The sequence below is a fragment of the Curtobacterium sp. VKM Ac-2889 genome, from assembly GCF_015350855.1.
Taxonomy (GTDB): Bacteria; Actinomycetota; Actinomycetes; order Actinomycetales; family Microbacteriaceae; genus Curtobacterium; species Curtobacterium poinsettiae.
In genome coordinates, this window is record NZ_JADKSC010000003.1 from 288,358 (window position 1) to 346,028 (window position 57,671).

The 57,671-nt window shown below is 71.0% G+C and carries 44 protein-coding genes, 1 tRNA gene and 2 pseudogenes (2 of these 47 only partly in view); 36 read left to right on the top strand and 11 right to left on the bottom strand.

The window, feature by feature from the left end; all coding sequences use genetic code 11:
- The 8 genes from trpB to ITJ50_RS11575 form a co-directional block, all read left to right on the top strand.
- Nucleotides 1-673, top strand: the 3' portion of a protein-coding gene (gene trpB / locus ITJ50_RS11540) for a tryptophan synthase subunit beta (protein WP_017887202.1). The gene continues 542 nt to the left of window position 1, outside the view; 673 of the gene's 1,215 nt are visible here — the last part of the coding sequence; its start codon lies beyond the left edge, outside the window; the stop codon is at nucleotides 671-673.
- Nucleotides 670-1,464 carry a tryptophan synthase subunit alpha gene (trpA, locus tag ITJ50_RS11545; protein WP_017887203.1) on the top strand — a complete coding sequence of 265 codons (795 nt, stop codon included), beginning with the start codon at nucleotides 670-672 and terminating at the stop codon, nucleotides 1,462-1,464. Before trpB ends, trpA begins: the two co-directional genes overlap by 4 nt.
- A 96-nt stretch (nucleotides 1,465-1,560) precedes the next feature.
- Entirely contained in the window at nucleotides 1,561-2,547 is a 987-nt protein-coding gene (gene lgt / locus ITJ50_RS11550; protein ID WP_017887204.1) for a prolipoprotein diacylglyceryl transferase, read from the top strand.
- A gap of 160 nt (nucleotides 2,548-2,707) precedes the next feature.
- Complete coding sequence (gene gltB, locus ITJ50_RS11555; RefSeq protein ID WP_416354619.1) at nucleotides 2,708-7,312, top strand: glutamate synthase large subunit; 4,605 nt, start codon at nucleotides 2,708-2,710, stop codon at nucleotides 7,310-7,312.
- A 53-nt stretch (nucleotides 7,313-7,365) separates the two neighbouring features.
- Nucleotides 7,366-8,823, top strand: coding sequence for a glutamate synthase subunit beta (locus ITJ50_RS11560; RefSeq protein ID WP_017887206.1), 1,458 nt, complete (start codon nucleotides 7,366-7,368; stop codon nucleotides 8,821-8,823).
- A 233-nt stretch (nucleotides 8,824-9,056) separates the two neighbouring features.
- The gene (gene pyk, locus ITJ50_RS11565; protein WP_110891587.1) at nucleotides 9,057-10,502 is read left to right on the top strand and encodes a pyruvate kinase; all 1,446 of its coding nucleotides are present in this window, start codon (nucleotides 9,057-9,059) and stop codon (nucleotides 10,500-10,502) included.
- 130 nt (nucleotides 10,503-10,632) lie between these two features.
- Nucleotides 10,633-11,727 carry a VIT1/CCC1 transporter family protein gene (locus ITJ50_RS11570; RefSeq protein WP_194590533.1) on the top strand — a complete coding sequence of 365 codons (1,095 nt, stop codon included), beginning with the start codon at nucleotides 10,633-10,635 and terminating at the stop codon, nucleotides 11,725-11,727.
- Nucleotides 11,728-11,759: 32 nt separating this feature from the next.
- On the top strand, nucleotides 11,760-13,055 hold the full coding sequence (locus tag ITJ50_RS11575) for an acyltransferase family protein (RefSeq protein ID WP_082046984.1): 1,296 nt from the start codon (nucleotides 11,760-11,762) through the stop codon (nucleotides 13,053-13,055).
- Here ITJ50_RS11575 and ITJ50_RS11580 read toward each other — a convergent pair.
- Nucleotides 12,997-13,536 carry an HdeD family acid-resistance protein gene (locus tag ITJ50_RS11580; protein WP_159558035.1) on the bottom strand — a complete coding sequence of 180 codons (540 nt, stop codon included), beginning with the start codon at nucleotides 13,534-13,536 and terminating at the stop codon, nucleotides 12,997-12,999. The genes ITJ50_RS11575 and ITJ50_RS11580 overlap by 59 nt on opposite strands.
- 151 nt (nucleotides 13,537-13,687) lie before the next feature.
- On the opposite strand from ITJ50_RS11580, the gene ITJ50_RS11585 reads away from it, so the two are divergent.
- From ITJ50_RS11585 to ITJ50_RS11595, 3 genes are read left to right on the top strand one after another with little or no spacing between them, the layout of a single operon-like run.
- On the top strand, nucleotides 13,688-15,229 hold the full coding sequence (locus tag ITJ50_RS11585) for an aldehyde dehydrogenase family protein (RefSeq protein ID WP_017887212.1): 1,542 nt from the start codon (nucleotides 13,688-13,690) through the stop codon (nucleotides 15,227-15,229).
- Nucleotides 15,229-15,627: a DUF779 domain-containing protein gene (locus tag ITJ50_RS11590; RefSeq protein WP_194590534.1), complete on the top strand. Its 399-nt coding sequence runs from the start codon at nucleotides 15,229-15,231 to the stop codon at nucleotides 15,625-15,627. Before ITJ50_RS11585 ends, ITJ50_RS11590 begins: the two co-directional genes overlap by 1 nt.
- Nucleotides 15,628-15,679: 52 nt before the next feature.
- Nucleotides 15,680-16,903 (top strand): GAF domain-containing protein, encoded by a 1,224-nt coding sequence (locus tag ITJ50_RS11595; protein ID WP_194590535.1) that lies wholly within the window; start codon nucleotides 15,680-15,682, stop codon nucleotides 16,901-16,903.
- Between the two features lie 25 nt (nucleotides 16,904-16,928).
- Here the strand turns inward: ITJ50_RS11595 and ITJ50_RS11600 are convergent, their stop codons facing one another.
- Nucleotides 16,929-17,399, bottom strand: a complete 471-nt coding sequence (locus ITJ50_RS11600; protein WP_140448084.1) for a hypothetical protein — start codon at nucleotides 17,397-17,399, stop codon at nucleotides 16,929-16,931.
- Between the two features lie 149 nt (nucleotides 17,400-17,548).
- On the opposite strand from ITJ50_RS11600, the gene ITJ50_RS11605 reads away from it, so the two are divergent.
- The 5 genes from ITJ50_RS11605 to ITJ50_RS11625 all read left to right on the top strand — a co-directional run bounded on the left by ITJ50_RS11605 (nucleotide 17,549) and on the right by ITJ50_RS11625 (nucleotide 21,134).
- Nucleotides 17,549-18,232, top strand: a complete 684-nt coding sequence (locus ITJ50_RS11605) for a response regulator (RefSeq protein ID WP_197068668.1) — start codon at nucleotides 17,549-17,551, stop codon at nucleotides 18,230-18,232.
- Nucleotides 18,229-19,719, top strand: a complete 1,491-nt coding sequence (locus ITJ50_RS11610) for an ATP-binding protein (protein WP_194590536.1) — start codon at nucleotides 18,229-18,231, stop codon at nucleotides 19,717-19,719. The genes ITJ50_RS11605 and ITJ50_RS11610 overlap by 4 nt, the downstream gene beginning before the upstream one ends.
- A gap of 12 nt (nucleotides 19,720-19,731) precedes the next feature.
- Nucleotides 19,732-19,813: transfer RNA gene (locus tag ITJ50_RS11615), tRNA-Leu, on the top strand.
- Nucleotides 19,814-19,941: 128 nt separating this feature from the next.
- Nucleotides 19,942-20,547 carry an ANTAR domain-containing response regulator gene (locus ITJ50_RS11620; RefSeq protein ID WP_017887240.1) on the top strand — a complete coding sequence of 202 codons (606 nt, stop codon included), beginning with the start codon at nucleotides 19,942-19,944 and terminating at the stop codon, nucleotides 20,545-20,547.
- 116 nt (nucleotides 20,548-20,663) lie between these two features.
- Entirely contained in the window at nucleotides 20,664-21,134 is a 471-nt protein-coding gene (locus ITJ50_RS11625; RefSeq protein ID WP_194590537.1) for a GNAT family N-acetyltransferase, read from the top strand.
- A gap of 32 nt (nucleotides 21,135-21,166) precedes the next feature.
- Here ITJ50_RS11625 and ITJ50_RS11630 read toward each other — a convergent pair whose 3' ends face one another.
- Entirely contained in the window at nucleotides 21,167-21,535 is a 369-nt protein-coding gene (locus ITJ50_RS11630) for a PaaI family thioesterase (RefSeq protein WP_051596794.1), read from the bottom strand.
- A 101-nt stretch (nucleotides 21,536-21,636) separates the two neighbouring features.
- Here ITJ50_RS11630 and polA point away from each other — a divergent pair.
- The 15 genes and pseudogenes from polA to ITJ50_RS11700 form a co-directional block, all read left to right on the top strand.
- Nucleotides 21,637-24,270 (top strand): annotated as a pseudogene (polA, locus tag ITJ50_RS11635) (DNA polymerase I); the annotation flags it as partial.
- A gap of 192 nt (nucleotides 24,271-24,462) precedes the next feature.
- Nucleotides 24,463-25,998 (top strand): annotated as a pseudogene (locus tag ITJ50_RS17475) (DUF885 domain-containing protein); the annotation flags it as partial.
- A 158-nt stretch (nucleotides 25,999-26,156) separates the two neighbouring features.
- Nucleotides 26,157-27,635 (top strand): 30S ribosomal protein S1, encoded by a 1,479-nt coding sequence (rpsA, locus tag ITJ50_RS11640; RefSeq protein WP_042540921.1) that lies wholly within the window; start codon nucleotides 26,157-26,159, stop codon nucleotides 27,633-27,635.
- A gap of 92 nt (nucleotides 27,636-27,727) precedes the next feature.
- Nucleotides 27,728-28,330, top strand: coding sequence for a dephospho-CoA kinase (gene coaE, locus ITJ50_RS11645; protein WP_194590538.1), 603 nt, complete (start codon nucleotides 27,728-27,730; stop codon nucleotides 28,328-28,330).
- Nucleotides 28,331-28,450: 120 nt separating this feature from the next.
- The gene (gene uvrB, locus ITJ50_RS11650; protein WP_031259778.1) at nucleotides 28,451-30,523 is read left to right on the top strand and encodes an excinuclease ABC subunit UvrB; all 2,073 of its coding nucleotides are present in this window, start codon (nucleotides 28,451-28,453) and stop codon (nucleotides 30,521-30,523) included.
- Entirely contained in the window at nucleotides 30,513-31,430 is a 918-nt protein-coding gene (locus tag ITJ50_RS11655) for an SDR family NAD(P)-dependent oxidoreductase (RefSeq protein WP_194590539.1), read from the top strand. Before uvrB ends, ITJ50_RS11655 begins: the two co-directional genes overlap by 11 nt.
- A gap of 48 nt (nucleotides 31,431-31,478) precedes the next feature.
- A complete protein-coding gene (gene uvrA / locus ITJ50_RS11660) occupies nucleotides 31,479-34,550 on the top strand; it encodes an excinuclease ABC subunit UvrA (protein WP_017887249.1) in 3,072 nt (1,023 codons plus the stop codon).
- On the top strand, nucleotides 34,551-36,605 hold the full coding sequence (uvrC, locus tag ITJ50_RS11665) for an excinuclease ABC subunit UvrC (protein ID WP_042540917.1): 2,055 nt from the start codon (nucleotides 34,551-34,553) through the stop codon (nucleotides 36,603-36,605).
- A 103-nt stretch (nucleotides 36,606-36,708) separates the two neighbouring features.
- The gene (gene rapZ / locus ITJ50_RS11670; protein WP_140448078.1) at nucleotides 36,709-37,608 is read left to right on the top strand and encodes an RNase adapter RapZ; all 900 of its coding nucleotides are present in this window, start codon (nucleotides 36,709-36,711) and stop codon (nucleotides 37,606-37,608) included.
- Nucleotides 37,609-37,682: 74 nt separating this feature from the next.
- The gene (gene whiA / locus ITJ50_RS11675) at nucleotides 37,683-38,663 is read left to right on the top strand and encodes a DNA-binding protein WhiA (RefSeq protein ID WP_017887252.1); all 981 of its coding nucleotides are present in this window, start codon (nucleotides 37,683-37,685) and stop codon (nucleotides 38,661-38,663) included.
- 257 nt (nucleotides 38,664-38,920) lie between these two features.
- A complete protein-coding gene (gene gap, locus ITJ50_RS11680) occupies nucleotides 38,921-39,925 on the top strand; it encodes a type I glyceraldehyde-3-phosphate dehydrogenase (RefSeq protein ID WP_017887253.1) in 1,005 nt (334 codons plus the stop codon).
- 3 nt (nucleotides 39,926-39,928) lie between these two features.
- Nucleotides 39,929-41,146 (top strand): phosphoglycerate kinase, encoded by a 1,218-nt coding sequence (locus ITJ50_RS11685; RefSeq protein WP_017887254.1) that lies wholly within the window; start codon nucleotides 39,929-39,931, stop codon nucleotides 41,144-41,146.
- Nucleotides 41,143-41,922 carry a triose-phosphate isomerase gene (tpiA, locus tag ITJ50_RS11690; protein ID WP_031259782.1) on the top strand — a complete coding sequence of 260 codons (780 nt, stop codon included), beginning with the start codon at nucleotides 41,143-41,145 and terminating at the stop codon, nucleotides 41,920-41,922. Before ITJ50_RS11685 ends, tpiA begins: the two co-directional genes overlap by 4 nt.
- A gap of 108 nt (nucleotides 41,923-42,030) precedes the next feature.
- Nucleotides 42,031-42,282: a preprotein translocase subunit SecG gene (gene secG, locus ITJ50_RS11695; protein WP_017887256.1), complete on the top strand. Its 252-nt coding sequence runs from the start codon at nucleotides 42,031-42,033 to the stop codon at nucleotides 42,280-42,282.
- 3 nt (nucleotides 42,283-42,285) lie between these two features.
- Nucleotides 42,286-42,654 (top strand): RNA polymerase-binding protein RbpA, encoded by a 369-nt coding sequence (locus ITJ50_RS11700; RefSeq protein ID WP_027465686.1) that lies wholly within the window; start codon nucleotides 42,286-42,288, stop codon nucleotides 42,652-42,654.
- A 296-nt stretch (nucleotides 42,655-42,950) separates the two neighbouring features.
- Here the strand turns inward: ITJ50_RS11700 and ITJ50_RS11705 are convergent, their stop codons facing one another.
- Both ITJ50_RS11705 and ITJ50_RS11710 read right to left on the bottom strand, forming a co-directional pair.
- On the bottom strand, nucleotides 42,951-45,608 hold the full coding sequence (locus ITJ50_RS11705) for a phosphoenolpyruvate carboxylase (protein ID WP_194590540.1): 2,658 nt from the start codon (nucleotides 45,606-45,608) through the stop codon (nucleotides 42,951-42,953).
- Between the two features lie 135 nt (nucleotides 45,609-45,743).
- Nucleotides 45,744-46,427, bottom strand: a complete 684-nt coding sequence (locus ITJ50_RS11710; protein WP_194590541.1) for a heme oxygenase (biliverdin-producing) — start codon at nucleotides 46,425-46,427, stop codon at nucleotides 45,744-45,746.
- An 84-nt stretch (nucleotides 46,428-46,511) separates the two neighbouring features.
- Here ITJ50_RS11710 and ITJ50_RS11715 point away from each other — a divergent pair, with 84 nt between their 5' ends.
- Together ITJ50_RS11715 and ITJ50_RS11720 are read left to right on the top strand one after the other, a co-directional pair.
- Nucleotides 46,512-47,357, top strand: a complete 846-nt coding sequence (locus tag ITJ50_RS11715; RefSeq protein ID WP_017885636.1) for a siderophore-interacting protein — start codon at nucleotides 46,512-46,514, stop codon at nucleotides 47,355-47,357.
- Nucleotides 47,358-47,482: 125 nt separating this feature from the next.
- Complete coding sequence (locus ITJ50_RS11720; protein WP_194590542.1) at nucleotides 47,483-48,049, top strand: GIY-YIG nuclease family protein; 567 nt, start codon at nucleotides 47,483-47,485, stop codon at nucleotides 48,047-48,049.
- Between the two features lie 28 nt (nucleotides 48,050-48,077).
- Here the strand turns inward: ITJ50_RS11720 and ITJ50_RS11725 are convergent, their stop codons facing one another.
- From ITJ50_RS11725 to ITJ50_RS11735, 3 genes are all read right to left on the bottom strand, one after another.
- On the bottom strand, nucleotides 48,078-49,628 hold the full coding sequence (locus ITJ50_RS11725; RefSeq protein WP_071251089.1) for a GMC family oxidoreductase: 1,551 nt from the start codon (nucleotides 49,626-49,628) through the stop codon (nucleotides 48,078-48,080).
- Nucleotides 49,625-51,004: an alpha/beta fold hydrolase gene (locus ITJ50_RS11730; protein ID WP_056068427.1), complete on the bottom strand. Its 1,380-nt coding sequence runs from the start codon at nucleotides 51,002-51,004 to the stop codon at nucleotides 49,625-49,627. The genes ITJ50_RS11725 and ITJ50_RS11730 overlap by 4 nt, the downstream gene beginning before the upstream one ends.
- A gap of 79 nt (nucleotides 51,005-51,083) precedes the next feature.
- Nucleotides 51,084-52,064, bottom strand: coding sequence for a hypothetical protein (locus ITJ50_RS11735; RefSeq protein ID WP_017885640.1), 981 nt, complete (start codon nucleotides 52,062-52,064; stop codon nucleotides 51,084-51,086).
- Between the two features lie 155 nt (nucleotides 52,065-52,219).
- Here ITJ50_RS11735 and ITJ50_RS11740 point away from each other — a divergent pair, with 155 nt between their 5' ends.
- Nucleotides 52,220-52,780, top strand: a complete 561-nt coding sequence (locus tag ITJ50_RS11740; protein WP_194590543.1) for a histidine phosphatase family protein — start codon at nucleotides 52,220-52,222, stop codon at nucleotides 52,778-52,780.
- 69 nt (nucleotides 52,781-52,849) lie between these two features.
- Here ITJ50_RS11740 and ITJ50_RS11745 read toward each other — a convergent pair whose 3' ends face one another.
- Both ITJ50_RS11745 and ITJ50_RS11750 read right to left on the bottom strand, forming a co-directional pair.
- Nucleotides 52,850-53,872, bottom strand: a complete 1,023-nt coding sequence (locus tag ITJ50_RS11745) for a transporter (protein WP_027465426.1) — start codon at nucleotides 53,870-53,872, stop codon at nucleotides 52,850-52,852.
- A 120-nt stretch (nucleotides 53,873-53,992) separates the two neighbouring features.
- On the bottom strand, nucleotides 53,993-54,814 hold the full coding sequence (locus ITJ50_RS11750) for a DUF1684 domain-containing protein (RefSeq protein ID WP_051067345.1): 822 nt from the start codon (nucleotides 54,812-54,814) through the stop codon (nucleotides 53,993-53,995).
- 382 nt (nucleotides 54,815-55,196) lie between these two features.
- On the opposite strand from ITJ50_RS11750, the gene ITJ50_RS11755 reads away from it, so the two are divergent.
- Nucleotides 55,197-56,423 carry a cobalamin-independent methionine synthase II family protein gene (locus tag ITJ50_RS11755; RefSeq protein ID WP_194590545.1) on the top strand — a complete coding sequence of 409 codons (1,227 nt, stop codon included), beginning with the start codon at nucleotides 55,197-55,199 and terminating at the stop codon, nucleotides 56,421-56,423.
- A 202-nt stretch (nucleotides 56,424-56,625) separates the two neighbouring features.
- Here the strand turns inward: ITJ50_RS11755 and ITJ50_RS11760 are convergent, their stop codons facing one another.
- Entirely contained in the window at nucleotides 56,626-57,585 is a 960-nt protein-coding gene (locus ITJ50_RS11760; protein ID WP_194590546.1) for an SDR family NAD(P)-dependent oxidoreductase, read from the bottom strand.
- 75 nt (nucleotides 57,586-57,660) lie between these two features.
- Between ITJ50_RS11760 and ITJ50_RS11765 the strand changes: the two genes are divergently transcribed.
- A protein-coding gene (locus tag ITJ50_RS11765; protein ID WP_017885652.1) for a hypothetical protein crosses the window boundary here: on the top strand, nucleotides 57,661-57,671 show its 5' end (the start). It continues 250 nt past the right edge of the window; 11 of the gene's 261 nt are visible here — the first part of the coding sequence; its start codon is at nucleotides 57,661-57,663; its stop codon lies beyond the right edge, outside the window.

The window sequence follows — 57,671 nt, forward strand, 5'->3', positions numbered from 1 at the left end:
GGTCGCCAACGTCGAGTCGACGCACTACCTGCTCGGCACCGTCGCCGGTCCGCACCCGTTCCCCGAGATGGTGCGCGAGTTCCACAAGGTCATCGGCGAGGAAGCGCGCCAGCAGGTCCTCGACCGCATCGGTCGGCTGCCGGACGCCGTCGCGGCGTGCGTCGGCGGCGGCTCGAACGCGATGGGCATCTTCGAGGCGTTCCTCGACGACGAGTCCGTCGCGCTGCACGGCTTCGAGGCCGGTGGTGACGGCGTCGAGACCGGTCGGCACGCGGCGAGCATCACGCTCGGTCGCGAAGGCGTGCTGCAGGGAGCGAAGTCCTACCTGATGCAGGACGAGGACGGCCAGACCATCGAGAGCCACAGCATCTCCGCCGGGCTCGACTACCCGAGCGTCGGCCCGGAGCACGCGTACCTGGCGTCGATCGGCCGGGCGAAGTACCAGCCGATCACCGACACCGAGGCCATGGAGGCGTTCCGCCTGATGAGCCAGACCGAGGGCATCATCCCGGCGATCGAGTCGTCGCACGCCCTGGCCGGTGCCATCAAGCTCGGCAAGGAGCTCGGGCCCGAGGGCGTCGTGCTCGTGAACCTGTCCGGCCGCGGTGACAAGGACGTCGCGTCCGCCAGTCGCTACTTCGGCATCCTCGACGAGAACGCGGTGCAGCTGTGACCACGAACAAGACCGTCGCCCAGACGATCGACGCCGCCAACGCCGAGCGCGCCGGAGCCGTCGTCGGGTACCTGCCCGCCGGGTACCCGAACCTGCAGACCAGCGTCGACGCAGCCGTCGCCCTCGCCGAGAACGGCGTGGACGTCATCGAGTTCGGCCTGCCGTACTCCGACCCGGTCATGGACGGCCCCGTCATCCAGCGCGCAGCCGAGGAGAGCCTGGCGAACGGCTTCCGGGTCGCACAGGTCTTCGACGCCGTGCAGCAGATCACCGAGCGGGCCGACGTGCCGGTGCTCGTCATGACCTACTGGAACCCGGTGCTGCGCTACGGCGTGGACCGTTTCGCCGACGACCTCGTCGCCGCGGGAGCCGCCGGTCTCATCACGCCCGACCTCATCCCCGACGAGGCCACCGCGTGGACCGAAGCGTCCGAGCGCACCGGCCTCGACCGGGTCTTCCTCGCCGCGCCGTCCTCGTCGGACGAGCGCATGCGTCAGGCGGTGGAGTCCAGTCGTGGCTTCGTCTACGCCGTGTCGACGATGGGCGTGACCGGTGCCCGGGTCGGGGTCGACGTCGCCGCACGCACCGTCGTGTCGCGCCTGCGTGACGCCGGGGTCGAGCGCACCTGTGTCGGCCTCGGGATCTCGACGGCGGAGCAGGTCGGCGAGGTGCTCGAGTACGCCGACGGTGCGATCGTCGGGTCCGCGTTCGTCCGGGCCCTGGCCGACCTCGGTGTGCAGGGTGTGGCCGACCGGGCCGCCGACCTCGCCACCGGCGCCCGCCGCCGCTAGTCCAGTTCCTGTCGGGCCCGCGACCCGCGCTACAGTGAGCGAGGCCGACGCCACGTCGACCGCGCCCCGTCAGTTCCGAAAGGCGACAGCACCTCCATGCCCCTCCTGAGCATCCCGAGCCCGAGCACCGCCTGGCAGTACTTCGACCTGACCGCCTGGCTCCGCGACGCGTTCGGCTGGTCGCTGCCCCTCGACTTCCGCATCCACGCGTACGCGATCTGCATCCTGGTCGGGATCGTCGCCGCGGTCGTCCTCGCGAACCGTCGGCTCAACGCCCGGGGCGTCGAGCGATGGATCATCATCGACATCGCCATCTGGGCCGTGCCCGCCGGCATCATCGGCGGACGGCTCTTCCACGTGTTCACCCACGTGTCCGACTACTTCGGCCCCGGCATCGACCCGCTGTCGTTCCTGTACATCTGGGAGGGCGGGCTGGCCATCTTCGGCGCGCTGATCCTCGGGTCGGTCGGCGCCTGGATCGGGTGCCGCCAGGTCGGTCTCCGGTTCACGTCGTTCATCGACGCCGTCGTGCCGGGCGTCCTGCTCGCACAGGCCTTCGGACGCCTGGGCAACTACTTCAACCAGGAGCTCTTCGGCATGCCGACGAGCCTGCCCTGGGGGCTCGAGATCGACTCCAGCAACGCCGCGTTCCCGAAGGGCCTGCCCGAGGGCACGCTGTTCCACCCGACGTTCCTGTACGAGATCATCTGGAACGTCCTCGGCGTGGTCGTCATCCTGTTCCTGGCCCGCAAGTTCACGCTCCAGTGGGGCAAGGTCCTCGGCCTGTACCTGATCTGGTACGGCGCGGGCCGCTCGGTGCTCGAGTCCATCCGCGTCGACACGAGCGAGACCTTCTTCGGCGTCCGCACGAACGTGTGGATGGCCCTCGCCGCGGTCGTCATCGGCATCCTGATCTTCGTGGTGCAGAGCCGACGGCACACCGGCAAGGAGCCGAGCCCGTACCTGCCGGGTCGCGGGCCCCGTCCGACCTCCGATGTAGACTCCGAAGACACCTTCTCGGAGCACGACGACGACGCAGCAGACGGCGTCACGAGTGACGAACCGGTCACGACCACCCGCTGAACCAGACGGTCTCCGCCACAAGCGGGGCCCAGCAACCTCGCCGGCCGCCAGGGCAACGACCACTGACGGCGGGCACGGGCACCAGTCCCGCCCGCTCGGGCGGAACGCACCACCGGGCCACCGCTGTCCCTGTTCCACTTCCTCGTGAGGACGGTTCCCCATGGCGCTCCAGCCAACCCAGCCCTCGGCACCGACGAGCCTCGTGCCGCCGCACCGCCGCTTCTCCGCGATCCCGGACGCCACGGGCATGTACGACCCGGCGAACGAGAAGGACGCCTGCGGACTGGCGATGGTCGCGACCCTGCGCGGCACGCCGGGGCACGACATCGTCGACGCGGCGCTCGGTGCGCTCCGGAACCTCGAGCACCGCGGTGCCGTGGGATCCGACGCGGGCACCGGTGACGGCGCCGGCATCCTGTGCCAGGTGCCGGACGAGTTCCTGCGGGACGTCGTACCGTTCGAGCTGCCGGCAGCGGGGGAGTACGCCGTCGGGACCGCCTACCTGCCGCTGGACGACGACGCCCGGCACGCGGTGAAGGGCGCCGTCGAACGACTCGCCCGCGAAGAGGGCCTGAAGGTCCTGGGGTGGCGCGAGGTCCCGGTGCGTCCGGAGGTCCTCGGCACGCTCGCCCGTGCCGCGATGCCGGCGTTCGAGCAGCTGTTCGTCGCCTCGATCCGGCACGACGTGCACGGGGCATCGTGGAGCGGCATCGCCCTCGACCGGCAGGCGTTCCGGCTCCGGAAGCGCGCCGAGCACGACAACGACCTGTACTTCATGTCGCTGTCGAGCCGCACCATGGTCTACAAGGGCATGGTCACGACGCTCCAGCTCGAGCCGTTCTACCCGGACCTGAGCGACGAGCGCTTCACGTCGAAGCTCGCGATCGTGCACTCGCGCTACTCCACCAACACGTTCCCGTCGTGGCCGCTCGCCCAGCCGTTCCGGACCATCGCCCACAACGGTGAGATCAACACGGTGCGCGGCAACCGCAACTGGATGCGGGCGCGCCAGTCGCAGCTCGAGAGCGAACTGCTGGGCGACATGGCCCCGCTGCTCCCCATCGTCAGCCCGGGGGCGAGTGACTCGGCCTCGTTCGACGAGGTCCTCGAGCTGCTGACCCTGACCGGTCGGACGCTGCCGCACGCCGTGTCGATGATGGTTCCAGAGGCGTGGGAGAACCAGGTCGGGATGGACCCGGACCTCCGGGCGTTCTACGAGTACCACTCGATGCTCATGGAGCCGTGGGACGGCCCCGCCGCGATCACCTTCACCGACGGGTCGCTCGTCGGCGCCACCCTCGACCGCAACGGCCTGCGCCCCGGCCGGTTCCTCGTCACCGACGACGGGCTCATCGTGATGGGCTCCGAGACCGGGGTCATCGACGTGCCGGCCGCCAAGGTCGTGCGCAAGGGCCGCCTGCGCCCGGGCCGGATGTTCCTGGTGGACACCGAGGCCGGCCGCATCATCGAGGACGACGAGGTCAAGCGCGAGCTCGCCGCCTCGGGTCCGTGGGCCGACTGGCTCGAAGCCGGCCGCATCAACCTGAACGACCTGCCGGAGCGCGAGCACATCGTGCACACCCCGGCCTCGGTCACCCGCCGTCAGCGGGCGTTCGGCTACACCGAAGAAGAAGTCCGCATCCTGCTCCGTCCGATGGCCGCGGCGGGTGCCGAACCGCTCGGTGCGATGGGGTCGGACACCCCGATCGCGGTGCTGTCGGAGCGTCCGCGACTGCTCTTCGACTACTTCACGCAGCAGTTCGCCCAGGTGACCAACCCGCCGCTCGACTCGATCCGCGAGCAGGTCATCACCTCGATGGGGATGGGTCTCGGTCCGGAGCGCAACCTGCTCTCCGCCGGTCCGGAGCACGCGAAGCAGATCACGCTCGACTTCCCCGTGATCGACAACGACCAGCTCGCCAAGGTCCAGCACTTCGAGACCGAGTCGGGTCGCCACCTGACCGTCACGATCAAGGGGCTGTACCGCGTCGACGCCGGCAAGAAGGCGATGCAGAAGCGCATCGCCGCCGTGTGCGACGAGGTCGACGCCGCGATCGAGTCCGGCAAGCAGTTCATCGTGCTGTCCGACCGCGACGGCAACGCCGAGCAGGCACCGGTGCCGAGCCTGCTGCTCCTCGCGGCGGTGCACCACCACCTGATCCGCACCGAGCAGCGCATGAAGGTCGGGCTCATCGTCGAGGCCGGCGATGTGCGCGAGGTCCACCACGTGGCGACCCTGATCGGGTACGGCGCGTCGGCGATCAACCCGTACCTGGCGATGGAGACCTGCGAGAACCTGGTCCGCGCGGGCATGATCCCCGGCATCACCCCCGAGCAGGCGGTCAAGAACGTCATCAAGGCGCTCGGCAAGGGCGTGCTGAAGATCATGTCGAAGATGGGCATCTCCACGGTGTCCAGCTACGCCGGTGCGCAGGCCTTCGAGGCCGTCGGGCTCAGCCAGGAGTTCGTCGACAAGTACTTCACGGGCACCTCGTCGATCCTGGGCGGCGTCGACATCGACGTCATCGCCAAGGAGAACGCCGAGCGGCACGCCCAGGCGTACCCGCAGGACGGCGCGGTGCTGTCGCACGAGCGGCTGCAGATCGGGGGCGAGTACCAGTGGCGCCGTCAGGGTCCGCCGCACCTGTTCAACCCGGACACGGTGTTCCGCCTGCAGCACGCGACCCGTGCCCGCCGGTACGACATCTTCCGCGAGTACTCGAGCGCCGTGGACGACCAGTCCGAGCAGCTGATGACGCTCCGCGGGCTGTTCCGCTTCAAGCAGGGTGCGCGCAAGCCCATCGCGCTCGACGAGGTCGAGTCGATCGAGTCGATCGTCAAGCGCTTCAACACGGGCGCGATGTCCTACGGGTCCATCTCGAAGGAAGCCCACGAGACCCTCGCCATCGCGATGAACCGTCTCGGCGGCCGCTCGAACACGGGCGAGGGCGGTGAGGACGTCGACCGCTTGCTCGACCCCGAGCGCCGCAGCGCCATCAAGCAGGTCGCCTCCGGACGCTTCGGCGTGACGAGCATGTACCTGACGCACGCCACCGACATCCAGCTCAAGATGGCGCAGGGTGCAAAGCCCGGCGAGGGTGGTCAGCTGCCCCCGGCCAAGGTCTACCCGTGGGTGGCCCGCACCCGGCACGCCACCGCGGGCGTCGGCCTGATCTCGCCGCCGCCGCACCACGACATCTACTCCATCGAGGACCTCAAGCAGCTGATCTTCGACGTGAAGCGGGCCAACCCGGCCGCCCGCGTCCACGTGAAGCTCGTCAGCCAGTCCGGCATCGGTGCCGTCGCGGCCGGTGTGACGAAGGCCCTGGCCGACGTCGTGCTCGTGTCCGGCCACGACGGCGGCACCGGCGCCAGCCCGCTGAACTCGCTCAAGCACGCCGGCACCCCGTGGGAGATCGGCCTGGCCGAGACCCAGCAGACGCTCATGCTGAACGGCATGCGCGACCGGGTCGTCGTGCAGGTGGACGGGCAGATGAAGACGGGGCGCGACGTCGTCGTGGCCGCGTTGCTCGGAGCAGAGGAGTACGGCTTCGCGACCGCTCCGCTCGTGGTCGAGGGGTGCATCCTGATGCGCGTCTGCCACCTGGACACCTGCCCTGTGGGCGTCGCCACGCAGAACCCCGAGCTCCGCAAGCGCTTCTCCGGCAAGCCGGAGTTCGTCGTCAACTTCTTCGAGTTCATCGCACAAGAGGTCCGCGAGCTCCTCGCGGAGCTCGGCTTCCGCAGCCTCGACGAGGCGATCGGGCAGACCGACGCGCTCGACGTGGACCGCGCCGTGGAGCACTGGAAGGCGTCGGGCCTCGACCTCGCGCCGGTGCTCAAGGGACCGCACTTCGACGACGCGGAGCCGCGCCGCCACCACCGCGAGCAGGACCACGAGCTGGACCAGCACTTCGACGTGCAGCTCATCCAGCAGACCGCTGACGTGCTCGACCACGGCGGGTCGATCGCGCTCGACCTGCCCATCCGGAACACCGAGCGCGCCGTCGGCACCATGCTCGGCCACCAGGTGACCCTGCGACACGGGGAACACGGGCTGCCCAACGGTTCGATCGACGTCACGCTGCGCGGTTCGGCCGGGCAGTCGCTCGGCGCGTTCCTGCCGGCGGGCATCACGCTGCGCCTGATCGGCGACAGCAACGACTACGTCGGCAAGGGCCTGTCCGGCGGCCAGATCGTCGTCCGCCCCGACGCCGGTTCGGGCTTCGACCCGGCCGAGAACGTCATCGCTGGCAACGTCATCGGGTACGGCGCCACCCAGGGCAGCATGTTCATCCGCGGCATCGTGGGCGAGCGGTTCCTGGTGCGCAACTCCGGTGCCACGGCGGTCGTCGAGGGTGTGGGCGACCACGCGCTCGAGTACATGACGGGTGGACTCGCGCTCATCCTGGGCGAGACCGGCCGGAACCTCGGTGCCGGTATGTCGGGTGGCACGGCGTACATCCGGGGCCTGCGCCGGGAGCACGTGAACACCGACGCCCTGGCGACCGGCGAGCTCCGGCTCGAGGCGCTCGACAGTGCCGACGTCGAGATCGTCACCGACCTGCTCACCCGGCACGCCGACGAGACGGGGTCGACGCTCGCGTCCGACCTGCTGGCGTCCGGGGACCTGAGCGACTTCGTCAAGGTGCTGCCGCGCGACTACGCGGCGGTGCTCGAGACGCGCAGACAGGCCGTCGACGAGGGGCTCGACCCCGACGGTGACATCGTTTGGAATCGGATCATGGAGGTGACCGGTGGCTGAGCGTCACGCACGTCCGGAATCGACAGAGCCCATCACAACCCTGGAGGTGACCGGTGGCTGACCCCAAGGGATTCCTGAAGGTCCAGGAACGCGAACTCCCGCCCCGGCGCCCCGTGCCCGTGCGGCTCATGGACTGGAAAGAGGTCTACGAGCAGCAGGAGTCCGGTGTCCTGAAGCGCCAGGCCGGCCGGTGCATGGACTGCGGCGTGCCGTTCTGCCACCAGGGCTGCCCGCTCGGCAACCTCATCCCGGAGTGGAACGACCTGACCTGGCGCGGTGAGGGCCGTCAGGCGATCGAACGCCTGCACGAGACGAACAACTTCCCGGAGTTCACGGGTCGGCTGTGCCCGGCACCGTGCGAGTCGTCCTGCGTGCTCGGCATCAACCAGCCGCCGGTGACCATCAAGCAGGTCGAGGTCTCGATCATCGACCAGGCGTTCCAGAACGGGTGGGTCACGCCGCACCCGCCGGAGCGCCTGACCGGCAAGACCGTCGCCGTGGTGGGCTCCGGCCCCGCCGGGCTCGCCGCCGCGCAGCAGCTCACGCGTGCCGGGCACACGGTCGCCGTCTACGAGCGGGACGACCGCATCGGCGGACTGCTCCGCTACGGCATCCCGGACTTCAAGATGGAGAAGCGCCAGATCGACGCGCGCCTCGCCCAGATGCAGGCCGAGGGCACCCGGTTCCGTGCCGGTGTCGAGATCGGCAAGGACATCACCTGGGACGACCTGAAGTCCCGCTACGACGCGGTCGTGGTCGCCACCGGTGCCACCGTGCCCCGTGACCTGCCGATCCCGGGGCGCGACCTCGAGGGCGTGCACTTCGCGATGGACTACCTGGTCCAGCAGAACAAGGCGAACGCGGGCACGACGGTCGACAACCAGATCACGGCCGAGGGCAAGCACGTCGTCGTCATCGGCGGCGGCGACACCGGTGCGGACTGCATCGGCACCGCACACCGTCAGGGCGCGCTCAGCGTGACGAACCTGGCGATCGGCAAGCAGCCGCCGCTCGAGCGTCCGTCCGACCAGCCGTGGCCGATGTTCCCGACCGTGTTCGAGATCACGAGTGCCCACGAAGAGGGCGGCGAGCGGCACTTCCTCGCCTCCACCGTCGAGTTCCTGTCGAACGACGCGGGTGAGGTCCGTGCGCTCCGGGTCGCCGAGACCGAGTACCTCGACGGCCGACGGGTGCCGAAGGCGGGCACCGAGCGGGAGATCCCGGCGGACCTCGTCCTCATCGCGATGGGCTTCACGGGCCCCGAGTCGGACACGATCGAGCCGCAGCTCGGCCTGCCGACCACGGGCTCCGGGTCGCTCGACCGCCGTGCCGACTACGCGACCAACGAGGCCGGCGTGTTCGTCGCGGGCGACGCGGGTCGGGGGCAGTCGCTCATCGTGTGGGCGATCGCCGAGGGCCGTGCCGCGGCCGCACAGGTGGACGAGTACCTCGAGGGCTCCACCATCCTGCCGGCTCCGGTCAAGGCGACCGACCGGGCGATCTCCGTCTGATGCCGGACGATCACGAGATGTCGGACCGCCACCAGATGTCGGACGGCCACCAGATGTCGGACCGCCACCGGACGACGGATCGCCGCCAGAAGACGGACCGTCTCCACCAGATGCTCACGCTCCCGTGAGCGTGAGGCCACCAGCACTCGGTAGGGTGCTGGTGGCCTCGCTTCGTTCCGCGCGGCCCCACAGCGCGGAAACCCAAGCTCCATCCACCACCACGAAGGAATCCATTGAGACGCGCAAAGATCGTTTCGACGCTCGGACCGGCAACGTCGGACTACGAGACCGTCAAGGAGATCATCGAAGCGGGCGTCGACGTCGCCCGCCTCAACCTCAGCCACGGTGACTACAGCGTCCACGAGGCCAACTATGTCAACGTCCGTCGTGCCGCCGAAGAGCTCGGCAAGCCCGTCGCGATCCTCGTCGACCTGCAGGGTCCGAAGATCCGTCTGGCCCGCTTCGCCGACGGCCCGCACGACCTGGCGGTCGGTGACGTCTTCACCATCACGACCGAGGACGTCCCCGGCTCGAAGGAGATCTGCGGCACGACGTTCAAGGGCCTGCCGCAGGACGTCAAGCCCGGCGACCCGCTGCTCATCGACGACGGCCGTGTCCGCCTGCGTGTCCTCGACACCGACGGCGTGCGGGTCCGCACCGAGGTCGTCGTCCCCGGCACGGTGTCCAACAACAAGGGCATCAACCTGCCCGGTGTCGCCGTCAACGTTCCCGCGCTGAGCGAGAAGGACGAGGCCGACCTCCGCTGGGCGATCCGCCAGGGTGCCGACCTCATCGCGCTGTCGTTCGTCCGCAACGCGAGCGACGTCGTGCGTGCGCACGAGATCATGGACGAAGAGGGCAAGCGCCTGCCGGTCATCGCCAAGGTCGAGAAGCCCCAGGCCGTCGACGCGCTCGAGGAGATCATCGACGCCTTCGACAGCATCATGGTCGCCCGCGGGGACCTCGGCGTCGAGCTCCCGCTCGAGGCCGTCCCGATCGTGCAGAAGCGCGCCGTCGAGCTGTCCCGCCGCATGGCGAAGCCGGTCATCGTCGCGACGCAGATGCTCGAGTCGATGATCTCGTCGCCGATCCCCACGCGCGCCGAGACCTCCGACGTCGCGAACGCCGTGCTCGACGGTGCCGACGCGGTCATGCTGTCCGGCGAGACGAGCGTCGGTGAGTACCCGGTGCAGACCGTCCGCACCATGGCCCGCATCGTGGAGTCCACCGAGGACCACGGTCTCGAGCGCATCGCCCCGCTCGGCACCAAGCCGCGCACGCTCGGCGGTGCGATCACCCTCGCCGCCGTCGAGATCGCCGAGTTCACCGAGGCGTCGTACCTCTGCGTCTTCACCGAGTCCGGCGACTCGGCCCGACGCATGTCGCGCCTGCGTCACGGCCTGCCGATCATCGCCTTCACCCCGAACGAGGCCACGCGCCGCCGGATGGCACTCACCTGGGGCGTCCGTTCGTTCCTGGTGGAGCGCAAGACCCACACCGACGAGCTCTTCTCGCAGGTGGACGACGTCCTCCTCGAGAACGGCCTGGCCGCCCCCGGCGACCGCGTCATCGTGACGGCCGGGTCCCCTCCCGGCATCGAGGGCTCGACGAACGACCTGCGCGTGCACCGGGTGGGCGACGCCCACGCCGAGGCCGCCCCGGCCTACGTCCGGGACTGATCCGAGGGATCCGTCGCCACCAGGGCGCGGACTGGAGGCCCGGCGCGAGCAGCGCCGACCGCTTCCGGTCCGCGCCCTGCCGCGTCTCCACGGCCCTGGTGGTGACCGGACGTCGGCCGCAGGCGGCAGGATGGTCGCTGTGAGCCTCCGATCCGACACCCCGGCGCCGCGCGCCGACGTCCGCCGCTGGCGTCGCTACTTGGCCGACGAACGTGCCGAGGCGGCCGTGTACCGCAACCTCGCTGCCCGCCGTTCCGGCGAGGAGCGCGAGATCCTCGCCGCGCTGGCCGAGGCCGAGGGACGGCACGCCGACCACTGGCTCGACCTGCTCGGCGACGACGTCGGACGGCCCCAGCGGGGGAGCCTGCGCACCCGGGTGCTCGCCGTGCTCGCCAAGCGGTTCGGGTCGGTCTTCGTCCTCGCGCTCATGCAGCGCGCCGAGGACCGCTCGCCGTACGCCGACGACTCGGACGCGACGGCGCGGATGGCCGCCGACGAGCGGATCCACGGCGAGGTCGTGCGCGGGCTCGCGAACCGCGGCCGGATGCGGCTGTCCGGCACGTTCCGGGCGGCGGTGTTCGGCGCGAACGACGGCCTGGTGTCCAACCTGGCACTCATCATCGGCATCAGTGCCTCCGGGGCCGACCGGCACTTCGTGCTGCTGAGCGGCATCGCCGGCCTGCTCGCCGGCGCGTTGTCGATGGGGGCGGGGGAGTACGTCTCCGTCCGGTCGCAACGCGAACTGCTCGAGGCGTCCGCGCCGCACCCCGAGGCCGGCAAGGCGGTGTCGGACCTCGACGTCGATGCGAACGAGCTCGCCCTGGTCTACCGCGCGCGCGGGATGTCCGAGGCCGAGGCGACCCAGCACGCGGCGCAGGTGCTGTCCGGCATCGGGGAGCGGCGCCCGGCGACCGGTCCGACCCCGGTCGCGGACGACCACGAGGCCGTCGGCACCGGGCTGAGCGCCGCCGTGTCGAGCTTCTGCTTCTTCGCCTCGGGCGCGGTCATCCCGGTGCTGCCGTTCCTGTTCGGCATGCAGGGCTGGGCTGCGATCGCGGTCGCCGGCGGGCTGGTGGGGATCGCCCTGCTCGGCACCGGTGCCGTGGTCGGCGTGCTGAGCGGTGCCTCGCCCGGCAAGCGGGCGTTCCGGCAACTCGCCATCGGGTTCGGTGCGGCGATCGTCACCTACGCGCTCGGCCTGCTGTTCGGCACCGGCTCGGCCTAGCGGTCATATCCGATATGTGACATGCTGTTTGCATGTCAACTGCTCGCGCGCCCCGTCTGGACCTCGCCCACATCGACGGGATGCGCGGGATCCTCGCCGCGTTCGTCGTGGTCGCCCACACGGTGCAGTTCACCGGCGTCGCCGGGTCCGTGGCGGCGTCGATGCCCGTCGTCTACCGGGTGCTCAGTGCCGGTGACCTGCGCGTGCCCGCGTTCATCGCGATCTCGGGCTTCACGATGATGATCGCCGTCTCGGGGCGCCACGACCTGCGCCTCGGCACCACCTACGGGGCCTACGCGAAGCGCCGGATCCGTCGGCTCGTCCCGCCGTACCTGACGGCGCTCGTGCTGGCGCTGGCGCTCATCGCCTTCGTCCCGGTGATGAACGAGCCGCACGGCACGGTCTGGGACGACAAGCTCCCGGTGACGTTGCAGGGCATCGTGACCCACGTGTTCCTGCTGCACAACCTGTCGCCGGAGTGGATCACGTCGATCAACGGGACGCTGTGGAGCCTGCCGATCGAGATGCAACTCACCCTGCTGATGCCCGTGCTCCTGCTGCTCTGGCGGCGGACCCACCCCGTCGTCGTCATCGTCCTGTCGTTCGCCCTCGCCGTGCTGTCGATCGCCACCGGCGTCGGTGCCTGGTCCGCGCCGCACTTCCTCGGGGTCTTCGGTGTCGGCATGTACGGTGCCCACCTCGTGATCGGGTCCGAGGACGACCTCCGCCGCCGTCGACCCCGATCCCTGCAGCGGATGTTCCGACACCAGCGCTCCGTGCTCCTCGTCGCCCTCGTCGTCCTGACGGCGGCCTTCGTGCAGGTCGCCGCCGCTCCGGGCATCGTCCACAGCGCCGTCACGGGCACCGTCGCCGGCCTGGGGATCACGCTGCTCCTCATGGTGCTCGCCGACGGGCAGCGGACCGGACGTGTCGGTACCCACCGGGTCCGGCGGTTCCTGGGCGGACGCCGTCTGGTGCAGTCGGGGCTGGTCTCCTACAGCGTGTTCCTGGTGCACAGCCCGCTGCTCGCGCTCGGCAACCTGCTCCTGCTGCCGCTCGGGCTCCCGACACCGGTGCAGTTCGGTCTGATGCTCTTCGTGGTCGCTCCGGCGGTCGTCGCGGTGTGCGTCGTGTTCGCGGTGCTGGTCGAACGCCCGTTCATGAACAGCCACCAGCGCGCGCTGCTCGGCGAGCTGTTCGGCCGTCGAGCGGTCCCCGGCACGCCGCACGTCGCCTCGACCGACGCGGCGGCTGCGACCGCGGTGCCGGTCAGCGGCGGAGCGCGGCGCGCGGCGGCAGGAGCAGCAGGGCCGCGGCGCCGACGATGACGAGCGCGATGCCCGCGAACACCATGAAGACGGTCAGTGCGAGCCCGGGGACGATCAGCACGACGATCCCGCCGATGATCGACAGCACCCCGCTGACGACCGTCGGCACCCGTGACGATCCGGGATGGCCGACGAACCCACCGACGATCGCGGCGACGCCCTCGATCAGGAACCCCACCCCGGCGAGCACGGCGTAGACCACGAGCGGGATCGCCGGGTCGAGCAGGGTCACCAGCCCCGCGACCGCGACCAGGCCACCGACGATGCCGGACGTCCACCGCCACGCCGGGCGGGTGCCGTGCCCCCGCACCGCGGCGAAGACCCGCAGCGCACCGGCCACGACGAGGTACACACCGAACAGCAGTGCCACGAGCACGAGCGACGGACGGGGCCAGACGATCGCCACGATGCCCAGGGCGATGGCGACCACGGCCGTGACGACGACGAACACCCGGAACGTCCTGACGGCACGAGAATCCACGAGCGCTCCTCCCTGATCGCCAGCGCTGGTGTCCAGCACGCTACCCGTCGCGCCGTGGCCTCGTGCAACCACCTGCAACCCCCGCGGCCGTACCGTGCGGAGCAGGCACACGACCCGTGCGCCCCGACAGCGTCGTCGAAAGGGCACCACCATGACCATCGCACCTTCGCCCACCAGTTACGCCGCACCAGGCGAACCCGGCTCCCTGGTCGAGTACCGGTCCCGGTACGACCACTTCATCGGCGGCGAGTACGTCCCGTCGTCGAGCGGGCAGTACTTCGAGAACCCCACCCCCGTCACCGGCAAGGTGTTCACCGAGGTCGCCCGCGGTGACTCCACCGACGTCGACCGTGCCGTCGCCGCGGGCTGGAAGGCGTTCCCGTCGTGGGGCCGCACGAGCGCAGCCGAACGGGCCGTCGTCCTGAACAAGATCGCCGACCGCATGGAGGAGCACCTCGAGATGCTCGCCGTCGCGGAGACGTGGGAGAACGGCAAGCCCATCCGCGAGACCCTCGGCGCGGACATCCCGCTCGCGATCGACCACTTCCGGTACTTCGCCGGGGCCATCCGGGCGCAGGAGGGATCCGCCGGCGAGATCGACCACGACACCGTGGCGTACCACTTCCACGAACCGCTCGGCGTCGTGGGGCAGATCATCCCCTGGAACTTCCCGATCCTGATGGCGGTGTGGAAGCTCGCACCGGCCCTCGCCGCCGGCAACTGCGTCGTCCTGAAGCCCGCCGAGCAGACCCCGGCGTCCATCCACGTGCTCGTCGAGCTCATCCGCGACCTGCTGCCCGCGGGCGTGCTCAACGTCGTCAACGGCTTCGGCATCGAGGTCGGCGCACCGCTCGCCCAGCACCCGGACATCCGCAAGATCGCCTTCACGGGAGAAACCACCACCGGTCGGCTGATCATGCAGTACGCCTCGCAGAGCCTCATCCCGGTGACGCTCGAACTCGGCGGTAAGAGCCCGAACGTGTTCTTCCCCGACGTCGCCGCGGAGAAGGACTCCTTCTACGACAAGGCGCTCGAGGGCTTCACGTTCTTCAACCTGAACCAGGGCGAGGTCTGCACGTGTCCGTCCCGGGCGCTCGTGGCGAAGGAGATCTACGACGGCTTCGTCGCCGACGGCCTGGACCGCGTCCGAGCCGTCAAGCAGGGACACCCGCTCGACCTGTCGACGATGATCGGCGCCCAGGCGTCGAACGACCAGCTCGAGAAGATCCTGAGCTACATCGACATCGGCAAGCAGGAGGGCGCGAAGCTCCTGACCGGCGGCGAACGGGCCGACCTGGGCGGCGAGCTCTCCGGCGGCTACTACGTCACCCCGACGGTGTTCGAGGGCGACAACTCGATGCGGATCTTCCAGGAGGAGATCTTCGGCCCGGTGCTCGCCCTGACGTCCTTCAGCGGCTACGACGACGCGATCGCCACGGCCAACGACACCCTCTACGGGCTCGGCGCCGGCGTGTGGAGCCGCGACGTCACGACCCTGTACCGCGCCGGACGCGACATCCAGGCCGGACGCGTCTGGTCGAACACCTACCACCAGTACCCGGCGGGCGCGGCGTTCGGCGGCTACAAGCAGTCCGGCATCGGGCGCGAGAACCACAAGATGATGCTCGACCACTACCAGCAGACGAAGAACCTGCTCGTCTCCTACGCCGACGGACCGATGGGCTTCTTCTGATGCCCGACACCGCACGGGTCGCGATCACGCCGGCGGCGGGGGAGCTCCTCCGCACCCTCACCGCCCGGCACGGCCCGCTGATGTTCCACCAGTCCGGCGGCTGCTGCGACGGCTCGAGCCCGATGTGCTACCCCGTCGGCATGTTCCGGACCGGCCCGGGGGACGTCCTGCTCGGCGCACTGCAGGTGGACGGCCTCGACCCGGTCGAGGTCTCCATGTCGGTGTCGCAGTTCGAGTACTGGAAGTACACGCACCTGACGATCGACGTGGTCGACGGTCGGGGAGGCGGGTTCTCGGTCGAGGTCCCCGAGGGCAAGCGGTTCCTCACCCGGTCGCGGATGTTCGACGACGCCGAGCTCGCCGATCTCGGCCTGGTCCCGAGGGTGGCCCGGACGTAGGCTGACCGCACGCGTCGCGACGGAGCGGCGGGTGGGGTCGATCGGAGGACGCATGCGCGCACCCGGTCGGCTCCGCCCGCTCGTCGCCGAGTCGTGGCAGCGGTCCGCCCGGGTCGACCCGGACGCGGCTCCGGTGCTCGCCCTGGGGGACGACGAACTCGACGCCGCACGGCAGGACGGCCCCCTCGCGACCCTGCTGCCAGTGGTCCGCCGGCTGCTGCTCGACGACTCCCGCTCGGCCGGGTGCGTCGTCGCCGTCGGGGACGCCGCGGGTCGCCTCGTCTGGGTCGACGGCGCCCGGTCCACCCGACGTGCCGCCGAGGACATGGGCTTCGTCCCCGGGGCCGACTGGTCGGAGGAGCGCGTCGGCACCAGCGCTCCCGGCACGGCCCTGCGCCTGGACCGTCCGGTGCAGATCCGGTCCGACGAGCACTACGCGAACGCCGTCAAGCCGTTCTCGTGCACGGCGGTCCCGGTGCACGACGCGAGTGGCGCCACCGTCGGGGTGCTCGACCTGACGGGCGACGACCGCGCCGTCGAGCGGCACACGCTGTCGCTGCTCGCCGCCACGGTCGCCGCCGCCGAGGCCCAGCTCGCCCTGGCCGCGGTCCGACCGCGCGCGCGGACACCCCACGTGCCGTCGGCCGAGCTCACCGTGCTCGGGACCGACACCGCCGTGCTCCGGATCGCCGACCGGCGTCTCCAGCTCTCCGCCCGGCACTCCGAACTGCTCGTCGTGCTCGCGGCGCACCCCGGCGGTCTCGCGGCAGCCGACCTCGCCGCCGCCGTCTACGGCGACCCGGGCGCGGTCGTCACCCTGCGCGCCGAGGTGGTGCGGCTCCGCCGGGTCCTCGCGCAGCACGCGCCGGGCGTGACGGTGACGTCGCGGCCGTACCGGGTGACCGGGGTCCGGACCGACGTCGACGGCGTGCTGTCCGCGCTCGGACGCGGGGCGCGCCTCCAGGCCGTCGACCGGTACGCCGGACCAGTCCTGCCGGGCTCCGCCGCACCCGGCGTCGACGCGGTCCGTGACCTGGTGCGGCTGCGGTTCCGCGAGTCGGTCGTCGCCGACGGCGGCGTCGACGCCCTGCTCGCGTGGGCGCGCACCCCGGACGGTGCGACCGACGCGCTCGTGCTGCGCGCCCTGCTCGCGGTGCTGCCGCGGCGGTCGCCGCGACGGGCCGGTCTCGTGGCGGCGATCGAGGCGCTCGAGGGTTCCGGAGACGCTCGGGACGACCAGGCCGGGAGGCGCGCCCCGCGCGATCGGGATCGCTGACGGCGCGCGCTCCCCGGCTCGGTGATCAGGAACCGGAGGCCGGCGCAGGGGTCGTGGTCGCGTCGGGAGCTGCCGGGGCGGGTGCCGTGGCCTTCCCCGTCGCGCCGTCCTCCGGCGGGGTCGGCGCCGTGGGCTTCGCACCCTCCTTCGGCGGGGTCGGCGCCTTCCCGTCGGCGCCCTTCGGCGGGGCGGGGACGGTCGCGTGCGCACCGGCGTCCGGGAGCGCCGTGCAGCCGGGCGCCGTCGCGGGCCCGCCCTCGGGCGGTGCGGGCACCGTCGCGGTGTCGCCGTCGGCCGGGGCCGGCGTGGTCGCACCGGTCGGTGCGCCGGTCGGGGTGCCCTGCGCCGGGGAGGTCGTGGCTGCGTTCGCCGTGGCGATGCCGAACCCGCCGAGCACCAGGACCGCGGCCGCGGCCGTGCCGATGCCGACCCGTCGCAAGAGCGCCCCGCGTCGTCGGGTGGGAGTGGTGGTCGAGTCGTCTCGTTCGTCGTGCATGGTGGTCACCGTTCGTCTGTCCGAGCGGATCCGGGTGATCCGCCGCTGCAGACGACGCTCGAGTCCGAATCTGAAGCATGCCTGAAGCACAGGGGTTCTCCAGCGTCCTCCATGCTCGGTGGCCGTCGGAGCGCCGTACGGTGTCCGCCGTGCCTGCTCCCGCCCGAATCCTGGTCGTCGACGACGACGACTCCATCCGCACCGCGGTCGCGACCACACTCCGCGCCGAGGGCTTCCTCGTCGCCGAGGCCGGGGACGGACGGGACCTCGTCGACGACCTGCGACGCAGCGCCCCCGACCTCGTCCTGCTGGACTGGATGCTGCCCGGACCGAGCGGCATCGTGCTCGCCGGACGGGTGCGTTCCGCCACGGACGCCGCCGTCGTCATGATGACCGCGCGGGACGAACTCGACGAGCGGTTGCGCGGTTTCGCCGAGGGGGCCGACGACTACGTGGTGAAGCCGTTCGCGATGGCCGAACTGGTCGCCCGCGTGACCGCGGTGCTCCGACGGCGTGGCCGGATCCCCTCGGTCGTCGAGGTGGGCGACCTCGTGCTCGACCCGGACGCCGCCACCGCCCGCCGCGCCGGGGTGCTGCTCGACCTCACCGCGACGGAGTTCCGCCTGCTGCGCTTCCTGGCCGAGAGCCGAGGCCGGACGGTGTCCAAGGGACAGATCACCACCCAGGTGTGGGGGTACGACGACGTCGCGGCGAACGTCGTCGAGGTCCACCTCAGCGCCCTCCGGCGGAAGATGGAGGCGCACGGACCACGCCTCGTGCACACCGTCCGGGGCATCGGGTACCGGCTCAGCGACGAGCGGACCGCAGCGTGAGGGCTGAGGCCGGGCGCCTGCGGACCACCTCGCTGCGGCTGCGGACCGTCGTCGCCATCGTGGTCCTGCTCGCCGTCCTGCTCGCCGGGCTGACGATCGCGGTCGAGGGGCTGCTCGGCGTCCGGCTCCGCGTCCAGGCCGAGGACCGCCTGCGCGACCGTGCGTCGGCCGCTGCGGCGCTCGTCGGCACCGTCGACGCCGAGGATCTGGCCGACCGGCTCTCCGCGCAGGGACTCTCGGTCCGGATCGTCCAGCCGGACGGGGACGCCGTCGAGGCCGGACCGACACCGGACCAGCTCCGCGCCGGTCCGCCCGACCCCGGTTCCCTCCCCGTGACGGTCCCGCGGGGCAGCGGGGGCGTCGGACGGACACCCACCGATCCGGCCACGCCGGCGCCCGCCGACGACGGCGCCACGATCACGTCGTCGTCGGTTCGCGAGGACGACGGTGTCCTCACCCTGGTGAGCCGGCTCGACGACGGCACCCGGATCACCCTCACCGCCGGCACCCGTGACGTCCAGGACACGCTCGTGCAGCTCGGCTGGGTGATGGGCGGTGCCTCGGCGGCGTTCCTCGGCATCGCCGTCCTCGGCGTCGTCCTGGTCGTCCGACGGTCCCTGCGACCGCTCGACCAGATGGCGACGACCGCGCGGTCGATCGCCGGCGGTGACCGTGGGCAGCGGCTCCGACCCTCGCGCCGCGACACCGAGATCGGTCGCGTGGCCGTCGCCCTGGACGAGATGCTCGACGCGGTCGAGGGCGCCGAGCGTGAAGCCGTCGCCGCAGAGGCCCGCGTCCGGTCGTTCCTCTCCGACGCCGCGCACGAACTGCGGACACCCGTCGCAGGGGTCCGCGCGGCCGCCGACACCCTGGTGCGGGGTGGCGCCGGTGACGACCGGACCCGCGAGGTGCTGGCCGTGCACGTCGTCCGGCAGGCCGACCGGGCAGCTCGGCTCATCGAGGACATGCTCACGATGGCCCGGCTCGACCGCGGGATCGAACTCGACCGGCAGGTGGTCGAGCTCGGGGCGTTCCTGGCGGCCGAGGGAGACCGGCTCCGGCTCCGGCTGCCCACCCTCGAGCTCGACGTCGTCGTGCCCGAGCACCCGGTGGAGGCCGACGTCGACGCCGAGCGGATCGCCCAGGTCCTCGGCAACCTCGTCGACAACGCGGCACGTGCGGGCGGTGCGACGGGACGGGTCGTCGTCAGCCTCGACGACCGCGGACCCGGCCCCGTGGTACGGGTCGAGGACGACGGGCCGGGGATCCCCCTGGAACACCGTGAGCGGGTGTTCGACCGGTTGGTCCGGCTCGAGGCCGCACGGGACGCCCGCTCGGGCGGAGCGGGGCTCGGGCTCCCCATCGCACGGGGCATCGCCGAGGCGCACGGCGGCGGGCTGCGGCACGGCGAGGACGGCACGCTGGGCGGCGCCGTGTTCGAGTTGTCGCTCCCGGCGGCGACCGGGGTGGTGCGCGCGTCCTGCTAGCCTGGAGTCCTCGCGAGTGTGGTGGAATCGGCAGACACGGGGCACTCAAAATGCTCTGCCTCACGGCGTGCGGGTTCAAGTCCCGCCACTCGTACGAAACTGCTCACGGCGTGCGGGGCAGTTCGGACCCGCGTCCCGCCACTCGTACCAAGCTGCCCATCCGTCTGATCGATCTGCGTGGTCTGGGATGCGGCAGTTCCGTCGTCTAGTAGGCTTTCGTCCGTGAGTGACACAGAAGCAACAGCACCAGCACCCCGTCGCGTCGTCGTCGCCGAGGACGAGTCGCTCATCCGCCTCGACATCGTGGAGATCCTCCGCGACAACGGGTTCGACGTCGTCGGTGAAGCCGGAGACGGCGAGACCGCCGTCCAGCTCGCGACCGACCTGCGTCCCGACCTCGTCGTGATGGACGTCAAGATGCCCCAGCTCGACGGCATCTCCGCAGCCGAGAAGCTGTCCAAGAACCACATCGCTCCCGTCGTCCTGCTGACCGCGTTCAGCCAGAAGGACCTGGTCGAGCGTGCCACCGAGGCCGGCGCGCTGGCCTACGTGGTCAAGCCCTTCACCCCGAACGACCTGCTCCCCGCGATCGAGATCGCCCTCTCGCGGTACCAGCAGATCATCACGCTCGAAGCCGAGGTCGCCGACCTCGTCGAGCGCTTCGAGACCCGCAAGCTCGTCGACCGTGCAAAGGGCCTGCTGAACGAGAAGATGGGCCTCACCGAGCCCGAGGCGTTCCGCTGGATCCAGAAGGCCTCGATGGACCGCCGCCTGACCATGCACGACGTCGCCAAGGCGATCATCGAGCAGCTCAGCGCCAAGAAGTAGCGGACGCCGCAGCACAGCACCGTCGCTCACGGAACGCCGTCGGACCCCCTGGGGTCGGCGGCGTTCCTGCGTCCGAGGGCGGGGCATGGGGCGCGACCACCTGGCAGGCTGGAGGCATGGACGACGTGGTGATCCGGGCCTCCCGGCCTGACGACATGCCGACAGTGGCCGACCTGCGGTGGCGGTGGAGCGTCGACGAGGACGGCCGCCCACCGGTGCAGACGCCGGAGGAGTACCGCAGGGCGATGACGGACTTCGCCGCCCGTCACCGGGAGTCGCACCGGTGCGTGGTCGCCGAGCGGGACGGCGTGGTGCTCGGCATGGCGTGGCTGGCGGTCAACCCGCGACCGCCGGCGCCGCACATCGACGGTGATCGGTTCGCCGCTGAGCTGCAGACGGTCTACGTGCACCCGGAGCTGCGGGGTTCCGGCGTCGCCGGACGGCTCGTCACGGCCCTGCTCGAGCTCGCCGACGAGCTCGGCGTGGAGCGGACGTCGGTGCACTCGAGCGTGGACGGCGAGCGGCTCTACCGGAGGCTCGGGTTCGGCGACGCCCGCCTGCTGCTGCAGCGGCCGCCGGAGGACTGAGTCATCGCTCCGTCGCCCCGTCGCTCCGTCGGTCAGCGACGCTCGCGGATCATGTTCGTGATCCGCACGGTGGAGCAGCGACGACCCTGGTCGTCGGTCAGGACGATCTCGTGGGTGGTGAGCGTGCCGCCCAGGTGGATGGCGGTGCACGTGCCCGTGACGATGCCGCTCGTGGCGCTGCGGGAGTGCGAGGCGCTGAGCTCGATGCCGACGGCGTAGCGGCCGGGCCCGGCGTGCACGTTCGCGGCCATCGAACCGAGGCTCTCCGCGAGGACGACGTAGGCGCCGCCGTGCAGCAGGCCGACCGGCTGGCGGTTGCCCTCGACGGGGATCGAACCGACCGCGCGCTCGGCCGAGAGCTCGGTGATGACCATGCCCATCTTCTCGGCCAGCTCGCCCATGCCGCGTTCGTCGATGCGGGGATCGATCGTGGTCGATGTGGTGTCGTCGGTCACGGTCTGCGTCGACCTTCCGTGTCAGCGGGCGTCGGTAGGCTGTCCGGGTGTCGGACTCCGCAAAGCCTACCCTCATGGTCATCGACGGCCACTCGCTCGCCTTCCGGGCCTTCTACGCGCTGCCGGTCGACAGCTTCGTGAACCGCGAGGGGCAGCACACCAACGCGATCCACGGCTTCATCTCGATGCTGCTGATGCTCCTGCAGCGCGAGAAGCCCACCCACCTGGCGGTGGCGTTCGACATCTCCCGGTTCTCGTTCCGCACGCGTGAGTACGCCGAGTACAAGGGCACCCGCTCCGAGACCCCGGCCGAGTTCAAGGGCCAGATCCCGCTCCTGCAGCAGGCGCTCGAGGCGATGGGCATCACCACCGTCACGAAAGAGGACTACGAGGCCGACGACATCCTCGCCACCCTCTCCAAGCAGGGCTCCGACCAGGGGTACAAGGTCTACGTGGTCTCGGGCGACCGCGACTCGATCCAGCTCGTCAACGACGACGTGACGCTGCTGTACCCGTCGGTCCGCGGTGTCTCCGAACTCACCCGCTACGACCGCGACAAGGTCTACGAGCGGTACGGCATCGAGCCGCACCAGTACCCGGACATCGCGGCCCTCGTCGGCGAGACCAGCGACAACCTGATCGGCATCGACAAGGTCGGCGAGAAGACCGCGGTCAAGTGGGTCACCCAGTACGGGTCGCTCGACGGTGTCCTCGAGCACGCCGACGAGATCAAGGGCGTCGTCGGCAACAACCTGCGTGAGCAGCGGGACCGTGCCGTGCGGAACCGCCGGCTCAACCGCCTGGTCACCGACGTCGAACTGCCCGTCGGTCCGGCCGACGTCGCACTCCGTCCCGTCGACGAGAACGCGGTGCGCGAGCTCTTCGCCAAGCTGCAGTTCCGCACGCTGCTCGACCGCGTGTTCAAGGTCGCCGGGTCGGGCGAGCCCGCAGAACCCTCGGCCGAGGGCACCGTCGACGACGGTGCGCCGACCCCGCCGCCCGTCAAGACCCTGATCGACGAAGAGCTCGGCTACTGGCTCGAACGCCGGAACGCGACCGAGGCGGCGAACGGCTACGGCGTCGCGGTCGAGGTCATCGACGGACGCCTCAGCGCCATCGGCATCGCGACCCACGACGACGCCGTGCTCGTGCCGGGTGGCAGCGGTGCCCAGGACTACGAGCAGCTCTCGGCCTGGTTCGCGTCCGACGCACCGAAGCACTTCCACGACGCCAAGGCCGCGATCAAGGCCCTCGGCACCGCCGGCTTCGTGGTGAACGGCGTCGCCGGCGACGCCCGGATCATGGGGTGGCTCGCACAGCCCGGCAAGCAGGGGCAGCCGCTGTCCGACCTCGTCTACCAGGAGCTCGGCGAAGAACTGCCGACGGCCGACCCGAACCAGCTCGTCCCCGAGACCGACCCGGTCAACGTCGGGGTGCACGCCTGGTTCGTGCTCCGCGTCACCACGGCCCTGCGTGCCCGGATCGACGAGTCGTCGCTGCAGGTGCTCGACGACATCGAGCTGCCGCTCGTCTCGGTGCTCGCGGGCATGGAGACCATCGGCGTCGGCATGGACCGTCCGGTGCTCACCGGCCTGTCGAAGGAGCTGGGGGAGCGCGCCGCCGAGCTGGCGCAGCAGGCGTTCGCCGAGATCGGGCACGAGGTCAACCTCGGGTCGCCGAAGCAGCTGCAGGAAGTCCTGTTCACCGAGCTCGCGATGCCGAAGACCCGCAAGACCAAGACCGGGTTCTCGACCGACGCCGCGAGCCTGGCCGACCTGCAGGAACAGCACCCGCACCCGTTCCTCGGGCTCCTGCTGCAGCACCGCGACGCCACGAAGCTCCGGCAGATCGTCGACACCCTCGACGCCGCCGTGGTCGACGGGCGCATCCACACCCGGTACGAGCAGACCGGCACGAGCACCGGCCGGGTATCGTCGACCGACCCGAACCTGCAGAACATCCCCGTGAAGACCGCCGTCGGTCGCCGGATCCGCTCGGCGTTCGCGGTCGCCGAGCCGTACACGACGCTCGTCACCGCCGACTACTCGCAGATCGAGATGCGGATCATGGCGCACCTCTCCGGCGACCCCGGGCTGATCCAGGCCTTCAACGAGGGCGAGGACCTGCACCGCTTCGTCGGCGCCCGGGTCTTCGGTGTCGACCCATCCGAGGTCTCCAACGAGATGCGCACGAAGGTCAAGGCCATGTCCTACGGCCTGGCGTACGGGCTGAGCGCGTTCGGGTTGTCGAAGCAGCTGCGCATCGAGCAGTCCGAGGCCCGCACGCTCATGACCGAGTACTTCTCCCGCTTCGGCGCCGTACGCGACTACCTGCGCAACGTCGTCGAGCAGGCGCGTGAGGACGGCTACACCGAGACGATCTTCGGTCGCCGTCGTCCGTTCCCCGACCTGAAGAGCCCGAACCGGGTGCTGCGCGAGAACGCCGAGCGGGCCGCGCTGAACGCACCGATCCAGGGTTCCGCCGCCGACATCATCAAGATCGCGATGCTCGGGGTCGCCGATGACCTGCGCGACGACGAGCTGGAGTCCCACCTGCTGCTCCAGGTGCACGACGAGCTCATCCTCGAGGTCGCTCCGGGCGAGCAGGAGCGCGTCGAGGAGATCCTGCGCACCCGGATGGGCAACGCCGCCGAGCTGACGGTGCCGCTCGACGTGTCCGTCGATCCGCAGCGGCCGTCCGCCGTGGTCCACCTGGGTAGGGTCGAGGGCATGACCGATGACCGTCCTGTCCGCCAGCCGTCCGCCGTCGACCGTGTCGCCGAGGACTGGGTCACCACACTCGTCGATCTCGACCCGACGACCGCCACGTACATCGGGGTGCCGGGGCGCACGGGGGAGTACGGCGACACCTCGCCCGCCGGCGCCGCCGCGCTGGCCGAGGCCGCCCGCGGCACCAAGCGTGCACTCGACGCCGCTCCGGCCGTCGACTCCGTGGACCAGGTGACCAAGGCCGACCTCGGTGCCGAGCTGGACCTCACCGTCGAGTCCTACGAGCGCAAGCTGCACCTCCGCGACCTGAACGTCATCGCGAGCCCGGCACAGTCGGTGCGCGAGATCATCGACCTGATGCCGACCGCGACCGAGTCGGACTGGCAGGACATCGCGAGTCGGCTGCAGGCGCTGCCGGATGCGCTCGAGGGCATCCGCGAGACACTGCTCGAGGGCACGCGTGAAGACGTCACCCCGGCGAAGCGCCAGGTCGCGCTCATCGCCGAGCAGGCGGCGCGCACCGGCGCCGACGGCGGGATGTTCCGTCAGCGGGCCGACTCCGCCGCGTTCGAGGGCGACGTCCCCGTGCCGGAGGCGCTCCGAGCCGACCTGCGCCGCGGTGCCGAGGTCGCGGCGGCGGCCTACCGCTCGTTCGGACAGTTCCTGGAGCACGAGCTGCTGCCGCTGGCCACCCCGGTCGACGCCGTCGGTCGCGAAGCCTACGAGCTGCACTCCCGCCGGTTCCTCGGTGCGGTCGTCGACCTCGACGAGACGTACGAGTGGGGCCTCGAGGAACTCGCCCGGATGCGGGACGAACAGGAGCGCATCGCCGACCGCATCGAGTCCGGCGCGAGCGTGGCCCGCGCGATCGAGGTGCTCGACACCGACCCAGCACGGATCCTGCACGGGACCGACGCCCTGCAGCGGTGGATGCAGGAGACGAGCGACGCGTCGATCGCCGCGATGGCGGGGACGTACTTCGACATCCCGGACCCGATCCGTCGTCTGGAGTGCCGGATCGCCCCCACGCAAGAGGGCGGGATCTACTACAGCGGTCCCTCGGACGACTTCTCCCGTGCCGGTCGCATGTGGTGGTCCGTGCCCGAGGGCGTCACCGAGTTCGGCACCTGGCGTGAGAAGACGACGGTCTACCACGAGGGCGTCCCGGGCCACCACCTGCAGATCAGCCAGGGCGTCTACAACCGCGGCGAGCTGAACACCTGGCGCCGGCAGCTGTCGGGCTCCTCGGGGCACGTCGAGGGCTGGGCGCTCTACGCGGAGCGGCTGATGGAACAGCTCGGGTTCCTCGACGACGACGGCGACCGACTCGGCATGCTCGACGGCCAGCGGATGCGTGCCGCCCGCGTCGTCCTGGACATCGGCGTGCACCTGCAGAAGACGAACCCCGACGGCGGCGGTTGGACGTGGGAGTACGCGCTCGACTTCATGGGGCAGAACGTCAACATGGACCCGGCGTTCGTCCGGTTCGAGGTGGCCCGCTACTTCGGGTGGCCGGGGCAGGCACCGTCCTACAAGGTCGGCCAGCGCGTGTGGGAGTCCATCCGCGACGAGGTCGCCGCGCGTGAGGGAGCCGACTTCGACCTGAAGGCGTTCCACCACCGTGCGCTCTCGCTCGGCAGCATCGGTCTCGACACCCTGCGCACCGCCCTGGTCGGGTGACGCGCCGTCGACCCGCCCGGTTGTGAGGCTTCGGCCGGTGCGGTTAGACTTGTGCGGCGCAATCCGCGCCACTCAATCAATCGCCACGGCGGTGCACCACGGGGGCCGAGTCCCCGCACGCCATGGCCCGACTCATGTCCGTTCGGAGCAATCTCTACATGACAACCACTACGACCAAGGCTCCTAAGCAGGTCGCCATCAACGACATCGGTTCGGCTGATGACTTCCTGGCCGAGGTCGAGAAGACCCTGAAGTTCTTCAACGACGGTGATCTCATCTCCGGCACCGTCGTGAAGATCGACCGCGACGAGGTCCTCCTCGACGTCGGTTACAAGACCGAGGGTGTCATCCCCTCGCGCGAGCTCTCGATCAAGCACGACGTCGACCCCAACGAGGTCGTCGAGGTCGGCGACGAGGTCGAGGCCCTGGTTCTCCAGAAGGAGGACAAGGAAGGCCGCCTCATCCTGTCGAAGAAGCGTGCGCAGTACGAGCGTGCGTGGGGCGACGTCGAGAAGATCAAGGAGTCCGACGGCGTCGTGACCGGGACGGTCATCGAGGTCGTCAAGGGCGGCCTCATCGTCGACATCGGCCTCCGTGGCTTCCTCCCCGCCTCGCTCATCGAGCTCCGTCGTGTCCGCGACCTCACGCCGTACCTCGGCCAGGAGATCGAGGCCAAGATCCTCGAGCTCGACAAGAACCGCAACAACGTGGTCCTGTCGCGCCGTGCGCTCCTCGAGCAGACGCAGTCCGAGTCCCGGACCACGTTCCTCAACAACCTCCACAAGGGCCAGGTCCGCAAGGGCATCGTGTCCTCGATCGTCAACTTCGGTGCGTTCGTGGACCTCGGTGGCGTCGACGGTCTCGTCCACGTCTCCGAGCTCAGCTGGAAGCACATCGAGCACGCCAGCGAGGTCGTCGAGGTCGGTCAGGAAGTCACCGTCGAGATCCTCGAGGTCGACCTGGACCGTGAGCGCGTGTCGCTCTCGCTCAAGGCGACGCAGGAGGACCCGTGGCAGGTCTTCGCCCGCACCCACGCGATCGGCCAGATCGCACCGGGCAAGGTCACGAAGCTCGTCCCGTTCGGTGCCTTCGTCCGTGTTGCCGACGGCATCGAGGGCCTCGTGCACATCTCGGAGCTCTCGAACAAGCACGTCGAGCTCGCCGAGCAGGTCGTCTCGGTCAACGACGAGGTCTTCGTCAAGATCATCGACATCGACCTCGACCGTCGCCGCATCTCGCTCAGCCTCAAGCAGGCGAACGAGGGCGTGGACCCGGAGAGCGACGAGTTCGACCCGGCGCTCTACGGCATGCCGACCGAGTACGACGACAAGGGCGACTACAAGTACCCCGAGGGCTTCGACCCGGAGACCAACGAGTGGCTCGAGGGCTACGACACGCAGCGCACCGAGTGGGAGGGCCAGTACGCGGCCGCCCAGGGTCGTTGGGAAGCCCACAAGGCGCAGGTCGCGAAGACCATCGCCGACGAGGCGCAGGGTGGCTTCGACCTCCCGGCCACGGCTTCCTCGTCGTCGTCGTCGTCCTCGTCGTTCGCCGGCGAGACGGGTGGCGCAAGCCCCCTGGCCGACGACGCGTCGCTCGCTGCACTCCGCGAGAAGCTCAGCTCGACCAACAACTGATCGAGCGGTTCGTCCCGACCGGAAGCCCGGCACCCCTGACAGGGTGCCGGGCTTCCGGCGTTTCCGGGCTTCCGGGTCGTTACCCTGTTGCCGTGCACATCATCGGACTCACGGGCGGCATCGCCGCGGGCAAGTCGACCGTCTCCCGACGCTGGGCCGAGCACGGGGCCGTCATCGTCGACGCCGATCGCCTGGCGCGGGACGCGGTGGCACCGGGAAGCCCGGGCCTGGCACAGGTCGCCGAGCGGTTCGGCGCGTCGGTCATCGCCGCCGACGGCTCGCTCGACCGGCCCGCACTCGGATCGATCGTCTTCGCGGACCCCGCGGCGCGGAAGGACCTCGAAGCCATCACGCACCCCGAGGTGTGGCGGCTCGCGCAGCAGGCGTTCGACGGAGCCGAGTCCGCTGACCCCGACGCCGTGGTGGTCTACGACGTGCCGCTCCTGGCCGAGGCTCGGGGGTCCCGTCCGCTCCGGTTCGAGGCGGTCGTGGTGGTGGACGCCCCCGCAGCGCAGCGCATCGAGCGACTCGTCGAACACCGTGGGATGCCCCGTGAGGAGGCCGAGCGCCGGGTCGCAGCCCAGGCGAGTGACGAGGACCGCCTCGCCCTCGCCGACCACGTCGTCGACGCGACCGGGAACCTCGAGCGGACGATCCGCTCCGCCGACGAGGTGTGGGCCCGGATCACGGGATGAGCCGTGCGCACCCCGGAGGGCGGTCCGGTCCGGCGCCGTCGGAGGGGACAGTACGCCCAGGGCGAGCAACGTCCTCCGGTGTCAGGGGTGCCGACTAGCGTTGTCCCCATGGGTGTTGCGATCGAACCGACCCGAGCGGTGCGTCCGTTCGAGGTCATCAGCGAGTACTCGCCGAGTGGCGACCAGCCCGCGGCCATCGCGGAACTCGCCGGGCGGATCAACGCCGGTGAGACCGACGTCGTGCTGCTGGGCGCGACCGGTACGGGCAAGTCGGCGACGACCGCGTGGCTCATCGAGCAGGTGCAGCGGCCGACGCTCGTGCTCGCGCACAACAAGACCCTCGCGGCGCAGCTCGCCAACGAGTTCCGCAGTCTGATGCCGAACAACGCGGTCGAGTACTTCGTCTCCTACTACGACTACTACCAGCCCGAGGCGTACGTCCCGCAGACGGACACGTTCATCGAGAAGGACTCCTCGGTCAACGCCGAGGTCGAACGACTCCGGCACTCCACGACGAACTCGTTGCTCAGCCGGCGCGACACCGTCGTGGTCTCCACCGTCTCGTGCATCTACGGCCTCGGCACCCCCGAGCAGTACATGAACGCCTCGGTCGCACTCCACGTCGGCCAGACGATCTCCCGTGACCAGCTCGTGCGCAAGTTCGTCGCCATGCAGTACCAGCGCAACGACGTCGACTTCGCGCGCGGGACCTTCCGGGTGCGCGGCGACACCATCGAGATCATCCCGATGTACGAAGAGCACGCCATCCGCATCGAGATGTTCGGTGACGAGATCGAAGCGCTCTCCTCGCTGCACCCGCTGACGGGCAACGTCATCGACGACCTGCCCGCCGTCTCGATCTTCCCCGCGTCGCACTACGTCGCCGACACCGACGTGATGCACCGGGCGATCGTGTCCATCAAGGAAGAACTCGCGGAACGGCTCGCCGAGCTCGAGGGCCAGGGCAAGCTGCTCGAGGCCCAGCGGCTCCGCATGCGAACGACGTTCGACATCGAGATGATGGAGCAGATCGGGTTCTGCTCCGGCATCGAGAACTACTCGCGGCACATGGACGGCCGCGGCCCGGGTGAGGCACCGCACTGCCTCATCGACTACTTCCCGGACGACTTCCTCATCGTCATCGACGAGTCGCACGTCACCGTGCCGCAGATCGGTGCGATGTACGAAGGCGACGCCTCGCGCAAGCGCACCCTCGTCGAGCACGGGTTCCGTCTGCCGAGCGCGATGGACAACCGCCCGCTGAAGTGGGAGGAGTTCCTGGAGCGCGTCGGCCAGAAGGTCTACCTGTCGGCCACCCCCGGCCGTTACGAGCTCGGGGTCACCGACAGCGTGGTCGAGCAGATCATCCGCCCGACCGGCCTCATCGACCCCGAGATCGTGGTGAAGCCGAGCGACGGCCAGATCGACGACCTGCTCGAGGAGATCAAGCAGCGTGTCGAGAAGGACGAACGCGTCCTCGTCACGACGCTCACCAAGCGCATGGCCGAAGAACTCACCGACTTCCTCGGCAACGCGGGCGTGCGGGTCCGGTACCTGCACTCCGACGTCGACACCCTGAAGCGTGTCGAACTGCTCACCGAGCTGCGGCAGGGCGTGTACGACGTGCTCGTCGGCATCAACCTGCTGCGTGAGGGCCTCGACCTGCCCGAGGTGTCGCTCGTCGCCATCCTCGACGCGGACAAGGAAGGCTTCCTCCGTTCATCGACGTCGCTCATCCAGACGATCGGTCGTGCCGCCCGCAACGTGTCGGGCCAGGTGCTCATGTACGCCGACAAGATGACCGACTCGATGAAGATCGCGATCGAGGAGACCGACCGCCGTCGCGAGAAGCAGGTGGCGTACAACCTGGAGCGCGGGATCGACCCGCAGCCACTGCGCAAGAAGATCGCCGACATCACCGAGGTCCTGCAGCGCGAGAACGACGACACGAAGGCGCTCCTGCAGGGCCGCCCCGGTACGGACGGCCGTCGTTCGCCGACGCCGAACCTCAAGCGCGGGGGCATCGCGGGCGAGGGCGCGACGCAGCTCGGTGCCACCATCGCTGACCTCAACGACCAGATGCTGCAGGCGGCGGCCGAGCTGAAGTTCGAGCTCGCAGCCCGACTGCGCGACGAGGTGCAGGACCTGAAGAAGGCCCTGCGCCAAATGGAGTCGGCCGGGCATGTCAGCTGACGCTGCCCGCACGGTCGTCGTCACCGGTGCGAGCGCCGGCCTCGGCTACCACGCCGCCGAACAACTGGCCGCGGCCGGACACCGGGTGGTGCTGGCCACGCGCGACCGCGGTCGGGCTGCGGCTGCCGAGCGCAGCATCCGGCGACACGTCGACGGTGCGTCGCTCGCCCACGTCCACCTCGACCTGGCAGACCTCGACTCGGTGCGTGCAGGCGCCGCGGAGCTCGCACGGCTGGAACCCGACGGCGTCGACGCGGTCGTCAACAACGCGGGCGTCGTCGGCGCGTCCACACAGCGGAGCACCGCGCAGGGAACCGAACTGCAGATCGGCACGAACCACCTGGGCCACTTCGCCTGGACCGGACTCGTGCTGCCCCTGCTCGAACGACGCGCCGGCCGGATCGTGCACCTCGGCTCGATCGCGCACCGGTTCGCACAGCTCGACCCGACGGACCCCCTCGGCGTCGGCCGCTACTCCAGCCATCGCCAGTACGCCCGGAGCAAGCTCGCCGTGATGCTGTTCGGGTTCGAGCTCGCCGAGCGACTGGCCGATTCGGGGTCGCCCGTGTCGAGCGTCGTCGCGCACCCCGGTCTGTCACTCGACCGGCTGTCGCCGGTCCGACCGGACATCAGCCCGGTCCGCCCGGAACCCGAGTGGATCCGCCCGGCTGCGCGCCTCGTCGCCCAGGGCAAGGACGTCGGTGCCGAGCCGCTCGTGCACGCCGCGGTCGGTGCGGACGTGCGCTCGGGGGAGTACTGGGGCCCGGCCGGCTGGGGACAGCTCCGCGGTGCATCGACGGTGGTCGCGGCGGAACCCCGGGCGCACGACCGCACGGTCGCCGCGCAGCTCTGGACCGCGAGTGCGCGCGCTTCCGGGGTCGCGTTCGCTCTCGACGCATTCGTCTGACCCTGCTTCCCGGCCGAATGTCGGTGCCGCTTCGTAGACTCGACGACGATGACCATCACCTCTGACCCCGGTACCTCGACGTCGGGCCGGAACGCCTTCGGCGAGCCCGCTGACCTCCACCTCCCCGGCGGGAACGCACCGCACAGCACCTCCACGCTCAGCGTGCGCGGTGCCCGCGTGCACAACCTCCGTGACGTCGACCTCGAGATCCCCCGCGACTCGCTCGTCGTGTTCACCGGCCTGTCCGGCTCGGGCAAGTCCTCGCTCGCCTTCGACACGATCTTCGCCGAGGGGCAGCGCCGCTACGTCGAGTCGCTGTCCGCCTACGCGCGCCAGTTCCTCGGCCAGGTCGACCGCCCCGATGTCGACTTCATCGAGGGGCTCTCGCCGGCGGTGTCGATCGACCAGAAGTCGACCAACCGCAACCCCCGGTCGACGGTCGGCACGATCACCGAGGTCTACGACTACATGCGTCTGCTCTGGGCGCGCATCGGGGTACCGCACTGCCCGACGTGCGGCGAGGTGATCAGCAAGCAGACCGTCCAGCAGATCGCCGACCAGCTCATGCAGTTCGAGACCGGTACCCGGTTCCAGGTCCTCGCACCCGTCATCTCCAAGAAGAAGGGCGAGTTCGTCGACCTCTTCCAGGAGCTCGCAGCGTCCGGCTACGCCCGTGCGATCGTCGACGGGGAGCGCATCCAGCTCAGCGACCCGCCCAAGCTCAAGAAGCAGGTCAAGCACGACATCTCGGTCATCGTCGACCGCCTAGTGTCGAGCGACGACATCCTCGGGCGGCTCACCGACTCGCTCGAGACCGCGCTGCGGCTGACCGACGGCACCGTCGGCATCGACCTGGTGGACCACGAGGGACCCGGGGCGGTCCGGACCTACTCCGAGAACCTTTCCTGCCCGAACAACCACCCCCTGGCGCTCACCGAGATCGAGCCGCGGACGTTCTCGTTCAACGCCCCGTTCGGTGCCTGCCCCGAGTGCTCCGGCCTCGGCACGCGCATGTCGGTCGACCCCGACCTGGTGCTCGGCGACCCCGAGGCATCGTTGCGTGACGGCGTCCTGCTGCCCTGGACCGGCACCAGCGGGCTGTACTCCTACTTCGAGAAGCTGCTCGGCGGCCTGGGCAAGGAGCTCGGCTTCTCGCTCGACACCCCGTGGAACCAGCTCGACCCCGCGGTCCAGGCGTCGATCCTGACCGGCAAGGACTTCCAGGTCTCGGTTTCCTGGCGCAACCGCTTCGGCCGCGAGATGCGGTACACGAGCGGCTTCGAAGGCGTCATGCCCTACATCGAGCGCAAGTTCGCCGAGGCCGAGTCGGACTCGCAGCGGCAGCGCTTCCAGGGCTACCTGCGCGAGGTCCCGTGCCCGGTGTGCGAGGGAACCCGCCTCAAGCCCGAGGTGCTCGCGGTGACGGTGAACGACCGCAGCATCGCGGACGTCACCGACATGTCGCTCGACAACGCGTACTCGTTCATGGACGAGCTGACGCTGACCGACCGCGAAGCGCACATCGCCGCGGCGGTGCTGCGTGAGATCCGCGCGCGTCTCGAGTTCCTGCTCGAGGTCGGTCTGAACTACCTCACCCTGGCGCGTGGTGCCGGTGGCCTCTCCGGTGGCGAGGCACAGCGCATCCGTCTGGCGACGCAGATCGGCTCCGGCCTGACGGGCGTGCTCTACGTGCTCGACGAGCCGAGCATCGGCCTGCACCAGCGTGACAACCGTCGACTCATCGACACCCTGGTCAAGCTCAAGGACCTCGGCAACACGCTCATCGTCGTCGAGCACGACGAAGACACGATCCGCACGGCCGACTGGGTCGTCGACATCGGCCCCGGCGCCGGCGTCAACGGCGGCAATGTGGTGCACTCCGGTTCGTACGAGGGCATCATCGAGAACCGCGAGTCGATCACGGGTGACTACCTCGCCGGCCGCCGTGCGATCGAGGTGCCCGCCGAGCGTCGCAAGGTCAACCTCAAGCGCGCCATCACGGTGCAGGGCGCTCGGGCGAACAACCTGAAGACGATCGACGCGGACTTCCCCCTCGGTGTCTTCACCGCGGTCACGGGTGTCAGCGGTTCCGGCAAGTCGACGCTGGTGAACGACATCCTGTACAAGGTGCTCGCCAACCAGCTCAACGGTGCGCGGCACATCGCGGGCAAGCACACGCGGGTGAAGGGCCTCGACCAGCTCGACAAGGTCGTGCACGTCGACCAGGCACCGATCGGCCGCACGCCGCGGTCGAACCCGGCGACCTACACGGGCGTGTTCGACCGCATCCGGCAGCTGTTCGCCGAGACGCAGGAAGCGAAGACCCGCGGCTACCAGCCCGGTCGATTCAGCTTCAACGTCAAGGGCGGTCGCTGCGAGAACTGCGCCGGTGACGGCACGATCAAGATCGAGATGAACTTCCTGCCCGACGTCTACGTCGCGTGCGAGGTCTGCGGTGGTGCGCGCTACAACCGCGAGACGCTCCAGGTGCACTACAAGGGCAAGAACATCTCCGAGGTCCTCGACATGCCGATCAGCGAGGCGGCCGAGTTCTTCGAGCCGATCTCCGCGATCCACCGCTACATGGCGACCCTCGTCGACGTGGGCCTCGGCTACGTGCGCCTCGGCCAGAGCGCGACCACGCTCTCCGGCGGCGAGGCGCAGCGCGTCAAGCTCGCCACCGAGCTGCAGCGTCGCTCGAACGGTCGCACCGTGTACGTGCTCGACGAGCCGACGACCGGTCTGCACTTCGAGGACGTCCGCAAGCTCCTCCTCGTGCTGCAGAGCCTGGTCGACAAGGGCAACACCGTCATCACCATCGAGCACAACCTCGACGTCATCAAGTCCGCCGACTGGCTGATCGACATGGGGCCCGAGGGCGGCTCCGGTGGCGGCACGGTCCTGGCGACGGGCACCCCGGAGCACGTGGCGACCGTGCCGGAGAGCCACACCGGTGTCTTCCTGCGCGAGATCTTCGACGCGCAGGACGCCCGGGTCGGCAAGCAGCAGGCCGTCGGTGCACGCCAGGCAACCCAGAAGCAGCAGGGCGGCACGCAGCAGGGCGGCAAGCAGTCGGGCACGACCAAGCAGACGAGCAAGCAGAAGGCGGGTGCTCGGTAGGTGGCGGACACCGTCCCGTGGCGTCCGAAGGCGGGGGAGATCCCGACCGACCCGGGGGTCTACCGATGGCGTGACGAGGCCGGCCGGGTGCTCTACGTCGGCAAGGCGAAGAACCTCCGCGCCCGGCTGAGCAACTACTTCGCCCCGCTCCCGACGCTGCACGAGCGCACCCGGCGGATGGTCCTGACGGCCCGCAGCGTCGAGTGGACGACGGTCGGTTCCGAGATCGAGGCGCTCCAGCTCGAGTACACCTGGATCAAGGAGTTCGACCCGCCCTTCAACGTCAAGTTCCGCGACGACAAGTCGTACCCGTACATGGCGGTCACCCTGGGTGACGAAGCGCCGCGGGTGATGGTGACGCGCAACCGCAAGATCAAGGGGGCGAAGTACTTCGGTCCGTACCCGAAGATCTGGGCCGTGCACGACACCATCGACCTGATGATCAAGGTGTTCCCGATCCGGACGTGCTCGGACTCCTCGTACAAGAAGGCGATGCAGACCGGCCGCCCGTGCTTCCCGGGGCAGATCGGCAAGTGCGGTGGCCCGTGCTCGCAGAAGGTCACGATCGAAGAGCACCGGGCGCTCGTCGAGGAGTTCGTGCGCTTCATGAACTCCTACGACCGTCGGGTCATCACCGAACTCCGGCAGCGCATGGGCGCCTCCGCCGACGCGATGCAGTACGAGCAGGCCGCGAAGTTCCGCGACCAGGTCGAGGCGCTCGAAGCCGTGCTCGAGAAGTCCGCCGTGGTGCTCCGTGACTCGGTCGACCTCGACCTGTTCGGCATCGCGGAAGACGAGCTCGCCGCCGCCGTGCAGTTGTTCTCGGTCCGGGGCGGCCGCATCCGCGGTGTCCGCGGCTGGGTGGTCGACAAGGAACTCGACATCGCCACCGGCGACCTCGTCGAGCAGATCGTGCAGGGCGTCTACGTCACCGACGAACCCCCGCGCGAAGTCGTCGTCCCCGAGCTGCCAGAGGACGCCGACGCGCTCCAGGAGTGGCTCAGCAAGCGCCGGAACGGGCGTGGCACGAAGCTCAGCACCGCCCAGCGCGGCGACCGTGCGGGTCTCGCCCGGACGGCTGCGCAGAACGCCGGGCAGGCGCTCATGCTCTACAAGACCAAGCGCTCCGCCGACTACACCACCCGGGCCGCAGCACTCGCCGACATCCAGGACGCCCTCGGCATGACCGAGGCGCCGCTCCGCATGGAGTGCTACGACATCTCGCACCTGCAGGGCACGAACGTCGTCGCCTCGATGGTGGTGTTCGAGGACGGTCTGCCACGCAAGGACCAGTACCGCCGGTACTCGATCGCCGAGACCACCGACGACACCGACAGCATGCACCAGGTGCTGTCGCGGCGCCTGGCCCGGCTGGACGAGGACGCCGAGCTGCCGGACGTCCCCGACGTCACGACGGACGAGGTCGTCGAGGGGTCGAAGCCGACGAAGCGGTTCGCGTACCGTCCGCAGCTGCTGATCGTCGACGGCGGCCAGCCCCAGGTGCAGGCCGCGAAGCGCGCGATGGACGAAGCCGGCGTGCACGACATCGCCCTGGTCGGCATCGCCAAGCGGCTCGAGGAACTCTGGCTGCCGGACGACGACTTCCCGGTGATCCTGCCCCGCAACTCCGAGGCGCTGTTCCTGATCCAGCGGATCCGTGACGAGGCGCACCGGTTCGCGATCACCCACCAGCGCAGCAAGCGCAAGCGCGACGTGCGCTCACGGCTGTCCGAGATCCCCGGTCTCGGACCGAGTCGCGTGAACGCCCTGCTGAAGCACTTCGGATCGGTCGCCCGGCTGCGTGAAGCCACGGCCGAGGACATCGGCGAGGTGAACGGGATCGGTCCGGCGACGGCTGCCGCGGTCGTCTCGAAGCTGGCCCAGACGCCGACGAGCGCACCGGCCACGAGCGCGTCCAGCGCCCCCGAGCCGGACGCCGACGCGATCGCGGACACCGTGACCGAGGACGCAGCCACCCAGCAGACCGTTACCCACCCCGGAGGCCCGGTGCGGGTCCCCGAGGTGACCAGCGACGGTCCGCAGCGACCGTCGTGACGAACCCCACGCCTCCCGTCCGTCACCGGGCGGTAGCCTGGTGCGGCAGCCGAGACCTCCCCGGGCGACGCGCCCGGGCCGCCACGACGGAGCCCACTCCCAGATGACCGACAGCGCCACCGCGACCACACACGCGTCGCAGCACGACATCCTCATCGTCACCGGCATGTCCGGGGCCGGGCGGTCCACGGTCGGCAAGGCCCTGGAAGACCTGGGCTGGTACGTCGTCGACAACCTGCCCACGCAGATGCTGGCCCCGCTGACCGAGCTCGCCGACCGTGCGGGCGAGAAGATCCCGAAGATCGCCACGGTGGTCGACGTCCGGGGCGGGCGGTTCTTCACCGACCCCGAGCACGCGGTCGAGCAGGTCCGCTCGAGCACGTCCGCGCGGGTCCGGGTGCTGTTCCTCGAGGCGACCGACGCGGTGCTGGTCCGACGGTTCGAGCAGGTGCGCCGACCCCACCCACTCCAGGGCGAGGACACCCTGCTCGACGGCATCGCCCGCGAACGCGCGCGTCTCGCCGGCCTGCGTGAGGCGTCCGACGTGGTGATCGACACCTCCGACCTCAACATCCACCAGCTCGCGAACACCGTCATCGAACAGTTCGCCGACGAGCACTTCGTGGGACTCCAGGTCACGCTGATGAGCTTCGGGTTCAAGTACGGACTGCCCGCCGACGCCGACATGGTGGCGGACGTCCGGTTCCTGCCGAACCCCTACTGGGTGCCGGAACTGCGGCCCCACACCGGCCTCGACCAGCCCGTGTCGGACTACGTCCTCGCCCAGGCCGGAGCCCGTCCGTTCGTCGACCGCTACGCCTCCGTGCTCGAGCCGGTCTTCGAGGGGTACCAGCGCGAGAACAAAAGACACGCTACGATCGCCATCGGCTGTACCGGCGGGAAGCACCGCTCGGTCGCCATCGTCGCCGAGTTGGCGAACCTCCTCCGCGGGATGCCAGGCGTCGCCGTGCGTGTGAAGAACCGAGATCTCGGCCGGGAGTGACCGTCCCTCCGGCCGCTCCCACGCCTGTGCCGCCGGATCTGCGGGAACCACTGAATGAAGTTAGGAATGATGCTGTGCCGTTGACTGCCGAGGTCAAGGACGAACTGGCCAGAGTCGCCGTGAACCGCAACACGGTCCGCGCCGCCGAACTGGCCACGATCCTCCGGTTCGCCGGTGGTCTGCACGTCATCTCGGGCCGCATCGCGGTCGAGGTCGAGCTCGACACCCGGATCATCGTGCACCGGGTCCGCAAGGACCTCGCCGAGCTGTACGGCGTGCGCAGCGAGGCGTCGGTGGGGTCGTCCGCATCCTCCCGTCGCGGGACCCGCTACCTGGTCCGCGTGCTCGAGGCGGGGGAGACCCTCGCTCGCCAGACCGGCCTGATGGACGCCCGTCGTCGTCCCGTCCGCGGGCTGCCGAACCGCCTGACCACGGGCAATCGCGAGGACCTCGCCGCCATCTGGCGTGGTGCGTTCCTCGCCTCCGGCACCCTGACCGACCCCGGTCGGGCCGCTGCGCTCGAGGTCACCTGCCCCGGCAACGAGGCCGCGATGGCCCTCGTCGGTGCCGCGTCACGTCTCGGTGTCGCCGCCAAGGGCCGCGAGGTCCGCGGGGTCCACCGCGTCGTCATCCGCGACGGTGAGGCCATCGGTCAGATGCTGACGGTCATGGGCGCCGCACGCACCACCGCCGACTGGGAGGAGATGCGCCAGCGCCGCGAGGTCCGTGCGACCGCGAACCGCCTGGTCAACTTCGACGACGCGAACCTGCGCCGTTCCGCGCAGGCCGCCGTGGCCGCCTGCGCCCGGGTCGAGCGCGCGCTCGAGATCCTCGGCGAGGACGTCCCCGACCACCTGCAGTACGCCGGCACGCTGCGCCTGCAGCACCGCGACGCCTCGCTCGACGAGCTCGGCCAGCACGCGGACCCGCCCATGACCAAGGACGCCATCGCGGGTCGCATCCGTCGCCTGCTGGCGATGGCCGACAAGCGGGCCTCCGACCTCGGCATCCCGGGCACCGAAGCGAGCGTTCCCGAGGAGCTCGAAGGGGTCTGACACGGGTCTGTCGACCCTGCGGACGGGAGGCGCGGTGCCAGCTGGCACCGCGCCTCCCGTCCGTTTCCGCACCCGTGCCAGGCCTGGTCGGCGACCGTCCGGACGGACCGTCATCCCGCTCGGGCACGCAGTGTCCGACTGCTAGGGTCGTTACGGCGACGTTACGGGGCGTATCGTCCACCACACGCGGGCCCGCCAGGGTGCGCGACTCCCGAAAGCAGCGCCCCCTGGGCGCTCCACACTCACCAGGAGATCCATTGACCGTCAAGATCGGTATCAACGGCTTCGGCCGCATCGGCCGTAACTTCTTCCGGGCCGCCCTCGCGAAGGGCTCCGACCTCGAGATCGTGGCGGTGAACGACCTCACCGACAACGCGTCGCTCGCCAACCTGCTGAAGTTCGACTCCATCACGGGTCGTCTCGGCGTCTCCGTCGAGCTCGACGGCGACAACATCGTCGTCGACGGCAAGGCCATCAAGGTCCTCGCCGAGCGCGACCCCGCCAACCTGCCCTGGGGCGAGCTGGGTGTCGACATCGTCATCGAGTCGACCGGGTTCTTCACCAAGGCCGCCGACGCGCAGAAGCACATCGACGCCGGTGCCAAGAAGGTCATCATCTCCGCCCCGGCCTCGGGTGACGACGTCACCATCGTGCTCGGCGTGAACGAGGACCAGTACGACGCTGCGAACCACCACATCATCTCGAACGCGTCCTGCACCACGAACAGCCTCGCGCCGCTCGCCAAGGTGTTCCACGACAAGTTCGGCATCGAGCGTGGCCTCATGACGACGGTGCACGCCTACACCGCCGACCAGAACCTGCAGGACGGCCCGCACAAGGACCCCCGTCGTGCCCGCGCCGCCGCGCTGAACATCGTCCCGACCTCGACCGGTGCCGCCAAGGCCATCGGCCAGGTCATGCCGGAGCTCGCCGGCAAGCTCGACGGCTTCGCCCTGCGCGTCCCGGTCCCCACCGGCTCGATCACCGACCTCACCCTCGAGACCAAGTCCGAGGTCACCGTCGACGAGATCAACGCCGCCTACAAGGAGGCCGCAGAAGGTCCCCTCAAGGGCATCCTGCTCTACAGCGAGGACCCGCTGGTGTCGACCGACATCACCACGGACCCGCACTCCTCGATCTACGACTCCGGCCTGACCAAGGTCATCGGCGGCCTCGTGAAGATCACCTCGTGGTACGACAACGAGTGGGGCTACTCGAACCGCCTCGTCGACCTCACCGAGTACGTCGGCGAGCGTCTGTAACACATGGCCCTCCGCACCCTCGAGGACCTCGGCGACCTCGCCGGCAAGCGTGTCGTCGTCCGTTGTGACCTGAACGTCCCACTCAAGGACGGCACCATCACGGACGACGGCCGCGTGCGGGCGTCGCTGACCACCCTGAACACCCTCGTCAACGCCGGCGCGCGCGTCATCGTGATCTCGCACCTGGGTCGCCCCGACGGGGAGCCCAAGCCCGAGTTCTCGCTCGCGCCGGTCGCCCAGCGGCTCTCCGAGCTGCTCGGCAAAGAGGTCACGTTCGTCGGCGAGACCGTCGGCGACGAAGCGACCGCCGCGGCCGAGGCCCTCGAGGACGGCGACGTCCTGCTGCTCGAGAACCTCCGGTTCAACCCGGAGGAGACCTCGAAGGACGCCGCCGCGCGGAGCGCCTTCGCGGACCGCATCGCGGCCCTCGGTGACGCCTTCGTCTCCGACGGCTTCGGTGTCGTACACCGCAAGCAGGCCTCGGTCTACGAGCTCGCGTCCGCGCTGCCCAGCGCGGCCGGGTCGCTCATCGAGACCGAACTGCGGGTGCTCGAGCGGCTGACCACCTCGCCGGAACGGCCGTACACGGTCGTGCTCGGTGGGTCGAAGGTCAGCGACAAGCTCGGTGTCATCGACCACATCCTGCCGAAGGTCGACACGCTGTGCATCGGCGGCGGCATGCTCTTCACCTTCCTCGCGGCCCAGGGCCACGGGGTCGCGAAGTCGCTGCTCGAAGCCGACCAGCTCGACGTCGTCCGCGAGTACCTCTCGCGTGCGAAGGAGCTCGGCGTCACCATCGACCTGCCCACCGACGTCGTGGTGGCATCCGGCTTCGCGGCCGACGCCGACCACGAGACCGTCGCGGCGGACGCCATCGAGTCCTCGTCGTTCGGAGCGGACGGCATCGGCCTCGACATCGGCCCGGAGACCGCAGCGCGGTTCGCCTCGGCCGTCTCGGGTTCGAAGACCGTGTTCTGGAACGGCCCGATGGGCGTGTTCGAGTTCCCGGCCTTCGCCGCCGGCACGAAGACCGTCGCGCAGGCGCTCACCGAGGTCGACGGCCTCGGCGTCGTCGGTGGTGGCGACTCCGCTGCCGCCGTGCGCTCGCTCGGCTTCTCGGACGACCAGTTCGGCCACATCTCGACCGGTGGCGGTGCGAGCCTCGAGTTCCTCGAGGGCAAGTCGCTGCCTGGTCTCGAAGCACTGGGGTGGACAGCATGACCCGGACTCCGTTGATCGCGGGCAACTGGAAGATGAACCTGGACCACCTCCAGGCCATCGCCACGGTGCAGAAGCTCGCGTGGACCCTCAAGGACGCCCGGCACGACTTCGACGACGTCGAGGTCGCGGTCTTCCCGCCGTTCACGGACCTGCGGAGCGTGCAGACGCTCATCTCGGCCGACAAGCTGCCGATCCACTTCGGTGCGCAGGACCTGTCGCAGTTCGACTCCGGTGCCTACACGGGTGACGTCTCCGGCGCGTTCCTGGCGGCGCTCGACGCCCAGTACGTCATCGTCGGCCACTCCGAGCGGCGCACGCTGCACGGTGAGACCGACGAGGTCGTCGCGGCGAAGACCGCAGCGGCAGTCAAGCACGGCCTCGTCCCCGTGGTGTGCGTCGGCGAGACCGGCGAGCAGCGCGAGGAGCGCGGCGCCGGTGTCGTGCCGGTCGAGCAGCTCCGCGTCGTGCTCGACGCGGTCAAGCCGGCCGACATCGTCGTGGCGTACGAGCCGGTCTGGGCCATCGGGTCCGGCCAGGCGGCCACGGCCGAGCAGGCGCAGGACGAGTGTGCGGCCATCCGTCGCGGCATCGCTGCTGCCTGGGGCGACCAGGCCGCTGCGGACACCCGGGTGCTCTACGGCGGCTCGGTCAAGTCCGGCAACATCGCGGGGTTCCTCCGCGAGCCCGACATCGACGGCGCGCTCGTCGGTGGCGCTTCGCTCGACGTGCAGGAGTTCGCGGCCATCGCGCGGTTCCGTCAGCACGTCGGGCTGTAGTCCACAGGCGTCGTCGCGGGCAGTCGTCCGCACCACTCCCGTCCAGGTACCGGCCGTGCTCCGCGCGGCCGGTACACTGGTACGGCTGACTGACACGAAAGGTACGTCGTGGCGATACTCTCCGTCGTGCTGCAGGTCCTGCTCGCAATCACGAGCCTCCTGCTCACGCTCCTCATCCTGCTGCACAAGGGCCGCGGTGGTGGCCTCTCCGACATGTTCGGCGGTGGGGTCACGAGCAACCTCGGTGCGTCCGGCGTGGCCGAGCGCAACCTCAACCGCATCACGGTGATCCTCGGTCTGGTCTGGATCGTTTCCATCATCGTGCTCGGTCTCATCAACAAGTTCACGGCGGGGGTCTGATCCATGGCAAGCGGAGGCAGTGCAATCCGAGGGTCTCGCGTCGGCGCGGGACCGATGGGCGAACAGGACCGCGGGGTCCAGGCCGAGCGCGTGGCGATCTCGTACTGGGACGCCCTCGGCAACGAGGTCGTGCGGTACTTCGCCGCCAACCTCCCCGACGAGGAGATCCCCGAGACGGTGGACTCGCCGTCGAGTGGTCTCCCGGCTGGGCGCGACAAGGAGAACCCTCCCGTGGTCTCCAAGACGGAGCCCTACAAGACCCACCTCGCGTACGTGAAGGAACGCCGCACCGAGGAAGAGGCAGCGCAGCTCCTCGAAGACGCGCTGCAGCAGCTCCGCGAGCGTCGCGGCACCGCGGCGAAGAAGGCGTAGCGCCCACACTGACCAAGGCCCCCGCACCGGATGGTGTGGGGGCCTTCGTGCGTCCGTCCGTCGGGGGAGGAGGGCGCGCGGGGAGCCGGCTCGTCGAGTGGAGTGGTCGCGACACGCCGCGTGCGGTGTGCCGGGGTTGCACGTTGTGTCGCCTGCGGCGCGCGCGGGCGCCAGCTCGTGACCGTTCGGCATCGCGCCGGCGGGGCGTCGTGACCGCGCGCGGTGGGCGCGACCACAGACGGACTGGAGGCCCGGTGCCAGCTGGCACCGGGCCTCCTGTCCGTGGGGTGGGGGCGTCAGCCCGTGTTCTGCAGGCCGGCGGCGATCCCGTTCACGGTGAGCAGCAGGAGCCGGTGGTCGGCGTCCGTCGGGTCCGTGCTGCCGGACGTGCGGATGGCGCGCAGCGCACGGAGCTGCAGGTGCGACAGGGCGTCGACGTACGGGCTGCGCAGGCGCACGGCGCGGGCCAGGACGGGTCGGTCCTCGAGCACGTCGCTGCCGCCGGAGACGCGGAGCACCCAGTCGCGGGTGCGCACCATCTCGTCGAGCACCTTCGCGGCGAGGTCGTCACGGTCGGCGAGCTCGAGGTACCGGCGCGCGATGTACTCGTCGGTCTTCGCGAGCGACATCTCGACGTTCTTGATCATCGCGGCGAAGAGCGGCCACTCCGCGTAGGCGGCGCGGAGCACGTCGACGTCGCCGACGGCCTCGAGCGCGGATCCGAGCCCGTACCAGCCGGCGAGGTTGATGCGCGCCTGCGTCCACGAGAACACCCACGGGATGGCGCGGAGGTCCTCCAGCGACTCGACCGACAGCCCGCGACGGGCCGGGCGGGAGCCGAGGGGCAGCAGGCCGATCTCCTCCATCGGGGTGACCCGGGCGAACCACGGCGCGAACCCGTCGGCCTTGACCAGGTCGTAGAAGGCGACGCGCGAGACGTCGTCGAGCTGCTGGGCGAGGTCGGCGAAGCGGGCGGCCGCGGCGGCGGTCCGTGCCTCGTTGGACGGCGACGAGGCGAAGAGCGTCGCCGAGGCCATCTGCTCGAGGTGGCGGGCGGCGATGTCCTGGTCGCCGTACTGGGCGAAGATGACCTCGCCCTGCTCGGTGAGCTTCAGCCGACCGTCGATCGATCCCGGCGGCTGCGCCAGGACGGCTTCGTTCGCGGGACCGCCACCGCGGCCGAGCGAGCCGCCGCGGCCGTGGAACAGGGTCAGCTCGATGTCGTTGTCGCGGGCCCAGTCGGCGATGCGGGCCTGGGCGTCGTAGAGCGCCAGGTTCGCGGACACCGGGCCGACGTCCTTCGAGGAGTCCGAGTACCCGAGCATGACCTCGAGCCGACGGCCGGTCGCGGCGAGGCGTCGCTGGAACGCCTCGGTGCGGACGGCCTCGTCGAGGATGTCGACACTGGCGTGCAGGTCGGCGAACGTCTCGAACAGCGGGATCACGTCGAGCACCGGCGCGGCCTCGGCGGACCCGAGCGCGGCGACGGCCAGCTCGTGCACGTTCGCCAGGTCGGCCGGGGACTGCGTGAAGGACACGATGTACCGGTTCGCCGCGCGGACGCCGTAGCGGGACTGCAGCCCGGCGATCGTGCGGAAGACGGCGAGGACCTCTTCCGTGGTCTCGCTCAGTTCACCACCGGCGCGGATCTCGGCGAGGGCCGTGCGGTGCACCTGCGAGTGCTGGCGGACCTCGAGCTCGGCCAGGTGGAACCCGAAGGTCTCGACCTGCCAGAGGAGGTTCTGCAGTTCACCGTTCGCCGGTCGGATCGCACCGGCGGCGATGAGCGAGGCCTGGATGACACGGAGGTCGGCCAGCAGCGCCTCGGGCCCGTCGTAGGCCAGCGGCGTGCTGCCGGTCCGGGTGGCGTCGATGCGCGCGGCGACGAACAGGAGCGCACGTCGGTGCGTCTCGTTCGGTGCGCGGACACCGATGCGCTCCGCGATGCCCGGGTCGAGCGACTCCTGCGCGGCGACGAGGGCGGTGAGCCCGGCGTCGGCGGGGGTGTCGCTCGCGTCGAGGGTCAGGGCGCTGCCGATGCGGGTCGTCGCGCGGGCGAGGCCGAGCAGGATGTGCTCCGCCGCGATCTCGGCGGCCTGACGCGTGACGTCGGCGGTGACGTGCGGGTTGCCGTCGCGGTCGCCGCCGATCCAGGTGCCGAAGCGCACGAACGCGGGGGCGATCACGGGCGCCCGGCCGGCGTCGTCGCCCTGCAGCCGGTCGTCGAGCAGGCGGTACACCTGCGGGACGATCTCGAACAGGGTCTGGTCGAACACGCTCATCGCGGTGCGGACCTCGTCCAGCGGGGTCGGCCGCGTGGTGCGGAGCGGCGAGGTGCGCAGGAGGGTCGTGATCTCCTCGAGCAGGCGGCGCTCGTTCTCGGCGCGGGCCGTGGCGTTGCGGGCACGGTCACGCTCGTCGATGAGGTCCGTGATGCGGCGGACACCCGTCGTGACCGCGCGCCGGCGGGCCTCTGTCGGGTGGGCGGTCAGCACCGGGTGGAACCGCAGGGTGCGGAGCCGCTCGGCCGCCTCGGCCTCGCCCACCTCGGCGACGAGTTCGGCGTACGTGGCGGGGAACGAGTCCCCGGGCACGCCGCCGTCGTCTCCGCGCTGCCGGAGGACGCGCACGCGGTGGTGCTCCTCGGCCAGGTTCGTCAGGTGGAAGTAGGTGGTGAACGCCTGCGCCACTGCCTCGGCGCGTTCGGCCGACATGCCCGAGACGATCGCCTGGGCACGTGCGGCGCCCTCGGCGTGGTCGCCCTCGTAGGCGTCGATCACGGCCGCGCGCAGTGACTCCACGTCGTGGAGCAGTTCGTCGCCCCCGTTCTCGCGCAGCACCCGGCCGAGCAGGTTGCCGAGGTACCGGACGTCGGCGCGCAGGTCGCTGTCGACCGCACCGCTGACGTCGTCCCGCGCGCGCTCGTGGCGTGCAGATCCGTCGATCGCCGTCATGGAGTCCTTTCCGGGTCGTCCGGGAGGCTGGTCCCGGGTCCCAGCAGCGTATCGGCACCCGGGGGCGCATGACGTCGACCGTCCGGACGGACGCGGGGCGGGGTCCGGGCCCGGTGCCGGGCTGCCGCTGCCGCGTCAGGCCGGGACGGAGGCCCCGCCCGGCTCCTGCCGGAACGGCGCACGTCGGGCATCGAGGCCGACGAGCAGCCCGCGGTTCAGCTCGTAGGCCAGCTCGACCTCGGCGATCACCCGTTCCTGCTCGTCGGCCGACCACGGCGCGGCGTCGAGCTGGGCCCGGTAGGTGTGCTCGAAGTCGCTCGGGTCGGCGACCTGGTCGAAGATGTAGAAGAGGATCCCGTTCGTGTCGAACCCGAACCGCTCCGCCAGCACCTGCCCGATCACGTGCCCGCCGGACACGTCGCCGAGGTACCGCGTGTAGTGGTGTGCCACGAAGCCGCCGGGCCACTCGGCCGCGACCTCGTTCAGCCGTCGCACGTACGCGGTCGTCGCGGGCAGCGGGCACACCAGCTCGGACCAGTCCGGGCCGATCAGGTACTCCAGGTCGGCGCGGATCGCCGGCATCCGGGTGAGCTGCGCGGTGACGAACGGCGCCGCCACGGGGTGGTCGGCCATGCGCTCCGCCGCCCGCTCGAGCGCGTCGTACACGAAGGCGTACTGTCCGAGCAGGTCCGCGTAGTCGGCGACGTCGCAGTCGCCGCCGAGCAGGTCCTGCATGAAGCCGCTCGTGGCCGAGGCACCGTGCGAGCGCCGCGTGCGTCGCCGCAGCAGCTCGGAGAACGGGATGACGGTCGAGTCCATGAGGTAAGGCTAACCTTACTGATGCGCGCGTCAAGCAGGGATCACCCAGGTGACGCCGAACCTCCGAGAGGAAGCTCCCCCACGATGAGCTCGAAACCCAAACGCCAGCAGCACGTCTTCGTCGTCGACCGCACCGAGCGACTCTCGCCCCACATGGTGCGCGTGCACCTGGGCGGCTCGGCGTTCGAGGACTTCGTCGCCCAGGCCGACCCCGACCGCCTCGCCGCCACCGACAAGTACGTGAAGCTCCTGCTCGCGAAGCCGTCGCTGGGGCTCGTGCCGCCGTACGACCTCGAGGCCCTGCGCGAGACCCTGCCGAAGCACGACCGCCCCGCCCGCCGCACCTACACCGTGCGCGCCGTCGACCACACCACGCGGACGATCGCGATCGACTTCGTCGTGCACGGCGACGCGGGCCTCGCCGGTCCCTGGGCAGCGTCCGCGCAGCCCGGCGACCGGATCGCCCTGTCCGGACCCGGCGGCGGCTACGCACCGACCACCGACCCGGCCTTCACGCACGTGCTGCTCGGTGACGACAGCGCCCTGCCCGCGATCGGGGCCGCACTCGAGTCGATGCCCGACACCGCCACCGGGGTCGCGCTGGTCGAGGTGGCCGGGCCGGCGGACGAGCAGGACCTCCGGCGCCCGGCCGGGGTCGACCTGCGGTGGCTGCACCGGGACGCCACCGGCGCACAGCCGGGCACGCTCCTGCTGGAGACGGCCCGCGGGCTGCCGCGTGCCTCCCGGCCGGTCCAGGTCTTCGCGCACGGCGAGCGGACCGCGATGAAGGCGATCCGTCGACTGCTGCAGGACGACTGGGGGCTGGAGAAACGCGAGATGTCGCTGTCGGCGTACTGGGCGCTCGGTCGTGGCGAGGACGAGTTCCAGGAGGAGAAGCGCGAGCCGGTCGGGGTGATCTTCACCGACTGACGGCGGGCCTGCGTGCCCGTTCTAGGTCGGTACGCCCGATTCGACCAGGGACGCCCGGCACGCCCGGCGCGCGCAACGGCCGGGAGGCCCGGGGCGCGTCGGTGGATCCGGCTAGCGTTCGGCGCATGGTCACCTCGTCGTGCTGCGTCCCGGGTTGCGCAGGCGTCCTCGCGGACGGACTCGCGGGCGTCCCCCTGTGCGGTGCGCACGTCGCGTTGGTCGCCGACCTCGCCGCCGAGCACCCCGGCGTCGAGGACGCCCTGCCCGGCCCGTGTCCGGTGTGCGCGTCCCGGATCGGGGTGCGCTACCCCTCCGGTGCGGTGTGCGCCCGATGCGAGTGGCGGTGGGGCGAGGTACCCGACGGCGATCTGGCTCCCCCACGGGTCGACGTCGTCTACTACCTGCGCATGCGCGACGACTTCGGCGACCGCATCAAGATCGGCACGACGATGAACCCCCGGCAGCGGCTCGCGGCCATCCCGCACCAGGACCTGCTGGCGTTCGAGCTCGGTGACCGGACGCTCGAGCGCCGGCGGCACGCCACGTTCGCGGCCAGCCGGTACCCGGGTACCGAGTGGTTCCGGGTGACGCCGGAGCTGCTCGCCCACGTGGACATCGTCGCCGCCGGAGTCGACGACCCGTGGGACCTGCACGCCCGGTGGACGAGCGAGGCGCTCGCCTTGCGGGGCTGAGCCCCGACCGGGCGGTCGGGGCTCCTGCTCAGGCGGCCTGCAGCATGCGGTCCGCGGTGCGGAGCGAGAGCGCCATGATCGTCAGCGCCGGGTTCGCGATGACCGCGCTCGGGAACACCGAGTTGTCAGCGATCCACAGGTTCGGGACGTCCCACGAGCGGCCGTCCTGGTCGACGACGGAGGTCTCGCGGTCGGTGCCCATCCGCGCGGTGCCGATGGTGTGCGCCGTGCGTTCGAGCACCCGGACGTCCTGACCGCCAGCAGCCTCGACGATGGTCGTCATCGTGCGGACCGCGTGGCGGCGGATCGCCTCTTCGTTCGAGCCCGGGGTGAACGAGACCCGCGCACGCGGGACACCGTGCTCGTCGAGTTCGTCGGTCAGCTGGAGGCGGTTGTCGTCGTACGGCAGGCACTCGGCGTTGATGCCGACGCCGGCCGAGAACGGGTAGTCGTGCAGCGCCCGGACGAGTTCTGCGCCGCGGAGTCCGCCGCCTCGGACCAGCGACGTGGCGAAGGTCTGCGGCTGCGCGCCCAGGCTCTGGATGAGGTAGCCGCCGGCGAAGTCGGCGTCCGCGGGCCGCACGAAGTCCTCGGTGATGATCGACGACGGGTACCCGCGGTACGAACGCATCGACTCGTCGAACCGCGCCCACACCTGGGTGGCTCCGTGCGCGGTGAAGTTGCGACCGACCTGCCCGCTGCCGTTCGCGACACCGGTGTGCAGCAGCAGCCGCGGGGTCTCGACACCGCCCGCGGCGAGGACCAGGGACCGGCAGCGCTGGCGGTGCTCGCGCCCACCCGCGGTGTACACGACCGCCTCGACGCGACCACTCGAGTCGAGCTCGATGCCGTGCACGAAGGACTCCGGTCGGATCTCGGCACCGAAGGCCACGGCCGCCGGCAGGTAGGTCGTGTCCATCGACACCTTCGCACCGTTGCGGCACCCCTGGTGGCACGACCCGCAGGACACGCAGGCCTGGCGCAGCCCGTGGTGCTCCTGGTGGCGGTCCTCGGTGGTCAGCCCGACCGGGGCATCGGTCGCGGTGATCCCTGCGGCAGCGGTGCCGCGCATCATCATGTCCGAAGAAGCGTTCCGGGCCGGCGGGCGCATCCGGTAGCGGCGGGACGGGTCCCACGGGTAGTGCTCGGGACCGGCGACACCGACGTCGTGCTCGACCTGCTCGATCCATCCGGTGAGCTCGGCGTGGCTGATCGGCCAGTCCTGCCCTTCGCCGCTCTCGGTGCGGAGCCGCAGGTCGTGGGCGCTCGGCCGCGGGGTGAACGCGCCCCAGTGCAGCGTCGAACCGCCGACACCCGTCCCGCTGTTGTTCGGACCGAAGGCCGTCGGGGCTCCGCCACCGCTCAGCCGCTCGTCCATCCAGTTGATGTCACCGGGGGCGGCGACCTCGTCCGGCACGTGGTCGCCCGGCTCGGTGTTGCGGCCGGCCTCGAGCGCGACGACCGTCAGGCCACGGCGGGCCAGCGATGCGAGGAGCGGGGCTCCGCCGGCTCCGGTGCCGACCACCACCACGTCGACGACGCCGTCCGTGCCGTACGTGCGTTGTCCGTCGAGTCTCATCGTGCAGCTCCGGTCGTCGGTGCGGTGTCGATCGTGGTGTGGGGTGCGGGGGCTTCGGGCTCCCAGGCCTCGCGCTCCCCCGCCGCGAACAGTCGGAAGCCCTGCTTGCGGACGCCGTCGCCACCGTTCGCGTAGCCGTCGAAGTCGATGGCGGCCATGGTGGCGGGGTGCGCGAGCCAGTGCTTCACCAGGTCGACGCTGGCGTCCTCGAACCACGCACGCAGCTGTTCGGCGTCGAGGCCACCGTCGGCGCGGTACCGACCCACCGCCACGGCCTCGAGCGCCTGGTCGAGCGCACCATCGCGGGCGGGTGCGGCGAGGACGTCGAGCGCGGCACGGTAAGCCTCGGCGTCCACCGGCAGCCCGTCGGGTCGCCAGCCGTCGCCGAGCCCGGCGGCGAGCTGCGCGTCGACCCGCAGCGCCAGGTCGACCTGGTCGGAACCGGGCTGCGGGACGACGATCCTGGCGACCGCGCGGAGGGTGTCCAGCTGCGTCGGGGTGAGGGCCTGCGGTGCGGCCGCCGGGTCATCGGGCAGGGCACGAGCGGCGAGCAGGCCCCGGGTGCGGGCGCTGACCCGCGGCGAGGCGATCACGCGGGCGTGCTCCACGGGGACGACCGGTGACCCAGCGACCCGGCGTTGCCAGAAGTCGCGGATGCGCGCGGCCACGGCCTCGGGCTGCTCCCACGGCAGCAGGTGGGCGGCGCCGTCGACGACGTGGAGCTCGTTGTTCGGCCAGTGCGGCACGGTCAGGCGGCGCTGGGCGTCGGCATCGAGGTCGCCGTCCTCGGCACCGGCGAGCACGAGGGCGGGCACCGGGTTCGGCGCCGCGTCGGACCAGTCTTCACGGCTGCCGCGGGTCAGCCAGTCCCGCCAGGCCTCGGGGTCGGTCCGCTCGACGTCTCGCACCGCCGCCGTGTGGCGCGACGGTGCGAGGGCCGACGCCGTGTTCGCGGCGACGAACTCCTCGGCGTCGTCGGCGCTGATCGGGCCGTCGGCCGCCCACGACAGCATGGACCGGCGGCGGTCCTCGTCCATCGGCTCCGGGGCGAGCGGGGACGCGGCGAGGAGCACCACGGCACGCAGGCCGAACAGACCGTTCGCACCGGAGATCGTCCGGTCGGCGACCACCGTGGCGACCTTGCCGCCCATCGAGTGCCCGAGGAGTACCCATTCGGTCGAGCCGCTCGCGCCGATCGCGCGCTCCACCAGGACGGCCATCTCCTCGACGGTGGTGCCGGACGACGCCGGGCTGCGGCCGAAGCCGGGCAGGTCGATGCCGATCAGGTCGAGGTCGCCGACGAGTTCGGCGCGCAGCAGCGCGAACTCCTCGGAACTCGCGCCGAGGGCGTGGAGACAGAAGACGGTGGTCACCATGTATGCCTACCCGTCCCTTGCGGCCGCTCCCAGCCGGGCCGTACCCCGCCGGGTCGTGCGTGTACCCCGATCGACGGCGTCACCGGGCGTACGCGTCGACGAACAGGGCGCCCCGGAGATCACGCAGGGTGTCCGCCAGGCGATCGACGGTGCGGCCGGAGATGCCCGACACCTGCAGGTCGTGCGGGCCGAGCGCCGGCAGCCGTCCGGTGCGGATGCGGACGACCTCCCACCCCACGGCGCGGACGGCGCGGTCCTTCTTCCGGTCGGTCTCCTGCCGCGGGCCGACGTGCTCGAGCCCGTGCCGCCCGGTGGAGTCGTACTCGATGGCGACGCGCAGCTCGGGCAGGATGATGTCCGGCCAGGCCTCGACGTGGTCGAAGAACGGGCGGTCGAGCCGGATCGCGGAGTGGTCGTAGGTGAACGCGAACCGCTCGGACAGCATGCCCCGGAGCTCGGCCTCGACCGCCGAGGCCGTCGCCGGGGCGCAGACGCTCGTGAACGACTCACCCGACGGCAGCCGCGGGGTCTTCGGGCAGATCGTGCGGGGAACGGACTGGGCGCTCCGCCGTGGCGCCCCACCGGCCGACCCGGCGACGGGCCGACGGGACCGGGAACGGCTCGACGCGACGGCGCCGGCCGGGACCCCGCGCACCGGAGCCGCGGGCAGCGTCTGTCGTCCCGCGCTCCGGACGACCCGCTGCGGCACGGGGACCGCCTGGGGCCAGTCCGACGGCAGCACCGGCCACCGCTGCGGCTGCGCCTGCACCGCGCACTCGGGGCACCAGACGGAGCGGCGGCGCTCACGGCCCGGACGGGACCGCTGTTCGGACGGGGTCGCCACGAAGACGTGCCCGACGTCGCACTCCCAGGTGAGCAGGACCTCGGCCGCCGGGGGGACCTGGGTCAGGACGACGCCGTGGTTCCAGTCGGGGTGGTACTGCCGGATGAGCACCGGGTACGGCGCCCAGTCGGCGCGGAACTGTCCGACGGCGTACGGCACCGCTTCGCCGCGCGACCACTGTCGGCGGCGCCACCACGCATCGACGGGTTCGGCCACGCCACCACGCTAGGAACGACCACCGACACCCGCCGCGGCCGGCATTGCTCGGTGCGAGGTTGCCCTCTCGGTGCGGTGGAACAGGGCGGCACGGAGCCGGCAACCTCGCACCAGACTGGGCCAGGGGCGGGCGCGCACCGTGCGAGGATCGCCGGATGGTCTCGTCGTTCCTGACCCACGCTGAAGTGGTGGTCGACCCCGCGGTCCCGATCGAGTCGTGGGGGCTGTCGCACGAGGGCCGCGCACGGGCCAGGGCCGCGCACCCGTTCGCGTGGACCCCGGACTCCCGCCGCATCGTCTCGAGCACCGAACGCAAGGCCGTCGAGACCGCCGATCTGCTCGCCCTCGCCGTCGAGCTGCCCGTCGAGCAGGACCCCCTGCTCGGCGAGATCGACCGGAGCGCGACCGGCTACCTGCCGCCGTCCGAGTTCGAGGCCGTCGTCGACGCGTTCTTCGCCGAGCCCGAGCAGTCGGTCCGCGGCTGGGAACGGGCGGTCGACGCGCAGGAGCGCATCGTCGCGGCCGTCCGCCGGCACTGCGCCACCGGCGACGTCACGATCGTGTCGCACGGTGCGGTCGGCGCGCTGCTCCTGGCCCACCTGCGCGGCGTCCCGATCACGCGCGCCCTCGACCAACCCGGCATGGGCAGCGTCTTCCACTTCGACGCGCCCGCCTGGCGGGCGACCAGCGACTGGAGACGCGTCCCCGCGCCCTGACGGGAGGCCCGGGGCGGGGCCGCCACGGGCCTCCCGTCCGCCGCCTTCGCGGCCCGACCGCCGCGCTCGTCAGACCACGCGCGTCGCGCCCGTCACGGGGCCGGGAGCGGCGTCCTCGTCGTCGGCGTCGTGCAGGGTCCGCTCGGCCTGCCCGAGCAGGTGGTGCACGGCGAGGCCGATGGAGCGGGCACCGACGACCGCGACGAGCACGCTCAGCAGCGCCAGCAACGCGGCGGTGGGGATCCAGGCGGACGGCAGCGCGAGTGCCCGGAACCACTCCACTGCGGCGGTGGCGACCGCGGCGGCCGGGAACACGAACGACCAGAACCCGAGCGAGAACGCCAGGCGGACGTACCGCGGCAGCAGGGCCAGCTGCACGAGGACCATCAGGACGCCGAGGCCCGCGATGGCCTGCACGGGCAGGGTCACAGCACCGTCGGTGAGGGCGAACACCGACAGGGTGGCGACCGCCGGCGGCGCGACCAGGATCGCCATCGTCGGCACGAGCGGCCCCGGCAGCGCCGGTCGGAACGCCAGCCGGATGAGCAGCAGGCCGGTCATCACGCCCCAGAAGAACACGCCGACGCCGAGGGCCGGCCAGGACAGCCAGCCGACGCCGACCTCGTGCGTGGCGACCGAGGCGACCAGGGCCGCGGCGACGGTCGGCAGCAGGTAGCCGCCGTGCACGGACTCCAGGGCGAGCCGGCCCTCGAACCAGGTGCTCAGCAGCCAGGCGGCGAACCCGGCAGCGGTGGCCACGGCGGCGAGCACGACGACCTGCCCGGCGACGGGGGCGAACCGCGCGAGGTCGACGCCGAGCAGCATCGCGGTCGCGGGGACGAGCGCGGCGATCGGCCCCTGGGCCGGGTGGCGGAGCTGGTCGACCAGCCGTTCGCTGACGCGTGCGCCCCGGACGGCGTGCGCCCCGAGCAGCCACACCCACGCGACGGCCGCGATCGCCCAGAACACCTGCGGCACCACGGTGGGCAGGTGCAGCACGGGGGCGGCGTACGACCACGTCTCGGCGAAGCCGGCGAGGCCGAACGGGACGGCGAGGGTGTTGAGCGGGATGCGGGAAGTGGGTCGTGGCATGGCTCCCCTATTCTCGTGGACGGGTTGGCTGCGCCGGTGCGCGGCTGGGGCCGGGCGTGCGCGGCGGGGCGTGCGTGCCCGCGGGCCGTGTGTGCTCGGCGGGCCGTGCGTGCTCCGCGGTCAGGCGGCGGGCAGCTGCTCGCCCGCCTCGATCGCCACGTCGAGCCGGTTCTCGGCGGGCGGCAGCGGGCAGGTCGCGTGCGGGGTGTACGCGCACGGCAGGTTCGTCGACCGGTTGAAGTCGATGCGGGTGGCACCGTCGGCATCCGGTGCGGCGATGTCGAGACTCCGGTTCGCCGCGTACGTCGTGACCCCGCTCGTGCGGTCGGTGAACAGCACGTGCAGGCCGCCGGCGTGCCCGTTGAACGCCAGGAGCGACCGTGGCCCGTCGAGGTCGAACGTCAGGACGCCGGGGGCCTCGTAGACGTGCAGCAGGCCGTCGACGACGCTGCCGACGGTGACCTCGCGCGGGGTGTCGAACGGCTCGAAGTGGGCGTCCACGACGAAGCGTTCGGTGGGTGCGTACGCGGGGGTGCCGCGGTACGCGACGCGCGTCGGGTTCGAGGGGTGCCGCGGACGCAGCAGGTCGCTGCCGCCGCGCCGGGCGACCTCGATCACCACGGTCTCGTCGCCGTCGCGCCACACCACGTTCGTACTCGAGCGCTCCGGCAGCGGGCCGAACCGGTGCGTCCCGCTGACGTGCTGCCCGTCGACCTCGATCGTCTCGTCCTCGGCCAGTGCGACCACCGGGCCGTCCTCGTCCGTCGACCAGCTGCCGGGTGCGTCCTCGAAGCGTTCCGGCGTGGCGGTGAGCCAACGGATGCTGGTGATCGCGAGGAACCCGTGTTCGCTCGCCCGGGCCTGTTCGTGGTCGTCGTGCCAGGCGGTCCACGCTCCGGCGAAGGTCGGAGCGGCCGGGGTGGTCGGGTTCGTCGTGCTCATGGGTCGACCGTACGACGGGCGGCCCGGCGGCGCGACGATCGTGTCCCCGTGCGTCGGCGGGCGTGCGCGGGGCGGGGCGGGCGGCGGGCTGGGCGGCGCGATGCGCGGCGGCGCGGGCGGCGCGATGCGGAACGACAGCGTCGACGTCGCACGACATCGACCCTGTCGTTCGCACGCGCCTGTAACCGTCCGCGCGCGCAACGAGCGACCGAGTCGGTGTCGGACGACGTCGGCCATGTCGTTCGACGTCCGCACGCATCCACAGTCGCGGAACGTAACGGGCCCGATCCCTCGTGGCAGAGTGGCACTGCAGCGCACCGCGAAGCCTCGCGCGCGGCCCCCGACTCCCGACAGTCCGTCCCCATCGAGAGGAAGGCAGCGCATGCCCTTCGAGAACACCGACCGCATCCAGGCCACCACCGCCGGATCGCTCCCCCGGACCCCCGAGCTCATCGCCGCGAACGCCGCGCGGCCCGTCGCCGCCGACGGCTTCACGCTCGAGACCACCGACGAGGTCCGGGCCCTGACGAGCGCGGCCGTCGACGACGTCGTCGCACGGCAGACCGCGCTCGGCATCACGCAGCCCGGCGACGGCGAGTTCGGGAAGGCGATGTCGAACAGCGTCGACTACGGCGCCTGGTGGGGCTACTCGTTCCAGCGCGTCAGCGGCCTGAGCCTGACCGACGAGAACATCTTCTCGCAGCAGCCGGTCCGGTCCACCCCGGGGAACATCCGGCTGACGAGCTTCCCGGACCGCCGCGACTGGACGATCTTCCACGACGCCTACACGGACCCCGAGTCGGGCATCGGCACCGGCAAGAACGCCACCGCGTTCCCGACCACCACCGGCCCGATCACCTACACCGGACACGAGGCCGCGGCCACCGACGCCGCGAACCTCGAGCACGCGGTCGAGGCCGCCGGCGCGGACAACGGCTTCATCACGGCACTCTCCCCCGGTTCGGCCGCCCGCATCGCGAACGAGTACTACGCGACCGAGGAAGAACACATCTGGGCCTGGGCCGATGCTCTGCGCGAGGAGTACACGACGGTCCTCGACGCCGGCCTCGTGCTGCAGATCGACGACCCCTCGATCGCCGAGAACTGGGACCAGATCAACCCCGAGCCGAGCATCGAGGACTACCGGGCCTTCACCCGCATCCGCGTCGAGGCGCTCAACCACGCGCTCCGCGGCCTCGACACGAGCCGGGTGCGCTTCCACCTGTGCTGGGGGTCCTGGCACGGCCCGCACACCACCGACATCGAGCTCCGCCACATCGTCGACCTGATGCTCGACATCGACGCCGGCGCGTACTCGTTCGAGGCCGCGAACGCCCGCCACGAGCACGAGTGGACCGTCTGGCAGGACGTCACCCTGCCCGAGGGCAAGGTCATCGTCCCGGGCGTCGTCAGCCACGCCACGAACGTCGTCGAGCACCCCGACCTGGTCTCGCAGCGCATCGAGCGGTTCGCCTCGGTCGTCGGACGCGAGCGTGTCATCGCCAGCACCGACTGTGGCCTGGGCGGACGGGTGCACCCGCAGATCGCCGCGGCGAAGCTCGAGTCGCTCGGCGAGGGTGCCCGGCGCGCGAGCGCGAAGCTCTTCTAGCCGCCCGTTCCTTCCCAGAACGGCTGCGATCCCTGGCGAGATCGGGCGTACCTGCCACGAAGAACACGGCAGGGACGCCCGTTTCGTGCGGGTACGCCCGGGTCCGGCAGGTATGCCCGGGTCCGGCAGGTACGCCCGGATCCGGGCGCACGCACGAGCGGACTGGAGGCCCCGTGCCAGCTGGCACCGGGCCTCCAGTCCGTCAGCGGCGTCGGCCCAGGGCGACGGCCGCGATCGCCACGAGCGCTCCGGCCCACAGCACCGGGCGCGTGACGCGCCGTCGCTTCGCGACCCAGCCGCCGTCCGTCGCGTTCGCGGCGTCGGCGGGGGCGTAGAGGTTGCCGTCGGTCGGGGCGCCCTTGCCGCGGAGCGCGAACGTCTCCACCATCGGCTTCGTGATCTTGTGGAACAGGCCCGGGAACACGTACTGCAGCGGCACGAGCGATGCCTGCAGTCGCCCGACGAAGCGGTAGCGCTTGGGGTGCGTGGCGGCGTGCACCACCGCACGGCCGGCACGCTCGACCGAGACGGTGGGCGGCAGCGGGTGCGAGTTCTTGCCGGTGTAGTTGGCGCCGTTCTGGTAGATCGGGGTGTCGATCGTGGACGGCAGCAGGGCGGTGAACCTGATGCCGGTGCCCGCGAACTCGTCGCCGAGCACGTCGACCAGGCCGAGCGCCGCGTGCTTGCTCGTCACGTACGCCGACTGGTACGGGGCGGACAGCAGCGACTGGATCGAGCCGACCAGCACGTAGGTGCCCTTCCCGCGCTGCTTCCAGTGCGGCAGCAGGTGCGTGATGGCGTTGAGGTGCCCGTAGAGGTTCGTGTTGACGACGCGCTTGAACGCCTCGGTGGGGGTCTGCTCGAACAGGCCGTAGACGAACAGCGCCGCGTTGCCGACGAAGACGTCGATGCGACCGAAGCGCGTCGTTACGGTGCCGATGAGGTCCTTGACCTGGCGCTCGTCGGCGACGTCCGTCGGGATCGCGATCGCCTCGGCGCCGAGCTTCCGGCACTCGGCGGCAGCGGCCTCGAGCGAGTCGTGCCCGCGCGCGGCGAGCACGAGTGTGGCGCCCTGCCGGGCGAACTCGTGTGCGGCGGCCCTCCCGATGCCGCTCGATGCTCCGGTGATGACGACGATCTTCCCGCGGTACCGATGTCCCATGCGTCCTTGGTACCCGTCGTCGGTCCGTTCCCGCACAGCCGGGCCGTACCCCTGGGCACGGTGCGAAGATGGAGCATGCGCAAGGA

What these genes read in the sequence shown, in the direction of transcription:
- ITJ50_RS11745 (WP_027465426.1), bottom strand. Translation starts at nt 53,872, where the DNA reads ATGCCACGACCCACTTCCCGCATCCCGCTCAACACCCTCGCCGTCCCG.
- ITJ50_RS11595 (WP_194590535.1), top strand. Translation starts at nt 15,680, where the DNA reads ATGCGCGCACCCGGTCGGCTCCGCCCGCTCGTCGCCGAGTCGTGGCAG.
- ITJ50_RS11570 (WP_194590533.1), top strand. Translation starts at nt 10,633, where the DNA reads ATGGTCGCTGTGAGCCTCCGATCCGACACCCCGGCGCCGCGCGCCGAC.
- ITJ50_RS11590 (WP_194590534.1), top strand. Translation starts at nt 15,229, where the DNA reads ATGCCCGACACCGCACGGGTCGCGATCACGCCGGCGGCGGGGGAGCTC.
- gltB (WP_416354619.1), top strand. Translation starts at nt 2,708, where the DNA reads ATGGCGCTCCAGCCAACCCAGCCCTCGGCACCGACGAGCCTCGTGCCG.
- ITJ50_RS11585 (WP_017887212.1), top strand. Translation starts at nt 13,688, where the DNA reads ATGACCATCGCACCTTCGCCCACCAGTTACGCCGCACCAGGCGAACCC.
- ITJ50_RS11685 (WP_017887254.1), top strand. Translation starts at nt 39,929, where the DNA reads ATGGCCCTCCGCACCCTCGAGGACCTCGGCGACCTCGCCGGCAAGCGT.
- ITJ50_RS11720 (WP_194590542.1), top strand. Translation starts at nt 47,483, where the DNA reads ATGGTCACCTCGTCGTGCTGCGTCCCGGGTTGCGCAGGCGTCCTCGCG.
- ITJ50_RS11755 (WP_194590545.1), top strand. Translation starts at nt 55,197, where the DNA reads ATGCCCTTCGAGAACACCGACCGCATCCAGGCCACCACCGCCGGATCG.
- rapZ (WP_140448078.1), top strand. Translation starts at nt 36,709, where the DNA reads ATGACCGACAGCGCCACCGCGACCACACACGCGTCGCAGCACGACATC.
- ITJ50_RS11630 (WP_051596794.1), bottom strand. Translation starts at nt 21,535, where the DNA reads ATGGGCGAGCTGGCCGAGAAGATGGGCATGGTCATCACCGAGCTCTCG.
- ITJ50_RS11725 (WP_071251089.1), bottom strand. Translation starts at nt 49,628, where the DNA reads ATGAGACTCGACGGACAACGCACGTACGGCACGGACGGCGTCGTCGAC.
- ITJ50_RS11705 (WP_194590540.1), bottom strand. Translation starts at nt 45,608, where the DNA reads ATGACGGCGATCGACGGATCTGCACGCCACGAGCGCGCGCGGGACGAC.
- ITJ50_RS11730 (WP_056068427.1), bottom strand. Translation starts at nt 51,004, where the DNA reads ATGGTGACCACCGTCTTCTGTCTCCACGCCCTCGGCGCGAGTTCCGAG.
- ITJ50_RS11575 (WP_082046984.1), top strand. Translation starts at nt 11,760, where the DNA reads ATGTCAACTGCTCGCGCGCCCCGTCTGGACCTCGCCCACATCGACGGG.
- ITJ50_RS11710 (WP_194590541.1), bottom strand. Translation starts at nt 46,427, where the DNA reads ATGGACTCGACCGTCATCCCGTTCTCCGAGCTGCTGCGGCGACGCACG.
- uvrA (WP_017887249.1), top strand. Translation starts at nt 31,479, where the DNA reads ATGACCATCACCTCTGACCCCGGTACCTCGACGTCGGGCCGGAACGCC.
- rpsA (WP_042540921.1), top strand. Translation starts at nt 26,157, where the DNA reads ATGACAACCACTACGACCAAGGCTCCTAAGCAGGTCGCCATCAACGAC.
- tpiA (WP_031259782.1), top strand. Translation starts at nt 41,143, where the DNA reads ATGACCCGGACTCCGTTGATCGCGGGCAACTGGAAGATGAACCTGGAC.
- ITJ50_RS11655 (WP_194590539.1), top strand. Translation starts at nt 30,513, where the DNA reads ATGTCAGCTGACGCTGCCCGCACGGTCGTCGTCACCGGTGCGAGCGCC.
- lgt (WP_017887204.1), top strand. Translation starts at nt 1,561, where the DNA reads ATGCCCCTCCTGAGCATCCCGAGCCCGAGCACCGCCTGGCAGTACTTC.
- ITJ50_RS11600 (WP_140448084.1), bottom strand. Translation starts at nt 17,399, where the DNA reads ATGCACGACGAACGAGACGACTCGACCACCACTCCCACCCGACGACGC.
- ITJ50_RS11700 (WP_027465686.1), top strand. Translation starts at nt 42,286, where the DNA reads ATGGCAAGCGGAGGCAGTGCAATCCGAGGGTCTCGCGTCGGCGCGGGA.
- ITJ50_RS11740 (WP_194590543.1), top strand. Translation starts at nt 52,220, where the DNA reads ATGGTCTCGTCGTTCCTGACCCACGCTGAAGTGGTGGTCGACCCCGCG.
- ITJ50_RS11750 (WP_051067345.1), bottom strand. Translation starts at nt 54,814, where the DNA reads ATGAGCACGACGAACCCGACCACCCCGGCCGCTCCGACCTTCGCCGGA.
- ITJ50_RS11760 (WP_194590546.1), bottom strand. Translation starts at nt 57,585, where the DNA reads ATGGGACATCGGTACCGCGGGAAGATCGTCGTCATCACCGGAGCATCG.
- ITJ50_RS11625 (WP_194590537.1), top strand. Translation starts at nt 20,664, where the DNA reads ATGGACGACGTGGTGATCCGGGCCTCCCGGCCTGACGACATGCCGACA.
- ITJ50_RS11715 (WP_017885636.1), top strand. Translation starts at nt 46,512, where the DNA reads ATGAGCTCGAAACCCAAACGCCAGCAGCACGTCTTCGTCGTCGACCGC.